Consider the following 57,671-nt stretch of genomic DNA (forward strand, 5'->3'; position numbering starts at 1 on the left):
CTCTAGCAATATCTTTACAATCCGTTCCGATGCCTTGCCGTCCCAAAGTTCAGGACAAACGCCCGCCTTGTACTTTCCTCTGATCACCATTTCGAATTGCTCGCGAAGCTGCGGTGCAGAGCTTCCGATCAGCGTTCCACTCCCCTCCGAACACGTGATCGGCCGTTCCGTGTTCGCTCGCATCGTCAGGCAGGGAACGCCTAATGCCGTTGACTCTTCTTGCAAACCTCCGGAATCCGTCACAATGACTTTCGCCTGAGACGTCAAGCACAAGAAATCGAGATACCCCTGTGGCTCAAGCAATCGAATTCCCGCGGATTGCTCGACGAGTGATTGCAATCCGAAGGTTTCGATGCGGGCCCGCGTCCGCGGGTGCACCGGAAACACCAACGGGAGTCGCTGAGAAACATCCTGTAGCACTTCTAGCAAGGCAGTCAGTGTTTCGCGATCGTCCACATTGGATGGATGATGAAGTGTCACCACGCCGTAGCAACCAGGCTCCAGGCCAAGCTTGGTTGGCGTACCGGCCGCTTTCGCCCGTTCGACCTGCGTCAGCAAGGTATCGATCATAACGTTGCCAACTATATGGATGGTCGCAGGATCGTGCCCCTCACGAATCAGGTTCTCGACCCCGGCCGGTTCCGAACACAACAGCATGTCGAAAAATGAATCGGTTAGCGTCCGATTGATTTCTGCAGGCATCTCCCGATCAAAGCTGCGCAAGCCCGTTTCGGCGTGAGCCACCGGCACGAGTACCTTTGCCGCCGCCATGGTCGAATTAACGTCCCCCAACACGATCATTCGGTCGAACGACTGGCATTCATCGGCAGCTCCCATGAACAATTCTCGATCGCCACCAACGCGTCAGCGGTCTGTTGGGCGTGCGCCCCGGAGCTCACGCCCAGCACAATTGAAAAGATTCACTAGGAAAACTTCGAGACGCCTATGGCACTCCAACAATCCAACAAGAGTTGGTTCGGCGTCCCATTTCAAATCAACTTTCATTAAGTCCATCCTGATCGTCAGTTTGAACAGTTTACCTCCCACGTTAGCATCGATCCACTGGCATGTATTTGTGGGTAATTCCATGCGATGGACGCCAACTTGTTGCATGACTGTGCACGAAGTGGGTAAGTTTGAGAATGGATACTGCCTAAGGCAGCTGCATCAATAATTAGACGTCGCTAGTGAAACGAGACTGTAGCATCGCCAACGATCGTCAAAATCGAATCGCCAGCTCGATAGACCCTAGTCCTCTGACCATTCTGATTTGTCTCTTGAGCATTTATTGCTTCGGCATGGATAACGATATTGTCGCTAGGATCAGTGAATACTAGCAGCTCACTGCTATCACTGACTTGTCCTATCGATGAAATGTCGAGAGCCAAAGCGTCCACGACCTCAACGTCGAAATTGGGTTGATTCCGAAGATCGATGGTCTCGATGCCCTCGATTTTTCCATCACGCAAGTCTATCTCCGCGCTGCGCCAGCTTTGCAGAGCCAGCACGTCAGCACCCGTCCCTCCCAGGACGCGATCGTCTGCCTGGTAGTACAGGATATCATTGCCCGCTCCACCGGAAAGCAGGTCGCTTCCGAGTCCACCTCGTAAAACGTCATCGCCCTCCCCTCCAAAGAGACGATCGTCACCTCGGTTGCCGAAGAGGTAGTCATCCCCATCGCCGCCGTAAATCTCATCGGCACCGTCACCACCGTAGAGCAAGTCAACTCCCAAGTTTCCGTTGATAACGTCGTCGCCACCCCGCCCATGCAATAGCTGGCTGGAGTCGTTTCCATCGAGCGTTTCGCCGGCTTCGGTTCCCATCGTCATCGAATCACGTGAGAGCGGCGTCCCGTCCGACAGCACTGGAAGTATGGATGTGCGGGGGAATTCCGAGAACTCTGCGCCGTGTCGCCCTTCATAACTCTCCGAACTGAGGAAGCCAAAAGCCTCAAAAGCATCGTGATTATCAGCGTGCTGCATCATGGCGCCGATTCCAATCATGGATTTGAATCCATAGGCGCGAGGACTTACCGAGAACTCACTTAACCCCGTCCCACGATCATCGATGGCGTCTTGAACCTCGGACCACGTTAAGAATGTGCGTCCTTCTTCATCGGAACGAGGTCCACGTGCGGCCTCGGCGTCAAACGCTTCCGTTCGCGGCATGTGGTAGATACCGCCGTTTTGAGGATCGAAACCAATATCTTCAGAAATGTAACGCCCTGCAATAGCATTGGCTTGCCACTGGAGAACGTCGGCAGCTCCGTCAAAACCACGATTCGCTAATGAACCGAATGCTGCTGCTACGTAGTCATCCATCCATAAGGAAGTATTGCCGTAGCGATCTCTAGAACCCTGTTCATTCCACGGAGTTCCAAGCAAGCCCTCAAGCATCCCACTTGGTTGATTCTGATCCCCTCCCTCTCGATCGATAAACGTCGTGCGAACCCAATCAATGTTGTTCGTGATGATATCGCCAAATAGTTCTTTGTTGATGTGGTCATCCGGTAATGCAAAGGCGGCATCGCCTAACGTTCGCATCGTCCAACCAAACCCTCGAACTTGCTGGTGATAGACCAAGTCATTTGTGCTGCTTTTGAGGCGGCCCGGAGTCCAAACACTGGCCATCGACCAATTTGCCTGGGCGGTTAACTCGTCCGCGAAATATCGCTCTCCAGTCATCAAGTAAGGCAGGTATGATAGCGAAGGCTGGTGCGCAAGGTCGGGAAGCGTGTCGCTGCCGTAATCAAACGCGTCGCTGACCATCGCGTCATCACCGTAGTATCGGCTTACACCGCGATGATCAAGCCATAGCAATGGGTGGTCATCAATCGAAAGATACTCCCCATCGTCACCGACAAAATGCCACGGGACCCCCCCCGAGACACGGCCATTGCCCAGCATGACAGCAAGGTCACGATAATCTTGAGTGAGCACATACCTGACCGCCCAGTCCGGCAGAACGCCAATATCCGGCCGTTCGCCAGTACCCGGCATCGCGTTGTCGACGGTGCCGCGTCCGAGTGGACCAAACGGCAGCGTACCGTCAACTAGTCCTTGGTAAGCGGCCGTTCCGATCTGGACAGGCAACGACATGTCATATGCGGGGACCGCGCCAGTAGCGATTAGATAACGCGGATCATGAACCCAATGCAGATCAGGTTGCTCGCCAATCCAAACCACCTCGCTCCAGTTGGAGTTGCGTTGGTGATGGATGGACGAGTGATCCAGAAGTACCTCACCGTTCTGGGTAAGTTTAAAATCATAGGTCATGTTTCGGTTGCCCAACTCAAATGTGGGATGCTCATTCAGCACAGTTACGGCAACCCGAGTTGTCTTATCAGCGTAGTACCGAACGTCGAACCGAGCTTTCAACCCCTTGATTATTTCTGTTTCGACACGAAGTTCACTGACATAAGGCCCCGAAAGCCAGTACTTGATATCGCCCGACTGAATCTGATCAGCAACTAAATCTTGAACATTCACATGGTACTCAGTCGACTTCGTTCCACCGCCTAAATTGATTCCGTTGGGAATGTCCGCCCCTATGGGCAGTCCAGTCAGCTTCACTTGTTCGATTTGGTCAGCACCTTGGGCATCAGCGACTAAATCGGCTAGGTGAAGGAATGCCTTCCCGTCTGAGACCGAAACGGTTGCAATGATCGTCTCGCTTCGAACCGTATTCCTATCAACGCGGAAAATCGCCTCAAGATGTAGTGGGAAGTTGCTTAGCTCCGTCTGAGGAAAACGCACTTCAAGTGGCAGGCGAGTGTTGTAACGCGTGAAAACATGCCTTTCCCGACGGTCCGAGTCGCTCAAGTCGTAGCCTGCATCAAACACCAGCCATTGACCATCACCTTGGTCAAATTCGAGTTCTACGTTCAGATCAAAATCGGTATCCAGAAGGTTACCAACTTCTAAACGGTCAATCGCCGTGGCGTCGATGTTTCGCACCAATATTGCATCAACACCTTCTCCACTGACGCCGACTGGTGTTGGGATCGTGAGCACCGCGTGACGAATGGATTGATCCGGATGGGTTGCCTTCGCATCGATCTGAACTGGATGCTCTTTACCGTTGATTAATGCGGTCAGTTGATCCTCCTGGAAAAGATCGCCAATGCGAAAAACTTGTCCGATGGTGATATACTGGGCCGAAGACTCTTGGTCCGAAACAGGCTTCAATTTTGCCGCGACAATCGCATTCGGAACGGACGAGATATCAGCCAAACTTGCGACGACGTCGTTTCCAGTTCGGGTTTCGATATTTGCATTTGTAGTAGCACCACCGGCGGTACTCGTTGGCTTCGTGCCATCGGTAAACTCACCGGTGGCTACTTCGTACGAACCATCAGCGAATTGCAGCCACTCCACATTCTGAATGACGTTGACATAGTCAGCTGACGAAATTTGCGAGACGGTTGTAATCACGCCATCAATCGAAAGCGTCATTTCAGCAAAATTTTGACTAAATGCAACGCGATCGTTGCCTGCACCACCATCGATTTGGTTGTGACCAATGCGAGGAATCATGACATCGTCCCCCTCACCACCATGGAGTAAATCGTTACCGAAGTCACCGATCAGTTTGTCGTTACCGGGGCCGCCAAACAGTCGGTCGTCACCTGGCCCACCATCTATACTGTCATCACCCGCGTCGCCATGCAGTTCGTCATCCCCCTTGTATCCTATGATCTTATCGTCACCTGCACCCCCATATGCGAAATCGTTTGAGCCTGCGAAACTAAGTCGGTCGTTTCCGTCGCCACCATAGACTTCACCAAAACCCGTCGTGACCGTGATCGTATCGTTACCGCCTAAACCACGGACTAAGTTTCGTCCTGGTAGTTCGCTACTCAATACATCGTCCCCGTCGGTGCCGACCAATTCTTCTTGCAATTCAGTCTTGGAATCCTTGAACTGAACGAATTCAACCGCCTTTAATGTACCAATTCGTTTAGATGTCTTCCCATCCAGCAACGTCCAGCTTCCTGCATCGAACGTCAAAACATAACGGTCTTCAGCATATAAGAGGTGAACGGTATCAATTCCCGGCCCGCCGTCGACCTCCACCGTTCCCAAGTGATGATATAGTTGATCATCGCCAGCGCCGCCAATTAGCACGTCATTGCCGTAACCGCTGTAGATGTCATCGTTCCCATCGCCGCCGTCAAGGATATCGTCACCAGAATTACCTTCGAGCCGATCGTTTCCCGGCCCGCCGGACAACCGATCGTCGCCAGAGAGGCCTACAAGCCTATCATTGCCATTGCCCCCAAATAGAACATCGCTCCCTTGAGGCCCCCCGACGACAAGATCGTCCCCGTCGCCAGCACAAACTAAACCGCGACCGTCACGAACATAAATTCGATCATTGCCGCCTAGACCATGCACCTCATTTTCAGCCGGTCCGTATACTTGAATTACGTCCGCTAGCTCTCTGCCAACCGTTCCGCCCAAAAGAGCGTCTCCGCACGAAAAGGTTGTCAACAGCGTCCGATTTTCCAACGACTGGATCAGCAGACGACGACGCGCTTTTCGCGATTTCAATTTGAATATCTTGCTAGTTGTATGCAGGAAAGCCAAGTCAATCCTACGAAACCTTGTAAATGCCTGGTCGAGTAAGTGCCGGTAATCGTCAAAAACGGATACCATTGTCATGCCGCACGTGCAGAGAAGAAGAATCGAAACGAACTTCGAACCACGCATCGTCGCCTTCACGTTTTTTCTTGCCTGGTCGAGTCACGTAGAGTAGGCAAGATACCTAATTTGACGATAGTCCGAAATTGCGTCTGCAATTTTTCCCAGTTGAAGGCTTCCGCAAATTCACGTCCAGCAGCAGAAATCTTTCGTCGTTCCGATGAATTACGCAGCAAGCCGACCGCAGCATTGGCAAATGCGATTGGCTCATCCGCAATGCGAAGATGCACTTCGTCAATCGCCTCAATTCCCTCAATTCCCTTTTTCGTCGACACAATTGGACAACCGAGCGCCATCGCTTCGACTGCTTTCAGACGAGTCCCCCCCCCCATCCGGAGAGGAATCACTGCCAAATCCGCGTCAGCATACCAAGACGACACATCTTCTACACTTCCCACAACACGGACGTTTGACAGTTTGGCCAACCGCTGAACCGATGCAGTCGGGCTTCTACCGACAATGTCAAAGCTTGCTTCGGGTACCTTGGCTCGAATTCTTGGAAGAATCTCTCTGCAAAACCAAATTACTGCGTCGACGTTCGGCCTGTAGTCCATCGCACCGACAAATAGCAATCTACCAGTTGCTGCGAAACGATGCACTGCTACAGAATTTGGAGCATCTGTTCCGTTAGGAATAACTTCGATCCGGCCAGAGGAAGACAGTTTAGAGAAAAGCTGTTTCTCCTGCACAGAGCAGGCCAGTGTCATCGATGAATGCGAGACAACCGCTGCCTCTGCGGCGGCTAATCGCTTGGCCTCCGCACGCCACAGAATCGCCGCCAAGCCGGTGGCGTCTTGGGCACGCTCGTTGGCCATTTCACTTAGGCAGTTGTGAGAATCGAAGACTGCTGGCAAACAGTCTAGTGGTTCTAAGTAGCAGGCTGTATCCAGGTGATTGAAATAGACCAATTCAAACTGCCCAGTCGAATATAGCTCCTTTGCCCTACGCAGCATGGCTGGTGAATAGTTTTTCGAGACAAAGATCGACCGACCGCAGAGTACACCGGACCACACTATCTGGAACCAGCTCCCCAATCTCGACGGAGGACGAATCATCTCGATTGCGGCTAAATCCGCTACACCGGTCTGCATTAAAGCGATGGGAAGGTCTGCTCGATGATGAGCGACCATGGTCACTTGGTAATCCGTAGCCAACGCTTCCAATAGACGAAAGGTCCGAATGTTGCCGCCATCGTCCAATGGCCATGGGAACCTTTCGGTCAAGAAAAGGACATTCAAACTATTGAATTTTTGAGGGAATGAAAATCAAGATTCGGCGGATTCAGTTTGCGGCTGACTCATTTCGCTTTTTGTAAACACCCAAAATATTAGACTCAGGATACCGAAAACGAAATTTTCGAAACAGCGCACCTGCTCCGATTTCGATCCTGGAAAGAAACTTGTAGCGATGGAAAAGCCCGCAGTCTGGCAGCATGAGAAAACCGACCTCATCAAACCCAGCAGTATTAAAGTGGCATCGAAGGTCATGTCGAGTATTGAGCCTGTAAGCTGTTGGAAAAACGTCCTCTTCAAGTCGATCCGGCGTTAGCAAACGTGTGAATATCCAGTGAAGCGAATCAGGAACAATCCGAGATACCAGAGTGTTAGGAGAGTATTTCCAAGGTGTAAGAAGAACCACATGCCCGCCTGGAATCAGTATTTTTGACAAAGTACTAAGTGCCTCATCTGGTTCCTCAATGTGTTCGGCGACCATTCGAAGTGTCGCCAGACTGTATCGTTCGTGATGCTCGGTCTTGTTGTCCAGGTCTTCAATCATGCATTGCAGACGTTCGTGGACTACATCATTTTCCTGAATGTTATCAGAAGGGTCGAGGCTAACCAATTTTTTGCACTGACTGGAGAGTTTGGTTTCCAATCCGGGGTTGTGGAAGACTGACTTACCCCCTCCTACATCCAGCCAAACGCATTCGCTAGTTACCAAGTTATCTATAAGTGTTTGGTACCACTCATCTGGCGTGAAGTAATTGTATAACCAACGTAAACGAGGGTGCCATCCTTGAACGTCAATCGGACCATAGCTATCTTCAAACATGCGACGAATTTGATTTTCCGTCACCTCGAATTCATTGCTATTCATTTGGGTCTAATCAGTGGGCAGTGTGAAATTACGTATTGATCTCTAAGGCCGATCTGGCCCAGCTTTCCAAGAACAACAGGCTCCAGATCCGACTTCCATGATTCCAATGTCCTGATTCATGCTCATCAAGCATCTTCTCGATAGCGTTTGAGTCCAGATATACTTGGCAGCGGGAATTTGCTGCCAATAGCAAGTCGCGTGCGCGGTCTCGGAGTCCGTTTCGAAACCACCGATCCAGTGGAACCGAGAATCCCATCTTGGGACGGTTCCGCAGTCGGTCGGTCAAGTGCTGGTCAAAACACTCCGTCAGAAACGGTTTGACTTGGCCTGGTTGATACAGCTGCGAAAACGGAATTTTGTAGGCGGCTTCCACAACATGGTGGTCCAAGAACGGGCTGCGACATTCCAGGGAACTGGCCATGCTGGTGATATCGACCTTGGCTAACAAATCACACGGCAAATACGATCCGACATCGGTTCGCATCGCTCCCAAGCCAGGTTGCAACTTCTTGGTTCCGGCCATCAATGTAGATATGAAACGCTCGGATACCTCGCCATCAATCAACGCTGCGAAGTCGTCCCGGTACAACCGCGATCGCATTGCGGGCGGCGATCCCGTCGCCCAGTTCAAGTAGCGGCGCTCCATCGGCAATCCAAACGTTTGCAGCCGTTGTCGCGTCCGCCGACCCCACGACCGTTCACTTTGACCAGGAATCAAGTTAACCCACGGCCCCGTCAACAATCGACGCACAAGTTTCGGCAGCCGATCAAAACTGGCTAAGCCGTCCGCCGTGGGGTACCGATCGTAACCGCAAAACAATTCGTCGCCTCCATCACCCGTCATGGCAACCGTGACGTGTCGACGAGTCAGCTCTGACAAGTAGAAGGTTGGAACCGCACTGCTGTCGGAAAACGGTTCGTCAAAGTGACGCACCAAGGTGTCGAGGACATCTAAGGAATGCGGCTCAACCATCATGCATTGATGCTTGGTTTGCAGATGCTCGGCGGCTTCGCGCGCGAACTCGGATTCGTCATACCGTGGGTCGGGAAATCCGATCGAGTAGGTCTGGACCTGGGATTCGGATTGTTGCTGCATGCAGCCAGTGATGATCGTCGAATCAATGCCTCCGGAAAGAAACGCGCCCAGAGGGACATCGCTGCGTAACCGCAGACGAACTGCCTCGTTCAGGCTTTGTCGGACTTCTTCGATCAGCGTTTCTCGCGGTGCAGAGGAATCTGGTGATTGTTCGGGGCTCCAGTACCTGCGAACCTGCCACTGCCCAGCTTGCCACGTCGCTACGTGAGCGGGCGGCAGTTTTTCGACGTCCCGGTAGATCGTGCCCGGGTGCGGAATGTAGCCGTATAAAAAGTACTCATCGATCGCTTGCGGTCTGATGTCCTCCGCGACGTCGCCCGATGCCATCACCGCCTTGATCTCGCTGCCGAAGATGACTCGATCATCCGAGCGATGATAGACCAGCGGCTTTTGACCCATGCGATCCCGTGCGAGCAGCAACCGACGCTTCCGGTCGTCCCAAATGGCGAAGGCGAACATGCCACGCAGATAGTTCACACAACCGTCACCGAATTCTTCGTACAGGTGCACGATGGTTTCGGTATCAGATTGAGTTTTGAATTGATGCCCGCGAGCGATCAGATTTTCACGCAACTCGCGATAGTTATAGATCTCACCATTGAAGGTAATCCAGACACTTTCATCCTCATTGGTCATCGGCTGCCGGCCGGTGCCCAAATCGATGATCGATAACCGGCGATGGCCAATGGCGATACCGCTGCCGTCATCATGACGAATGAAGTGAACACCGCGGCCGTCCGGGCCGCGATGAACTAGCTGATCTGTCATTCGATCAAACTGGACCATCGAAGGTGACTTGGCCGCCGGTGTCCACACATACCCGCTGATTCCACACATGCCTTGCCCCCTAGCCTTTCGCCACGTGTGAGTCTTGCAAGGCTAGCGTCCACCCTTTTCGGTAGCGAATGACGTTGGCGGGCGAACCGACCGCGACAGCACCGTCGGGAACCGCCCGAGTCACCACAGCCCCGGCCCCGACGATCGCGTCACGACCCACGTCGGCCATTACAATCGCTCCGGCCCCGATCCAGGCTCCATCACCAATACGAACTTGCGAATACGTTTGTCCCTGTTCGTGCATAGACCGGTCGGAATCATCAGAATCATGTTCCCGACCGCCACTGAGGATTTGAACCCCATCGGCCAACATGACCTCCTCACCAATATCAGCGAAACCAATCGAGCAAAAACGGCCAATGAAGGCTTTTTCGCCGACCACCGCTTCCGCCATTGAAAACACCGAGCTCCAGCCGATATAGACGTCGCGACCGCACTTAGACAAGGTAAACCGGTAAAACGCCTGACGCGAAAAGACACCGCGTTTTCCTGGGATTTTCGCGATCGATTCGGATGCTGGAGTCATTGCCCGAGAACCGGTTAGACTCCTCATGAAAAAGTACATTGCCAGCCGCGGAGCAACATACACCAAAAAACAGCACTGGATACTGCGTTTGATCCATCGAGATGCTTGTTTTGGTGACGACCGAACAACATGCGTTTTGTCACTCATTCGGTAGCCACGCTTCCAAGCAACGGTCATAGACGTTGGCAACATCTGACATCCGACGGCGAAAGCAATAGTCATTTTGGATGCGAAGACGAGCTTTCGCGACCATTGAACATCGCATCGCCTCGTCATCAACCATTGACTGAATCGCATCTGCCAATTGCTCAGGGCAATTTGGCTTTACCAACAAGCCGCTTTCAAGGTTCTCCACAAGCCTAGGAATCCCACCGACGTTGGTCGAGACAATCGGGACCTCGAGCGCCATCGCTTCCAGCAAAACATTCGGCAAACCCTCGGTAACGCTGCTGAGCACGAACAAGTCAGCGGCCTGCAAAAAGGACCTCGAGTCTTCGATATTTCCCAGAAAGAGAAATCGGTCTTGCAGGCTCGCCGCACGTACAAGGTCCTTCAGTTCCGTTTCCAACGGTCCTACGCCTCCGACCCACACGCGGACATTAACGTGCCTTTCGGCCAGTGTTGATACGGCCGCAATTAGATCGTGATAGGCCTTTTCTTTTGCCATTCTACCAAGTGAAACGACAAGAAACTCACCCGGTCCTGGCTCTAATACATCGAGTGCTTCAGCTACCTTGCCTCTAGCTTCCCGGACAGACAAGGAACGTGAATAGTATTCAACGTCGATGGCGTTCTCGATGTGGTGTACTTTTTTGCTGCCCAATGCCCAACGACATGCATCTACGTAAAGTTCTCGCGACACGGCAATCGTGGCATCGTAAAACGGCAGGCAAATCCGACCTGCGGTTGCGTAAAGCCAGCTTTTCCACCCCGTAATACACCATCCGTGGGCTGTCGTCACAAGCTTCATTGGAAAGCGGCGCCGGACGAGTAGCCCCAGAACGTTCGTTTTGAAATCGTGTGCATGCCAAATCGCCACATTCCGTCGTCGGCACAATTCGACGAGTTCCCGCACAGAATCTTTTTTAATTCCGGTTCCGTCCACCATTAGGATAATCTCTGCCCCCGCAGAAATCGCACGCTTCTGAATGACTTGGATGCCAGTATCGTTCTCGGGATACAAATACAAACACGCCGAATCATACCCAAGATCTCGTAGGTATCTCGGCGAATTAAGAATGGTCTTTTCGGGGCCGCCGCCAACACTGTTAACGATCCGAGTGTGCAATACAAAAGGATGTTTTTTTAAAGTCTTTTGTTGGTCTACAGGATCGATTACGGATTTTGAGTTAACTGACATTACGATCTTTTCAATTCGGAAGTCAGTGACCGATATAGCTGGTGGTAGGCGTCGTGCATCACCTGGTCGCTGAAGTGCTCAAAAGCCCTTGCCTTTGCATTCGAGCCGAGTCTTTCACGAAGGCCTTGTTCAGCACTTAGTCGACGGATCGAAGATGAGAATCCGTGGACGTCTCCAGATTCAATTAGGTAGCCATTTTCGCCATCCACGATTACTTCCGGAACTCCGCCAACGCGACTTGCAACGCATGGTAAACCGTTTGCCATGGCTTCGATTAGGGTTAGCGGGATCCCCTCGGAGATGCTGGTCAGCATCATCAAATCAGCGGCATTGATGATTTCTGCAACATCATATCGAGTCCCCAGCATGCAGACTTGATCCTCCAGGCCGTGCTGCTGAATTAATTCTTCAGTCGATGCTCGCAGTTCTCCATCGCCGACGATCACCAATTTGACATGGGGCACGTCTTTCAAATGCGTCCAAGCGAGAACGGCTGTTGCATGATCCTTCAGCGGATTAAGCCGTGCAACTTGGAACACGGCAACGTCATCCGGCTCCAGTTCCAATCCCTGCCGGCTCTGTTGACGAGCTTGCTCGCATCGAGCAAACCGTTCCAGATTGATTCCGTTGTAGACCACATCAATACGCGCCGCAGCGATTCCCTCCTTATCAATCAAGGCCTGCTTGACATTATTCCCTACTGCTACGCAGCGATCACGTCGCCGAAGCAGGACCTGGTTCGCGAGCACTCTTTTGGATTTGCGAACGTCGGGATAGTGTCGCCCGTGCTCGGTAAACAAAACCGGCGGCAGCGCTCGCCAGGCTTTCCACCAGGGGGAAAATCGACTCATCGCAGCATAAACAAACGGTGTGTATTGGTGTGCGTGAATCAAATCGACGTCGTGCTGCTGGCAAAAATGAGACAGCCGGCGCATCAATGATCGATCTAATCCGGGTTTTCGTTCGAAACACTCGACCGTGTATCCCGAATCGATTAGCTGTTCCCCCAAAGTACCGACTTCATCGAGACACGCAAACACTGTGTGAAACTCCGGAGCTGCAGCGATCGCGAAATCGCGTGCAAGCATCTCAGCCCCCCCCACCGACAGTGAGTGCACGAACTGGCAAATGGTCACTTTCGAATCGGTTTTCAACGCGTTTATTAGGTCACTCCTAAAATTGAAAATAAATGAACTGCGGGGTTCCCATTGTCGCCGCGATCAGCAGCAAAATTGTCGCTGCATAAAGGCAACCGAGCACCGGTGAGGGGCATCGAGATGCAGCCCAGTCTTGAAGCGATTGCAGTCGAATTTTGGATGAGAAATGAATACAGGACGCAATCGCGAGCACGGCAAGATAAATCCTCGAGGCTTGCATTTGCAATTGAGTATTGCCTTCGAAAAACAACCTTAAGTCTGACAATGATTCGATTCGGAACAGCAACCAGCCCAAAAGCACCAAATGAAAGCAGATGATCCACCGCTTGATCCAGTGGACAGGCGATGTTGGTGATTTCGTATCGGAATTCCCGCGATTCGCAAATGCGTGAGCAATGACCAGCAGCCCACCATGATAGCCCCCCCACAAAACAAAGTTCATGGCCGCACCATGCCAGAGTCCGCCGAGCAACATCGTCAACATCAAATTGACATAAGTGCGAAGCTTCCCACGACGATTTCCCCCCAGGGAAAAGTACAGGTAGTCGCGGAGCCATGTAGAGAGCGAAATGTGCCAACGCGACCAGAAATCGCGTATGTCTGTCGCCAGATACGGACGATTGAAATTCAGCGGCAACGTAAACCCAAGCAGTGCGGCTGACCCAATCGCGATGTCACTGTAGCCCGAAAAGTCGTAATAAATTTGAAAAGCATAGCCGTACAAGGCCAGCCATCGATCGATCAAGCTGAACTGTCTTGGATTCGCAAAAACATCATCAACCAACAACACAGCCAGCAGGTCAGCAAATACCACTTTCTTTATCAGCCCAATACAAATAAGCAGCACTCCGCCGTGGAAAATCGCCGGTGTGATCGTACGCGGTTGATGCAATTGGGGCAAAAACTCTACAGCTCGAACGATCGGGCCCGCCACCAACTGGGGGAAGAACGATACATAAACAGCAAAGTTGAGGAAGCTCTTTTCATGAGCGATGCGTCGACGGTAAATGTCGATACTGTAGCTCATCGTTTGGAAGGTGTAGAACGAAATTCCAACCGGCAAGAGAAACTGCGACCTTCCTAAATCCCACTTAGCACCTACCCAAGCTAAGGCGGATTCACTGGTTTCAGCAAAAAAATTGAAATACTTAAATGTACCCAGCACGCTCAAGTTGCAGACTAGGCTGGCCGTTAGCCAGGTTTTTCGTTTCCACTTAGCGTCCGCGGCGTCAAGCCATTTGCCGACAAAAAAATCCACAACGGTCGAACCCAGCAAGAGGCCAGCGTACCGCCAGTCCCAACTCATGTAAAACACGTAGCTTGCAGCCAGGAGCACGAACCGGCTCGTTGCCAGTTGTTTCCGGGACGACCAAAACGCAATGACGACCACCGCAAGAAAGATGGCGTAGCCGAGCGAATTGAAAATCATCGCTGTTTTGGCTCCCAATCCTCAACGACAACACCATCGAGCAACGATGGATGACCGACGATGGATTCAGCCAAAAACTCGCCAACCGCTTGATGCCCCAATTCAGAAAAGTGAACCGGATCGCGAAATAATTCTGTTTCCCCCCTCGCAAACTTAGCGACGTCAAGAACGACAAAAGTGTCCTTCTGGTCGCGTAACTGGTGATTCCACCGATCGAAACACTTGCTCCAAGCGACAGGGGCAAGGTCAGGAATTGTCTTCAGAAGGATCAGCCGATAGTCGTCAGGCAGCGTATTTAGTTCGCCAGCATGGCTAAAAGCGAACGTGCAAACGGCAAATTTGGCGTCGATGGCCTCTGCAGAGGACTCCAAACGATGCAGATCGCTGAAAAACTGGGACGCGTACGCGTCTGGAACGTCCGTGTCCAAGATCCGCGCCCCGTTCAAGCGAGCCGTGGCATTCGCCTTGATCAGTTCGTACAGCGAGCACTGTTCGATCCACTCTTGAATCGGACCGACAAGCGACGGCAGCCCGCGAGGCGACGTAATCGATTCTTTGATAACCCATTCGTTTTCAGCCGCGCGTAGTCCATTCTTCACCATGGCAGACAGATCATTGGAGGCTTGGTAAACCAGCACGATATCGGGCTTCCATTCCGCCCCCGTCGCCGCCAACTGATGATTGTTCGTACTCAGAGTCATTCCCGCACGGCTCGCATTTAAAACCTCAGCTCGTACACCCCGCGCCCGTAGCTCTCTTTCCAAAACAGCAGGGAAGATTCTGTCCAATGGTGTTCGCCGGTCCTCCGCATGCGAAGAGGAAGCGACCCAAACTCGTAGGGTGCCACTCTCTCTGCTAGTCGGGATCACAACACTTCGAAACGGGAATGCATCTGTGGGACCAGCTTGGCTATCACCTCTAAGTCCGTTCTGCCCCGAAACGCTCAATAGCGTGTCGGAATGCGAGCTTCCAAAAATGTGTGTCGCAAACCCGCGTTGAGCAGCACGATACTCAACAACCAATTCAGTGAAGACAAGGAAGAACAATGCCCATAGCAAAGGCCCGACCCATCTGGTGACAGACAAAGTGGCTGACGACGATTTCTCCATTAAACGTCTGTCAAACACAGTTTTTTGGAACCGAATCATCATTTATTTAAACACAACCGTTTTGCATCGCGATAGGCGTTCTGCTAGAAACCTAACCTATTAACGGAAAAACGAAAGCAAGGAAACGAGCATTGCAGTTGATCTCGCCGCAAAATAGGTGAGATAGATCAGGAAGTATTGTGGGGACCGAACTAAGTTTCCTTTGGCTAGGATCGCGCGAATGGTGTAGGCGACGGGCAATGCTATCGTGACTAGGACACTAAATCCAAAAAACGGAGTTACTTGACTGCGCCTAAAGCAGTCTACAAGAGCTATCACAATGCAAGAAACGCCCGCGAAGAAGTAAATTGGTGCGACCAGGCTTGGCACCTCTGCTAAGGTCCAGCGACCAGAGCGAATGCCGCTAAAGCTGTGCTTTCCGTGCCAAATCTCTTTCTTGAAAAACTCGAGTAAGTTCTCTGGTTCTCGGTGGTGATACACTTGAATTTTCGGGTCGGAAACCATCGGGCCTAGACTGGATATGCGAAATCCAAGATCAGCGTCCTCGCAGGTCTCCAACTCTTCATTGAATCCACCAACCTCTTCAAAAGCCGTACGTCGCACCCAAACATTAGCCGACGGTATCCAGCGAACTGCCATTCTCTTGGGGCGTTTCTTGCGTTTTAAAAAACTCCACCCTCGTTGCACCCAAGTCGTGCCATCTAACGGTACGCTTGGTGGACATCCGCCTCCTACAACTTCGTGATCCAAAAAGAGATCCATGCCGCTCTGCGTCCACCCCGGAGCCACAGTGCAGTCCGCATCCAAAAACGCCACGACATCACCGCCTGATGCAGTAACTCCAGCGTTCCGTTGTGCGGCGATAGTGGAACGGGCATGCTGCACTACACGAACACCTAGTGACCTGGCAATAGCGACGGTTTGGTCAGTTGAGCCTGCGTCAACCACTATGATCTCCACGTCGTAAGCCTCACTTGAGTCCTGCTTGACCGAGCGAATGCAATCGCCGATAAAACTCTCTTCATTTAAGCACGGAATAATGACGGACAATTTCAATGTTGCATCTCCGATGAAGCCTGCGGATCACCAAAACCGGAACGCGTCGCTGGATTCCAGCTTGAAGTCGTATGCCCCAACAATTCCATCAAGATCCCCCATCCCATACCAAGCATTACTACATGGCCGAAAGCCAATAGCCTTCCAAAGGCAAACTGTCGAATCCAATACTCAGGCAAAATCCATGGCATTACGTTGACGGCGACAAACAACACAGATCCACTCGCTAGCCAATACGGCGTAGATATAGAAATCGCAACTATTGCGAGCAATGCAGTGAGCAGTAGAAACGGAGTTGCCCAACGAGCTAGCTTGTGGAATACAAATGCAATAAACGGAAATCCCGTGTGTGGCATCGGGTGCGTTCCTCGCTGCAAGCATTGGACGACACCACGCCCCAATCGCTCCCTGCGACGAAATTCATCGCTCACACGGGTACAAGAATTTTCAAAGGCTCTAGCCATCGCGACAGTTTGAATCGTTCGCCCTTGATTTAGCGCCGCGGCAGAAATTGAAAAATCATCAAGGATACAGTCGAATGCTGGCGGAATAAATGACTCTCGACGGATCGCGTAGAGCCCACCATCCACACAGACAGCAGACTTCCACGCGGATTCCCAGGTCAGCACCTGAAATTCAAATGTCTGGTAGTCTCCTTCACATCGAAGTAGTTCATTTGGAGACTTAAGGCGGACATCCGCAACCGTACAAGCAACCAAAGGATCCTTCAGGCCGGCGACCAAATGTTTGGCAGCATCGGCATCTACATTGACGTTCGCGTCGGTCAGCAGTAGCACGGAACCTATGGAAGCATTAAAGCCAACCTTCAAGGCAGTAGCCTTTCCACCTCGGTTGGGCAGGCCAATAAACTTGATGCACTTGCCAAACTCCGACGCAATTTCAGCCGTTCTGTCTTCACTAGCGTCGTCGACAACAACCACCTCAATGCAGTCACTCGGATAGTTCAATTTGAGACTATTTTGAATTTTTTTCTCGATGCAAACCTCTTCATTCCGTGCTGGGATAATGACACTCAGCATCGGTAGCTTCGGATCGGTATTCGACTCAACCGCCTGTGAGCTTAATTGCCGCTCATTCAATTTCGCGTTTGCTTTAAGAACCAAAGGAAATGCAATGTGGGAACTTACCAAGCTAACGCAGCAAACAGCGAGAGTTGCCTGCGGGAACAACAAACTTGCCGCGATCGCGATCATCAGCAACAAAGGCAGCAACCACCGGAATGACCTACCTCGCGACGTCTTCTGCATTTGAACAGACTGCTCACGGTCAGGTTTCCACGTTGCGTGTTTTCGCCCCACACAGTAGTGGAGGATCCCGTGAGCCGCAGCTAGGTTTCCCAAACAGAAGTAGAATGGGATTGAGAAAAGCCGAAGTGCTCGCAACCGTTGAATTGCACCCAATGCGGCCAAGCTACAGAATGCTGTTTGTCCTCCGCATAAAGCAATGGCAATCCAACTATTTCCAGTCACGGCAGAAGCGCTGGCTAACAACCAAGCCACGAGTATCAAGAAGGCGGTAAACCAACGCAATACTTTATGACTGATCAGATGAAAGGCAAACAAGCCTGTTCGAAACGGGTTAGCAGCAGGCCATTCTCGAACAAATGCCCGGAAACTGCGATTAGCGATCCGGACTTTACGTCGATATTCGCCGCCAAAAGAGCCGGCAACTCGCTCCACACAGACAGCATCAGGTTCGTAGACCCCTCGGTAACCCAACTGAATAATTTGCAGAGGATTGATGAAATCATTGATATCGTCGTCACGTAGCGGTTTAAATAGTGACCGCCGTATTGCATAAATTGCACCATCTCCACCAACGACTGAGTCAACTCGGCTTTCCCATCGTTTCAGCAAAGTCTCATACTTCCAGTAAAACCCTTCCGACTCACTAACCTGGTCACCTTCGGACTCTAAGTACTTTTGCTGGCCGACCACGTAACCGACGGTGGGGTCACGAAAGTGCTTCACGAGATACTGAATGGCATCTGGTCGAAACATTGCATTGGCGTCGGTAAATACAACGAAATTGTGTTTGCACTCCGGGACAAACCGCGTCAAACCCGCTGATTTACCGCGACGCTCAGGCATTCTAGCCAGACGCACATCAGTCGCGTCGAACCCCTTGACAATTTCGTCGGTGCCGTCATCAGAGCAATCTGAAATGACGATACATTCAAGCCGCTCCTTCGGGAAATTGAGATCCGCTACGTTTTGAAGCTTGTCTAGGATCACCTCTGCTTCATTGTAGGCACTGATGACAATACTAACGCCTGGCGAAAGCTCGTCATTTGCCACGTCACTGAGATTTCGGTGTCTGTGATTAATTAGGCAACCGAGCCCCCAAAGCCACAACGGATAGCCAAGCCAAGGCCAAGCAGCGATAGCAAGAAGCACGATGCTAGTTCCCCAGAGATGCCAACCTGTCATCAATTCTTGCTCGGCTCTGCTGGGGGAAGTGCGATTGGGCCGATGTACTTTCTAGCAACGACTAAATTATCGAAAAATAAGTCTTGGTCGTACGGAGAAGGTTCAACACCTCCATGATAGACATTCATCCAAACGTTCTGAATTTTGAGCGTGTCTATCGTACGAAATCTTACGTCTGCCTTTCTAAAGGCAAGTCTTCCATCTATCCAACCTTCAATCAGTCCGTCGGACTTGCCAATCTCGTTCAGGCGAATGTGATGCTCAATGCAATACCACCGTTCGTTCTCGAGATAGCCACGATAGCCGCGACACCAGACCCAATTATCACCGTAATTGCCGACCATGTCTGCGTGGTAGCAATAGACGCCAATTGGTGTCAAACCGCGGAGCGGATTGTCTCCTGCAAGAGTTTTCAAAAATAGACCACGCGCTGACCACCCATTCGATCCAATTGCTTTGCGCCCCCCCCACCCTCCGCGTCCATAGGTGCCTGAGATTCCCGGAAGCTTTCCTCCCTGCAGAGTCTGATTCCAAGTTTTGCCAAGTCGAAGATAGTACCGGAAAAAGACTTCGCTTGGCTCCTGCCCACTGTGCTGCTCAAAACTGAATCGACGATCCATTACAGTGAAGCTTCCCTTCTTCATTTCGACGTGCAACGCTGTTTCTAGTAACGGAGGCACTCCGGTTCTGCCAGCCAACCGCAACGTAGATGAGTTTTCCCGCGAAGCATTGTGTGCCGGCCAATAATCCTCCCATGAAGATTCCTCAAATCCTGTCGCACAAAATACGTCTTCACTTTCCCCAATGCCTGCGTCGAGCGGAAAGTTAGTCGCAAGCCCCCATTCGACACTGTCACCGCGCCCACCAGCGTCCTGTGAACACTGAAAAACACCGACCGTACCACTTCCATATTGAGCGATGCAATTCAGGAAAAGTGCAGCAGTCTCAACCCTTGTTACCAGATCTTTTGGCAACTCGAACCGCACAAGAACTACATCCTGATCTGAGACCCGAAGTTTGACGTTTCGACCCAACGAGTGAGCAGTGGAAGGATTCAAGTAAGTGTCGGCGATTGCGGGCAGGACCAGATTGTCTCCACCATCCAACTCCAGCTTTAGAATCGGTCTGATTTCAGCGTCGGCTGATTCCCGTGACCCAAAGTCGAGTTTACAGCGGTCCCGAGTCCGTAACAGAAAACCTCTATTAGGAGTATCTGCATTCATCCATTGATGCACAAGTTTGGTAACATCCCACTCTATCAGCTGCAGCTTATCCGTGTCGCCAATGTTCGCCACGGCAATTGGCTTATCACCCTGCGGTACATCGTCCGCATCGACCCAGTCACCGAATCGGTTCTTCCAAGCAAGTCCCGCCTCGGAGTTATAGTACTCTCGGGTAGCGCCACCTCGGCCGTTACGATCGCCTTCCCACCAATCGAAGGGGCGTCGACCTATCTTTTCATCATCTGCGAATCGCTCACTTGAGAAAAGGTCCGATAATCGCTTAGATGCTTGTTGAGGCCCCTCGCGCTGAACTTCTGAAGCTTGCCCATTTCGTTCATACACGTGAAATGCTAACCAAAGCAGCGGTAACCCGCCAAACACAATCAATACTACTACAGATCGCCTAGACAACGTCATGGCTAACCCCTAGCTCCCGCAACTAAGTCTCGCACACGCTTGTATGCTGATTTCAGAATACCCCAAATGAGTTTTCGATCACTATCATTGAGCCAGAGTATTTCACGTAGCGAGCGTTTGTTAATACGCATGAAGAGCGCTAGCACGACCGTCGACATGCATAGGTACGATATGCTCGTCGCAAGTCCGGCCCCTACAACACCCAGCCTGGGGATCAACCAGCAGTTGGCCCCGACATTAATCAACAGTGCGATCGCTGACGCGATTGTGCCAATCCCCGGACGTCCACGAGCAGCTAAATCGACCGTTAACAGCTTGAAGACCGGAAAGAGACAGATTCCAGGAAGCAATGCAAGAAAGGGGTAATACGAGTCGCCAAATTCCTTTCCGTACAATAGGTGGATCGCAGGAGAGCCGACGAACACTCCTACCACTGACATTAGTGTCAGAATTAGTATTGAGAAACGAACAGTTCGGAGCGTTCTTTCACAACCGTCCATGGCGTCCGCAGTCGCGACCCGGGAGAAAAGTGGCGCCACTGCAGAGTTGGGGATCAGCCACATGAGCTCGGCCATCCCTACTGCAAGCGAGTAGATTCCGACTGAAAAGTCCCCATCGAAATGCTTTAACAACGCTAAATCCACTCTGTAATTCAAGAAGTTAATCACAAGCAGGGCGTGGGACTTCAGACCGTAAGTCAAGTTCTGTGCAATGAAATCGCCGCTCCAAAACGGGTCAAAATGAACGTCTTCTCGCGTCAACCAGCCGATCGTTACTATCTGCACCACCGTTGATGCCAGTAAGCCAACCAGGAGGCCCGCTAGTCCAAGGTCAAAGTACCAGACTGCGATGACGACAAGTGAAAAATTTACTAACGCCTTGATTAGTGACGCAGCATTCACCTCATTGATTTTCCCCTGGCCAATGAGGATTCTCGTACCGTAGTTTATCAAAATATAGTTCAAGGCCAGTAATGCACCAATCACCAAAAAGTTGATAGGCAATCCTGACCAAATCGAGCGATGCAAATTCCATGAAAGGGTAAAAGCACTCACTCCGATCAGCCAAAGAATAACTCCGGAGACAATGGCGGCCGAAACAATTTGGGAGTTTCTGTACTTGTCTTTCGCGATGGCAAATGAAAAGGAGGCACCCAGGCCAAGACTGAAAAACATAAATCCGCAGTGAGCCAGAAGGTCAATGAGAGCTGCCTTGCCCTTGAGTTCCGGACCTAAAATCCGTGCTACCATTGCACCGCCGACAACGCTGATCGCTATCAGCACGATTTGTGTGGCGAGCGTGGATGCCGATTCAAGAAAAAAGCTATCTCGTTTTCCCGCGAGTTTGCTACGAGACGTCACTATTCCCGTCCGCCCTTTTCGTCTGTTCTCGCCGGGCTCCCAATGACACCGTCGTCGGCCTCGACGTCGCTAAGGACAACTGAGTTTGCGCCGAGAACCACTCGGTCACCGATATGAATCGCCCCGAATACTTTTGCCCCCGTAAACACTGTGACTTGGCTTCCAACTACTGGGTAACGGGCTTTTGATTGCGATGAATCTCTTCGAACGGCACCAATTGTAATTCCATTGTAAAGGGTGGCCATTTCTCCTAACGCGACCCCTTCTCCCACCACTATATTTTGAGTGTGAGCTAGCATAAGACCGGAGCCAATCGACGCACCTAAGCTGCATTCGAAACCGGTTAGAACCTCATTCATACGTTTTAGAATGGCGGCGAGCCTTCAAACTAGTTTTTTTGTCGCCAGATACTGCGACAGTCTCATTAGTACAACCGCCAGCACTCTCCCTTCAATAACGCAGCGATAGATGACACTACGCATACGAACGCCAGGTTCATGCTCTCTTATGTCAACCAAGAAGCACTCGCTAAGTGATTTGCAGATCACATCGATGCTCATGAGCAGGAACTTGTTGACCGGTCGTCTTGACGTACCTGACCTCGCAATTGAGCAAAAAACCAGTTGCCTCGAAGACACGGTTTCTGACCGCATGAACGATACTCAAGACGTCAGAAGACGAAGCATTGCCGAGATTCACGATAAAATTAGCGTGCTGCTCAGGGATTTTCGCATTGCCAATTTGGAATCCTTTGAAACCGCACTTCTCGATAATGGCACCGGGCGGGCCAAACGCCGAATAGTTTTTGGGGTCGCTCAGAAAGACTGATCCACAGTTTGGATAACGACGTGGAAATTTCTTCCTTCTGTTTCGCAGAATTTCACGCATCCGATCTAGAATTTCTGCGGCATCACCATGAACGCAACTCAATTCAACCCGGGTGATCACCAATCGCGAATGCTGCAAAGCAGATTTACGATATGCGAATTCGCACGCTTTTTGATCAAGTTGAAGTTCCTCGCCAGCACGGTTTATCGCGTGAACCCTGCGTACGTTTGATCCGATCCCCTGCCGAAGGCTGCCTCCGTTCATTAACACCAATCCACCGAGCGTGCCCGGAATCCCGACTGCGTGCTCTAAGCCACTTAACCCTGATTTACCAATGCAACGCACTAGTTTCGGTACGAAAACACCGGCTTCCGCGACTACATCGCGGCCCTTGATTTGGAAACTCGATAGATTGCGGCCAAGCTTCACCACCGCGCCGCGAACACCGCTGTCATCAAAGAGAAGATTGCTGCCATCCCCAATGAAGAGATGGGGTATTTCATATTCGCGTAAACACTTTATTAGCAAACACAGCTCAGTCGACGACGTCGGCTGCACCAGCAAGTCTGCAGGACCTCCAATTTTCCACCAACTATGGTCACGAAGAGGAGCGTCAAAACTTGAAAGACCGACGTTCTGTCGAGCAACCTTTTCTAATACGCTACGCATAGTCAATGTCACCACCGAGATTCTTTAGCTTGGCCACCAAGGAGTTGTAGCCTCGCTCGACTTGCCACGCATCTTCAATGATCGTTTCGCCCGCATGTGAAGAAAGCCCAGCCAGCACTAAAGCGATACCAGCTCTCAAATCAAGTGCCCGAACGCGACTTCCACGAAGAGATGTACCGCCATCAATCATCAACAGGTTGTCCTCCGTACGATACTGCATTCCCATTTTGGCCAGCTCTGCCGCATAACCGTACCTGCCTGGAAATCGCAAATCGACGATCACACTTTGCCCCCGAGCCGCCGCGCCAAACACCGCAAACAATGGCTGCATGTCCGAATTGATTCCAGGGTAGGGTCCCGTGCTGATCTCAAAAGGGTAGCAGCACCCCCCGCTAACAATCAAACTGCTGTCGCCCCGGAAAAACCGTGCACCACTTTCTCTAAGATGGATAAGCGGAACCTCAAGATCCCCAAATGGAAAGTTGTGGATCTCGATCGTTCCATTTGTTACCACGGCCGCAATAAGCCATGTGAGTGCTTCCATGTTGTCAGCCAAAACTTCGTACTTGGTTCCATTGAGACTCTCCTTTCCTGTGATCTCAATTCGCTCTTGACCATAAACCTCAATCTCGGCGCCCATGGTTCGCAGGAATCCAATCAGATCAAGAATCTCGGGGCGAATATGGGGGTTCCAAATATTCGTGACTCCTTCGGCAAGACAGCCACAAATGATGCCATTCTCCGTGGCACCGGTTGAGCGTATTGGTAGGTGTATGTCGCATCCTTGCATCCGCCCACTAAGGCTCGCAGAGAGATACCCATCTTGCATCTTGACGGTCGCTCCAAATTTCTTGAGCAACATTTCGTGAAGATCGTATTTTCTGTCGCCCAAATTGCACCCACCGGGCAGTGGAACCCTTCCTTCACCAAACCGAGTGGTAAGGGCCCCCAAGACCAGCAACGTGTTTCGTATTGAACGCTGATCCCACTGGAGATCCGTATTCAATGGTTGATTTTCGGAAATCGTGATGCCGCCGCTCTCGGTAATTGATGTCTTTCCGAGACGTGAAAGCATCTCAACATGAACCTTTGCATCAAGAAGCTCATTGGGATAGTTCGATAGTGTGATTCGCTCCGACGTTAAAAGTGAGGCCGCCAAGAGACGGAGCACACTGTTCTTCGCGCCGCTTAAATGGACTTCGCCATGTAATCGCGAAGGTCCGATCCGGTAGCAGAAGTTCTCCGACGGTGGAGTGGAAATATGGTTCATGTAAATCAATCTGGAATTGGCAGTTTTGTCAAACCAAAAAACTGTAGAACTCTTTTTGCAGTGTGAATCGAGTTGTCGCGAACAATTGGAAGTAGGCGTTGGAGAAAACTAAGCCATCGTGCTATTCTGCTGGCCTGGTGGCCGCATTCCAGAAGACTCCTGTAGATTGCAAGCGTCGTGGGCACGCCCGCGCTCACCTCGATCTGGTCCTCGAGGTATTGCTTACCGAATGCACCGATTTCTTCTTGATGCTTCGGATTGAGCATGAGCATTTTGATTGCCGCGGCTAGTGCTTCGGCAGGTTGCGGTTCACTTACGTTTCTTCCGCTGAAATTGAACCAAGCAATGTCATCAACCGATCGTGAGTCGACGACCCCCGCGTACCCATTCTTCCCCACAACGATCGTGGGGCGTCCGATCGCCATCCCTTCGAAGGCACTTCGGCCTACTCCGAGAACGAGATTCGAGTGATGAAGGTAACGAAATGCCTTGGCCACAGGTCCGGTAAAAAGCACTTTACCCGACCCATATTGGTTGCAAATTGATTCGCCCCGACGCTTCGCGCTTTCAAACAATTCACCTTTGCCACCCATCATCACCAGCTGAATTTTCAATCCGTCTTTAATGAGCAATTCAACTGAGTCGAGCACACTATTGATGGAATCAATTTTCGAACTGTCAAACGAGCTGATCATCATGATCTTGAACGCTTGTGGATCTAAGCCAATCGACTTGGCCTCGCAATCGCCGAGCACGAAGCGGGCATCATGGATTTCCGCATGATCAATTCGCGACCGCATCACCACAACAGCGTCCGGATTCCACTTGTAGATATCCGTCATCCGTTTTTTTTGCTCTTCCGAAAAGACAATAATCGACGGAGCAGTTGGAAGGTTGTAAAATGGGTCGACACCTCCGCAAAGCGTACACAGAACAGGGACATTGCTGATGATGCTCGCCGGATACACATTCATGTAAGATCGTGCATCGAATGCATGAATCAGGTCGATCTTATGCTTTTTGACAACTTCCAATATCCGTTTTGTTACTGCCGGCGACGCCCAAGTGAAGTACGATTCACGCACGCCGTGATAAATGGGGATGTCGACGACTTCCACATCCATCTCTTTTTTCATCTCATCCATCAACTCTCCCTCGCCGCCCGCGAAGACCGGCGTTACGCCATGCTTCCGGAGCTCACGAGCGATCGTCAATGCGGATAAAACGTGGCCGCCACGCAGCAACTTAAAGACTACAAACAGAACCTTTGGGCCGTTTGAAGGCTCTTCACCAAGGTAGGAATCGCGAGCGTCCAGATGATTTACCCCAATATTTGAAACGTTTGTTTTCTACGCCGAACTCGTCTGCGATTACCAGTTGTCGTATATTGGAAGTCAAGATTCAGTAGTATCTAGCGGGTCATCCACGGATGAGTGCATCGTGCCACAATCATCCATTGAGCTACGGAACCGGCCACTGGAAAAGTTAGAGCTCATCAATGGACGGGGGCGCAAAGCTTTACTCAATCCCATGGGCACTTTCCTTTCTGATGCGATGGAAAGGCGTGCCAGACTCTTGGCCTGATCTCTGTAGAGTGGAAATATTAAATTTGCCAAACCGCAAGACGTAAACGACAACAGAAACGCCCTGCGAAATCGCTCAAAGCCAAGTGCACCAAACTCGTTGCGATGAAAATACTTCTTGCTTCACCGATTGTGAAACTGGGTTCACTCTGTTGCTGCGCAACGAAACAACCTTGAAAACAGGGAATTAGTTCGATATTGACATAGCCGGAAAAACAACTGCATCTTCCTGCGCTAAACTATCCACATTCGGTTCGTCTTGCTTTTCACAAGAATTGCTAAACTGCCTCACATAAGTCGACATACACGACCCCAACGCTAGGAAAACGTAACTGGATTCGGACAAAGCAGCTGCAGAAAACATGCTCGCAACGAAATAACCTGCCAACCCCGCTATGACAGATAAACGCACTATCTCCAACGCCGACTGATCGTCTGGAACAGTCGAAAAACGGTACAATAACGGACGGGTGCGAAGTGATCGGTACCAAGCTAACCAAAAACTGCCGAAGTACGCGAACGCCGCAAGCAAGCCGCACCCAGTCGAAATTTCTAGGAAGATGTTATGCAACTCTTTTCGTGAGTTAGGCAGATCAGCGTAGCTAGGCACAAGCATCGATCCGCACCAAGGCCCGACCCCCAACAGCGGGTAGTCGCGTGTAATTTCCAAACCGGCTTTCCATACGACAAACCGGCTCGCCGCTGAACCGTCCAAATTGTCCCGGGATTCAAATGCCGAAGCAAACTCTTTCACGACTGGCGGACCAGCAAGCAAAGCCCCAACAATCAGGCCACACGCGAAAACGGTGTTGATGTACGTCGTTTTACGTACCATTAGCACCAACACACCGAACGCTGCGATTGCTCCCAACATCGCACCACGTGATTCCAAGAGCATGATTTGATGTGTAGCAAGAACAGCAATCGATAGAAATAAAACTCGCTGCCATGTTCTTTGGAGCAGCAGTCCCAGAGCCAAGCTACCACTGAGCATGGGAATCGTGGCACTGGAGTAAATGTTATTATCCCCACGCATTCCGAAGGCCCAACCATTTCGGGAATACGCCGAAAACCCATCTTGGAAGTACTGCACGTTGATTTGCAGAGAATTGTAGCCCTGGGCGACGCAAATTGCCATCAACAGAACAAGCATCTTTTTCGGCGTATCAATCAGCCCCATAGCCAAACAAGCCATCAAGATAATCTTCCATAAATACCGCATATAGAATGCGGTCAGGTCCGGTCCGATCGTAGAAAGCGAAGACATAAATGCCAACGCAATGAACGCAATCATCCCAAACATCGGCGACATCAGGCTGATCCGAAGCTTAAAGCCTGGGAACCCGCCAAGCCCCAAGCCGATCAGTGTGCAAACCGTAATCATCGTTTGATAGGGAAAGTATGATGGCATCGCCCATCGCCAATTCCATTCAGGAATCAAGAACGTGAAGAAATAAAACGCAACGATGCCCCACCACGGCCTGGTTAGTGCGACCCCACATCCAATTACGACCAGGGCAATGGTAAGTAGAGCGCCTAACATTTACTCGCGCCGTATTTAAATTTTGCACTACTGCCCATGTTTGATTCCTGCGAAGCGTTTTGAAACCGCAGATCAATCTGCGATGACACTGGTGAACAAGACAATCGCAAAGCCAACCGTACTGGGTCGTGCTGTACTAACGCGAATCGAATTCTAATGACTGGGCGATGCGTCATATCTTGAAGCCGCTAGAATAATTCCGGCATCTGGCGCGACGCCCCATGCTCGCTGCCCGCAGACGTAAATTGAAGGAGACGCCGCCCCAGGTAGACGTTGAGCTTCAAGCGATTGTGCTGACGACCGTCGTTCTCATTTGACCTGAAGTTTGCCAGCGTGAACCTCGTTCACTTGACTGACACGCCTCGACAGTTCAAGCACGCGGAAAGCTGTGAGTGCAGGCCACCACTTGGCTTGCGGTTGCTGCTCCCAGCCAGTTCACCTGGGCCGCATTTGCATGTTCGGGGGACGGCCCCCTTAGGTACTTGCTTGCCGCCGCGTGATGGGCCATTGCAGCACCTGCGATGCGGCATTGACCAGTTGACGCCGAATAACCCCGCAGGGATCGCTAGTGTTTGCTTGCAGGTCCACATAACCTCCATGATTCGCGACTGCGCCAACGCGCCCGCTGGGATGCAATTGCGGCGGTATGCAATGCGATTGACAATCATCGGACGGATCAACCGTCGACCACCCTAACACTTGCGGATTTTTTCGCGGAGATCTGCGATGTTCGCGGTCGCGTTGCGGGTGTCGATCACAAGCAAACTGTGCTTGACGATCTCCTCATAGTCGAAGGCGGTGTGATCCGTCGCGATCAGGACTGCGTCGCAGGACTCGAGGAATTCCGGCGTCAGCTCCTGGCTCTCCATCACCGGGAGATCGTAGTGCCTCATCGCAGGCAAGCATGGGACGTGCGGATCGCTGTAGAATACTTCCGCGCCGAGTTCTAGCAGTAGCTCCATGAGCTCGAACGATGGACTTTCACGCGGGTCATCAACATCCTTTTTGTAGGCGACCCCCAACAAACAGATTTTACTCCCCCGAACTGGCTTTCCGAACTCGTTGAGGAACTTGACGGACTGCGAAACAACATACCCTGGCATTGCCCGGTTGACTTCGCCGGCCAATTCGATGAACCGTGCATTACCGCCTTGCTTTCGCGCCAACCAAGACAGGTAAAAGGGATCAATCGGGATACAATGGCCGCCGAGTCCAGGACCGGGGTAAAAGGCCTGGAACCCAAACGGCTTCGTCTTCGCCGCGTTGATGACCTCCCACACGTCGATCCCCATCCCGTCAAAAAGCACCTTGAGCTCATTCACCAAAGCAATATTGACGGCGCGATAGATATTCTCTAGCACCTTGGCCGCTTCGGCGACTTCACAGCTGCTGACCGGAATCACTCCCGCTACGGCCGACTCATACAAGACCTTGGCGATTTCGAGACTTGTTTCGTCAATGGCACCGACAACTTTAGGAATCCCGGCGGCCGAGAAATCCGGGTTGCCGGGATCTTCACGTTCAGGGCTGTACGCTACGAAGAAATCAACGCCTGCCTTCAGACCGGACTTTTCCAAGATCGGCACCATGACGTCACGGGTCGTCGTGGGGTAGGTCGTGCTTTCGAGCACGACAAGCTGACCTGGCCGCAGTGACTTAGCGATCGATTCACAAGTGCCTACCACGTACTTCAAGTCGGGGTCGCGGGCATCGTCGAGTGGTGTCGGGACACAAATCAGCAAGACATCGGGCTCGCCGAGACGCTCCATCTGGTCAGTCGCGTCGAATGCCTCCTTCCCCAGCCAAGATGAAATTTTCTCGTCAACGATGTGCTTTATATAGCTCTCCCCCGCTAGCAACGAAGCCACCTTAGAACTGTCGATATCGTACCCGGTGCACCGGAATCCGGAGTTGATAAATGCATCGATCAGCGGGAGCCCAACATACCCGAGCCCTATGACGCCGACGACGCATTGGCGAGCTGCGATAGACTCGACAAGCGATTGACCAGAAGCTGCGAGGACGGGGGAGTGACTGACAATTGACATTTCAAATCTGCAGAAAGACAGAGGAAAACATGATTAACAACAAACGAACGGCGAGACATTCAATAGGAAGGAATAACCAAGAACGAAAACAAGCAAACCGCGACGCACGATGCATAGCCCCAGACAACTGACCAATGCGCCAACGGCACAAACATTTGCAATCACGCTTCGTCCACTCGCCACGAATCCTTACGACCACAGAGCGTTCAGCATTGCCCCGATGGGCCTGCGTCCAGAAACGTCTCCCCGGCCCGGTCTCGCATTGCCAAGCAAGGTGCTCAAGTAATCGCGAGGGTAAACGAGAGAACAAGAACCGCCCTGAAAGCGCGGACTTCGTCCACATGGGTGACAGCAAATCACTGCAACCACGGACGCAACGCCCAAACATCAGCCAGTGGTCCACCTACCAGCCACTGCCTCAGAAAAACGGTAGAGAGCAAGCAAGAACGCCCTATGACGACACAGCCACTCGCTCACCAACCATGACTCACTCCACTTAACCTACGGCCAAAACGCCTCTCGACGCCGCCATCCCCCCTTCTAGTTCCTGATGCAACCGCACGTGGCCAATCACTCCGTGAATGAGCGCCCCATAGAAACGCTATTTTGCGGGAGTACGCCGCCACACTAGCCTCAAACCGCATTCACATAGCTACCGCACCCATCAACCAAACACACTGAGTCCTCCATCGCTCCGAACCGATGACCCGAAATCAACCTGCTTAATTTCGACGCCGTCGCCGCTAACCCGACACAGTGCCGAAAGCGACTCTTTATACCCACGCCCATTACACGCGGCTGATCGGGATCAATTTCCCACGGGTGGATGTAAAACATTGCCGGACGGTTCTGCTGCTCTAGCTTTCGAATCGCTGCCGATGTCGCCGCACGCGGGAACAGGCGAAAGTAGCCTCCACCAATCGGCACAGTAACGCCACCGACCTTTTCAAGCGTGGGAGGGAACTCGACCAGCTTTCCGCTACCGATCTCTCTCGTATGAATCTCTCTCTTTGCACCTGGCATCCCATAGCGATCATGGCCATTGATCGGAAAAATACTGCTATCGGTAGTAAAGCCGTGCTCAACCAACACCTCCAACGCCCATAACGAACGCTCAACGATCGAGAAACTGGGTGCCCGATACGCAGTCACCTCCACGCCGCATGCGTTACAGATCGCATCTTTTGAGGCAGCGATATCGCCCGCGAATTCTTCGGGCGTCAGATCGTATACCAAGCGATGCCAATAGCCATGCGAGGCAACCTCGTGACCAGCCTTCGCGATACGCTGAACCAGCGCCGGGAAACGCTCGGCAACCCAGCCCAGGACGAAGAAGGTTCCGCGAACTTGGCAATCATCAAAGAGGGAAAGCATTCTCTCTGTATTTGCGACTACACGGCTTTCGTACGTGTCCCACTGTTTCCGGCTGACGCGATGTTCGAACGCCGAGACTTGGTAGTAGTCTTCGACATCGACTGTTAATGCATGGCAGACCGCCTCCGAGCTGGAATGGGATGCGGGCGCGGAATGAGAAGATGAAATACTCATTAGCGGGGGCGACGAACCGCACCTGACGAAGGAGGGATCTCACCGGCGCCTGCAAAAGCAAACGCCGCTTGAAACTGTTCGCTGTCCTCGCACGACGCTATTGGTGCTGACTGCAGGCACACAACACTAGGTGGAAGAATTCGATCGCCATCTTCTTCAATGCAGGCATCCTTCACGAGATCCAGTCGGTCCAAGCACATCAGTCGTGTCACTATGACGCCTTTGAGCCCAATGAGGCGAAGCGCAGTGGCCATCATCATCCGTGCATCGAGCCACAAGCTGGCGTTCTCGATATAATGAAGGTCTAGAATCTGCTTGCGGCGTACGTCTGCGATGCTCTCATCTGGGGGAAGGTTGATCTGGGCTAACCCCGTTACGCCTGGTTTGACGGCTATTCGTTGATAGTATCCATCGATTTCTTTGGCGAGATCGTCACAGATCTGAGGCCGTTCGGGGCGAGGTCCGACGAGAGACATGTCTCCACGGCACACATTCCAAAGTTGCGGCAATTCGTCGAGATGCAGCTTGCGAAGCATCTGGCCGACACAGTTGACCCGAGGGTCATTCTTGCAAGCCCACTGTGGCTTGCCTGGCTTTTCGGCATCCACAACCATGGATCGCAGCTTGATGATATCAAACGTCTGTCCATTGAGGCCCACCCGCTCCTGCCGGTAAAAGCCAGGGCCACGAGAAGTGAAGCGTACCAAGAGATACAGAGCTGCAATGAATGGCGATGCAAAGAACAGCATCAGTCCGCCGAGTGCACGATCAACGAAGTATTTTCGTTGGAAAAAAACTTTGCAGCGTTCCGGGCAATGCAGGCGATAGAACTGTGGGGATTGGCGGGCGATGGAGTCGATGTCGTCTTCCCCCACCGAGTCGTTCTGCCCAGTGTTTCGCCAAGAGGCATGTTCCCCGTCCAGGTGGCTGTGATGCTTCCCTCTCGATGACAGTGATCCCGCTGACATGCCCTTCTCCTGGGGGTGAGTGTGGCTTTGTTGGGTGATGCGATGTTGATGTCGCGTATGTCCGGCAAGGGGGTGGGCACCCGTCTGTTCGGCAGTTCTGTTCATCCTAATGTGGGTGGGTTCAAAAAAAGGGGGGAGCCAGGATTATTCATAGAATTGGTGTACTTTCACATTGTGAGCGATTGGTCAATGTGATGACCGTTCGGTCGGGCGAGAGCGGTTTAGGAACGAAAAAAGCAGGTTTTCGCCACGTATTTCTTGCGTTCTTTTAAGGCGTTGTTGCCCGGTGGCACGAGCTCGATTGAAATCGAGCATTCGCATGAATTTCTTTTTTATGTTGTGGTTGACGCAATCGCGAAGAGATCTGTTGCGTTGGCGTTGCCTGTTTTATCCGGCGTTTCTTGCGTGGAATCGCACCTGTCTGTCTAATTTGCGAGGGGTGTATGTTTGGTTGGGTAGCGGGGGCGGGGAAGCTTATTGATGACGTTCCCGAAGGGAGCATCTGAAGAATGGGGAGTTAAGATTCGTTACAGCAGGGCGACTGAGTCACGTGTGTGCTCTGTGGAAGGAGATGCACTGTCGCTGGCAATTCAGAGGTGTAAGATCGTCCGTTGGTAAGTCCCTGGACTATTTAGGGGCTCTGCTGGCCTAAGGCTCTGTTGGCAGGATATGGCTTCAACGGATTGCTTATCAGGAGAAGAATTGGCACTCTCCTTTCGGTTGGCGTTCGCAGGAGGCGACGACCCCTGACGACTATCTGCACGTTCACTCGAGCAATTGAGAATTTGACGTTTCGGATCCTTGTAGCTGAATTTGCCAGAATTCAGGCCGCCAAAGTGCCTGGCGGTGTCGGCTACATCATCTCTAGAAAATGCTCGTGCGTCCCGTAGCGGGCCTGTGCGAGTAGCTATGTAGCAGGCGCGGTGTCGCCCAAGGTCAACGACTATCTAGACGCGTCTGGCCTCGAATGGGACTCGATGCCCACGCCGCAAGTTCCGCGGGGGCGATGCTGCTTGCTTCGTTCGTGTTCCGACATCGTTCGCGGCGTTCGGTCGCCGACTTCTAGTGCTGGATGCGACGTGGATTCAGAAACAACAGGCAAGTGTTCATCGGATACTCAGGTTGCCGAGTTGATGTGGCTGTTTCTAGTTGCTAATGAGTGTGTGAGTGTGAGGAAGAATCTCGGTAACGAACTCCTGAACCGGTCGGTACGAGTCGGTCTCGGCAGGGCCTGCGATCTGGATTTTGAATAGTGAGTCTGCAAACCAGAATCTCGGTTGGTTTCGCGCCTGCCAGTCGTCACCGCTGCTCCATCCATACCACACTTCGAGTGTCGGATCTGGAAGAGGGGCATTGGCGAAGCGAACCGACCAAAGAGTGTCTTGGTAGCCATCTGAACCTATGGACTCGACTTGTCGATCGCCTACTTGTTTGGTGCCGATAGAGCTATAGCACACCTCGGGCGTGTGCACGGCGATCGGACCACGAGGGCCGAAAAGTATGGCTACATTCACTTTAGCGCCGGTTGATTCATTTTCGTACTCGCGGACAATCGAGCCGTAGCATCGGAGCAAGCTAGCCGCCCCAGCGTCTAGTTCCGTGGTTTCAACGAGTTTCCAGTCCCCGAGTTGGTTAGGTAGGTTTAAAAGCTTGCTACCCTTTACGGTAAGGTCGTCATTGGTTGACCATCGTCCATCGAGATAACCATGTACCATGCCTGACATAAGCGTTAGAACGGCAAGGATTGCTGTCGCGGCGACCCGGGCTGAGCCGGGTCGACGGGGTAGGGAAGGATAATGGTAGGTGTGCATCCCAGTCTCTTGGTTCTGCATGGGGTGGTAAGAGCGGAGGTCGGAAATAGGTTTTCAGGACTGTTTGTGCTGGCGGAGAAAAGGGGAATGTAGGGAAATCAGTGCACTAAAATGGTAGACCCTTTCCGTAGCTTATCAGCCGATCATCTTTGGCGACGATTAACAGGGGACATTCCGGTGCTAATGTCCGTCGGCAGATGGGGGCTTGCTCGTGAGTTGGACCTTGATTGAGTTGTGAGCAGTGCGTCTCAGGGATTCAGTTGGCTGTTACAGTTGTCCGCCAAATTGCTTCTTGAGGGTCTCCAAACGCTTTCTCTCGGTCGGTGTTAAGGCCGTTGGGTCGAGTCGTTTCAGGTCAAGTCTCTTCCACGCTTTTTGCCCGAGTTCTTTCTTGCCTTGCGCCAGTCGAGCAAGGACTACGTGAAATTGATGACGAGGTTCATTTGTGGCCGTGAATGCTTCTTCGAAGATCGCTTCGGCTTCCGCCAGTCGATTCGACGCCATCAAGACAACGCCTTTGGTGTCGAGCAATTCAGGGTTTTGATTGGTTAGGTTCAGTGCGGTTTCAATCGGTGCGAGGCCTTGCGAAGCGAGTTCAGGAATTTCGGAATATGCCATTGCCAAATTGTTAAGCGCGCGAATGGAGGTTGGCTTAACTTTCAATACCTGCGAAAATGTTTTGATCGCAGATTGGTTGTTTCCCTGTGCCATTTGTAGTGTTCCGACACCTTCTAGTAGTAAAGCATCTTTTGCGAATTGGTCGACGCTATCTGATAGTCGTTCTTTGTGAACGCCAACTAGCTCTGCCAGGCGTGATTCTTCCTGAATACTCAGTAGTAGCTCAACAAGCAATTTGGCTGACTGTGCATCGCGGTGTTGGTCGAAATGGTGGGCACAAACTTCAATTGCTTCTTCAGTTTCTCCGTTCTTGCCCAGTGCAATAACATAGGGGCCAAGTGCTCCCGGGTGTTCTTTGTAGGCGCGTTCGAACCATTCCACCGACTCTTCTGAAAAGCCCAGCTTTTGCAGCGAAGATCCCGCGGCAGCCAAGATGGCAAATTGTTTTAAACTGGCTTGTTCATCCTCTGCTCGATTGCCGTGCGGCGAAACTTGCGAGATTGCTGTGTTTGCCCAATGGCCCACTATGGCAGGCATTTCATTTCGGTTGCCTTGCCGTCCGGAGAAACGTAACGCTACCTCAAGCGTCTCAAGCTTGTTCCCTGCAACGAGGTTCATTTGCTCTAGCAACTGCTGGATCTTGGAGTTGTCATGCTCGTCGTCCAGGTTCAATAGATAGGTGGCGTATTGATAAAGGTCGCCGGCAAGAGGCTCTGCGCGGTTAGTTAGGTTTTCATAGAGCGTTCGAATTCGAGATGCTCGTTGCAAACGTTCGTTGTCAGTGATTCCGGCGCGGTACCGTGCCCCTTTCTGCAGCAACGATGCCAACGCACGTTGCGCCATGTCAGTGTCGGTTTCGTGACCTGTGACTAGCTGCTGCAGTATTTCTTCTGCTTGGCTCAGCTGCTCGACGTGCTTTGAATCGTTCGGCCAGGAATCTGTTCCGCCTGTTTCGGATTCGGCGAGATGCCGTAATGCGTCGCCTGCGAGCAAGATGGCGTGCATGAGGCGATTTCTCGATCCTGCAGCGTCGTTTTTTGAAAGCAGTTCGCTAATCTCTGACCAATTCACTTCTCCAGCTCTACCACTTTGGGCAACCAGTTTTTGTGCAAGTGTGTTTCTAACGGTGGAGCTATTCGGGTTGCGTTGAAGTGAGATTCTGAGAGCTTCGATTTCTTGTTCTGGTTGGTCAAGAAGGCGGTAAATCCTAGCAAGTTTTAGCTGTGACTCGGATGTTGGGGCAAGCTGGTCTGCTCGAATCAGCATCTTCAATGCACCATCAAGATCGTTGATTGCAGTGAGTGCTTGTGCGAGCAGTTGGCTTTGGGAGGGGTCAGGCACGTTGGATGCTTGGATTTCCTGTGCTAGTCTTTTGATTGCCTGCTCGTCAGACAAGGCAATGTGAAGGCGTAGTCGTGCTGATAGGACCCGGATATCACTATTGCCTACAAGTTTTGATGCAGCCTCGATCGCCTTGTATGTTTGATCCAGAAACTTTTCACGGTCTTCCGCGGGGGGAGTTTTCTGCAGGGCAGTTGTTCCGGTTGCCGCAACGACTAGGTGTGTTACGGGGTCGTCTGGATTTTCGGCGGCAGCATCCATGGCGACTTGCATGCTTTTGGAATAGTCTCCTTGTCGCAGTGCGAGGTTGATTTTGGTAGCGATCAGGTCACTCGGTCGGTGGGCCGATTCCAATTCTGCGAGCTGAATTTCTTGTTCTGCTTCATCGGTGCGGCCTAGTAAGATCAGTTGTTGCCATAGCAGACGGCGGATGTGCATTTGGCTGCATCCGGCATCGATTCCCCGCCGGAGTTGGTCGACTGCTTGGTGGGGCTTCCCTTTCAGTGCGGATATCCAGCCTTCCAACGCCAAGGCATTGCCCCAACGAGGGCGACGAGCCAGGATGGATGTCACCAGGTCGTGTGCCTGTGATAACTCTGGCTTGGCAGTGTCTATATCTCTTCCCGCGGACTGAAGAGATTCAAGTAGTCCCAGTGCTTTCAAATACCGCCAATGGGTTCCTTCATCGCCTTCGCGATTGCGAAGTAGGTCAAGCCAGTGCTGTGATAGTTCTTGGGCCGATACCTTTTCGTTGTTTAAGTGTAGGCTCGCAGATTCGACTGGAAGACGAGCAGCAATTCGTGTGACCGCAGTTAGTGTGGAGACTGTCTGATGTTCTGGAGAGATGGAAGAGAGGGCCTCATAGGCCAGTTCCAGGTCGCCGGCTCGCGATGCAAAACTTGCCGCTGTTTGCAGCAGGTTGGCTTTGGATTCTCGCAAGTCAGCGACTTCGTCCGGTGGAGCGTTCCTGCCGAGGGGATCCCGGCTATTGGCGATGTCGATTAGATAGTTGGCTGCGTCTTCATGAAGTCCTAGACCGGCGAGTGTCCGTGCACGAACGATAGGAATAAAGACGCTGTTGCTGTCGTCAGCATTTTCGAGACGTGTCAGGGCTTCCAAGGCTGGTTCGGACATTCCTGCGTGTGCTAGTCGTTCCGCAGCGAAAGCTTGTAGCGTCGCCTCACCCGGATGCTTTTTCGAAAGTTCATCGATTTTTTCCGCGAGACGAGTCGAGGTGAGGTGGTCTTCGCCCGACGTGCCGTCCTGAGGAAGCGTCATTTCGAATGCCTCGACATAAAGAAGCCGCGATCGGAGGCTTTCTTCATCGTCACCCGTTTCTTGTTTATTGAGTGCCCCCTGTTCGAACGATAGAGGGGAGTTATCAGCGTTTGGTAACAACGAAGTACCGCTTACTGCCTCCGATGCGATTTGGAGCTCTTTCTTAAGTTGGCGAACGTCTGTTCGAATGTCGTCGAAGTTTCGCTGTTCAGGTAAGAGTCGAAATTGGAAGTTGAATCGAGCTTCGATACGTGCAATTCGGTTTGAAAGAGAGGTAGATGTATTGACGAAGTCCCAGTGTCGCATTGCTTTTAAGCTATTGCCCGACTGATTCCATGCGTTCGATGCGGCGATGCGTAACTGCTCGTTGTTTGGCGCAAGGGCAATTGCTTTCTCGAGAGCGATTGCCGATGCGTCCCACATGCCCTGGCTTCCGTAAAGCTCCGCGAGACGAATGCATACCTGGACTCGCTCTGCAGTCTCGGCTTCCGTGTCTGAGTCTACCACTCGTTGAAATTTTTCGATGGCGACGAGTTCATCGCCCTGTTCAGCGGAAATTGTGCCAAGCAAGACATCGAGATGCCATTGCGCCAAGTCGAGTCGCCTGTTTGCAGCGACTCTTTCTGATTGAGCCATCTCCGACTGTGAGGCGCGGTTGATCTTGGTTGTGGCTGTTTGAATAGCCTGCTGCAGAGTGCGTGCGGTATTCTCGGCTTCCTTGTATTTGCCTTGGTTCACATAGGAGGCTGCAATTGCTCGTGGCAAAACAACGCTTTCATCTGCTAGTTTAGTGAGGCCTTCTTTCCAGGTCTGTACGGCCTCCTCGTGTCGCCCCTGTTCCAAAGAGACCATGCCTGTTTCGAGGTAAAGGTGCTCGATCTGTTGTTTGGGTACAGCGTTTGAGTCAAGCGATGCAAGGAACTGAAAGTGTTTGAGTGCTTCCGTTGGAGAGTCGTGTTTCGTTTGACGGGCATATTCGTAGAGAAGCAAGAAATCCCAGTGCGCCGATGGTCGTGGGAGCGACGTTTGAAGTGGTGCATTGAGCGGTTTAGTATCCGCCTGATTTGCTGAATCGATCCCACTGCGTACTAGGTTATTCGTTGCGTGTTCAGTGAAAGACGCGAGGACTCCTATTGCTAAGTCTTGTTTGTTCAGGGTTTGGTAGTAGTTGGCTAGAAGCAGTTTGGCGCGACTATTCTTGATCTCTTTGAGTGCTTTGACACAAGCAGATTCCGTTTCAGCACGCGTCTCAGGGGAAAGCGATGTCTCAGCTTCTTGGTCACCTCTGAAAAGTTTTGGGTGTGTTTTCCTAGAAAAGAGGAAGTGAACGATGAGGTCGAGGTTGTGCGTGCTATGCGTTAGAGATTGATCAAGAAGATAGGAGGCGGGCTGGTTGGCTAACCACAGCCAGTAGTCCTCGTCTTGAGGCACGGATTTTGGATCACGAACTTTGTACGTTCCATCCTGAATTTGATTGGCGATCGCGACGGCTAGGAAACGTGTGGCATCGGGATCGTCCGTGCTAGCGCCGAGTTGCAGGATCTGACGCTCTGCTTCTCGGTTCCATGGCCCTCCCAGTTGTAGAAGACGACTGATAAGTCGCTTGCGGAGTTCCAGGATCTTGGAGGAGTCTTTGACGCCTAACTGTGCGATTGCATTGCTTAGAGTCTTTCTCGCGTGGTGAATTTGGGGGCCGAGTAATTCTCCTGGGCTATCCGCAGCTCGGTCGGCTGCGATTGCGGTTTGATAGATGGTTTGAGTGTCTTCGGGGACCAGCAGCGAATACCGCTGCAGCCACTTGGACTGACCCGCATAGTCATTCTGCGATTCAGCGATGTGGGCGAGCTCTAAGAAGGTTGTTGCGGTTTTGAAGAGTGGTGGTAATACGATGCCGTGCCTGCGATCAGAGCGAGCAGGGTGATAAGACAGGAGATTGCCAGTAGACGTGTATTCCAGCGCCAGCGATAACGTCGCTGAGTGAGCTTGGCTTCGCGGAAGGAACTTGTGTCCCCTGACGCGGAATGGATCGAAGGCGCATCAGAAACGCCACGCGAATTTGCTTCCGGTTCAATGTCTGGTGACATTTGAGCGATGTGAACAGGTGCCTTGGACATCGGGGGCAGTATGGGGTGGGGCGGAAATGGCAGAGGAGTATTACCAGGAGGGGGGCGTTCCACATGTGCCCCTCTAGACGTTGGGGATTAAGAATTCCTTGAGGAGCGAGTGGCGTAACTACGTGGCAACGGGCTCGCCACCGATAGCGTAGTGATAGTCTCCGTACCGGTAGGCGTATTGGCGTGCGGATACTCCCGAGAACACGGTGCCCGCAACGCTGGCTCCGCTCGCTTCTAGGCGCCGAGTGGTCCGCACGACACTTTCTTTGCGACTGACATCTCTCATGACGCAGATCAGAGTTGAGTCAACTACTGCCGTTATTGCCAAGGTTTCTCCCGCCGCCAAGACAGGAGCCGTGTCAAACACAACGTATTGATATTGTTCGAGTGCGCTGCTCACGAAGTTGTCAATGTTCGCTGGGTTTATCAAACGGTGTGGGCTTGCGCTTAGCCTGCCCGCGGGCAGCAGATGAATCAGGTTTCCGAGCGAAGTGTCAACGACGTCTTTCAGTTCTGTTTGCTTGGCGAGTAGGCTGGTCAGGCCGCGTCCCATGTCCAAACCAAATATTTCGTGTTGATCAGGACATCGCAAATCGGCGTCAACGAGCAAGACCGTTTCTCCGGTGGCTTTTGCGATTGAGAGTGCGAGTTGCGAAGCAACACTACTTTTTCCTTCGCCCGACATGCTGCTAACCACGGCGATGGAACGTGTGTTTCTGGTGTCCATTGAGAGAAATAGGTTTGCACGAAGTGTGTCGATGCTTTCTTCAAAAACTCGACGGCCCTTGGCTGCCCCGTGGCCAGCAGGAAGGCGAGCGATCTCACCGAGTACAGGGGCCAAGTCATGGTTTTTGTCGTGCGTTTCTGCGTCGGTGAGTCGTTGGATTTTGTACTCCCATAGCAAGCCTAGGAAAAATGGCACCGCGAATGCGATCGCAGACGCCATTAGCAGTTTCTTGTATGGCATCTTTTCAACGGGGCTTTTGGGGGGAGTTGCCGACGCTAGTGTGCGAACTGCACCGTCTTGCCTTCGCTCGGTTCGAATCGCCGCGACGCGACCGCGAAGTTTGGTTAGGACATCCGACGCGACGGTCAATTCGTCATTGGCAAACTGCAGCTCAGCGGTCGTTCCGCCGTACTGTTCGAGGCGTTCCCTTTCTTCGTCGTGTTGCGCTTGGAGGATGTTGAGTTTGGCGAGTAATGCTTTGCGTTGTCTTTCGCGTTCGCGTTCTTGCGCGGCAATATAGGCTTGCTGCGCGGCTTTCTGTTCTTCGGCAGAATTCGCTTGTTGTTTCTTGAGTTCCTCCTGCTGTTTTGCCAATTGCTCTTTTTGCCACGCGAAAGTTCGGGCTACTACTTCTTTCTGGCGTTCATATTCCTCTTCGACGATTCGTTGCAGTTCTTTTGTGGCTCGGTCTCGCGCAAGAGTTCGTTCTTGTGCAAGTTTGCGTTCTGCTTCTTCCATGTTTTTGCGCATCTGGTTGTAGTAGTCGCGGCTAACGCGAACCATGTCTTTTACTTCTAGGTCCAAGACGATTGCACTGTAGCGATCAACCACTCTTTTGGCTTCTCGAACCTTCACGTCGTCTTCGACCGCGGATTTGATATCCGATTCATTTACGATTCTTTTCTGAACCTTGATATCTGCAACTGCGGGGACAGACGGAATCGCCTGCGGCGAGGAGGAAGTGTTTTCGAGAGGGAGGGCAGGAAAATCTTCGGTTGCATCGAACAATGCGAGTTCGATTTTCAATTCGCCGATTTGGGCGCGAAGGTCAGATAGCCGACTGAGGTTGGACTCGCTTTCGGCTCGATCAAGGTTTTGTCCAGGCGCGAAGCCCAACGCCTTTTCGCTGAGCATGTGGACGCGCTGTTGGCGACTTTCGACCTCCTGTTCCCAGCGTTGTATTTCGGGTTCCAGCCAGCGTTCCAAATTATTGATGCGGGTGTCGTCAAAAGAATCGCGTTGACGTAGGTAAGACTCGACTACTGCGTTGCATACCATTGCGGCCGCCTCTCGATCAGTGTCGGTGTAACCCACTACGAGTCTCGCCTCGGTTCCTCCGCTACTGACCGAAAGGTTTTCTCTTAGCTGGGCTTCTGCGGTCTCAGCGTCTGATAGGCTCGGTGCACTGCGTAGTTGCGGGTCAGCCAAAACAGGGTCTAGGACGATCGGGTTAAAAAACAAACTTTTCTCGTTGCGAGCCAAATCCTTTACGACTGGCATCACGCCTTTAAAAACTACAAAATCTTCGTTGGCTTCGAGCAGATGAGTTGCCTGGTATCTCGGCACAAAGCCAAGCATGACGGCATAGGCAGCAATGCCTGCTAAAACTGCACCGCAAGGAACCGCCCACGGCCAGCAGCGTCGGAAAGTGACCCAGAGGATCCATGGGTCAAATGCCGGAGTTTCAGACGACGAGGCGGCCGATTTTGCCATTGCTGCTTGAGCTGATTTGCCGGAGTGTTGAGTTCCGCCGTTTGAGGGCAATGCTTGCATGTTGTCGTTCGTGTTCTTGGTCATGATGAAAACGCCTGCGAACTTAGGGCCGTGCTCGTTTGTTTGCTTTCGAGGCGAAAATGGGCGGCGATTAGTTCTGTGTTGATGATGGTTCGATTGGGATAATGTTCAGTATTTTGCGTTGCATTGAGGCGGAGTTGAGAGCTCATTAATGTCATGACGTCGGAACGAAATCCTTGGCTGTCAGTTGCTCGACGGGACGATATAACGCCTGCCAATAGACTTTGATCGCCCATAGCAAGCCAAAGGCAGCGGGAATCATCAGATAGCCGGTCCAGTCGTGGATCGCGGATCTCATGGCGTCACTTTCGAACCATTGATAAAGCAAGCCAACACTGACTATTCGAAGTGCGTTGACGACAACTGCGAGCGGCACTACCGCGACCAGCAGGACCAATCGGTCGATCCATTTACGATCGGCCATGACTGCCCAGAAGTAGGCTAACGCCGCTACGCCTATAAAAATGCGAAGCCCTGAACAGGCTTGTTCTACGAGTAGTCGCTGGTCCGAAATCCAAATAACGTGACCCTCTGCGACGGCAGGTTGCCCCGCCACTCGTAGCAATGTTGTGCTCAGTCCGGTTGCGATTCCTTGCAGTTTCCAACTAAGCAAAGTCTCAGCTTGATATGGGAGCGGGATCATGAAGAACAAGAAAACGATTGCCGGCATAGCCCATTTCATGGCTTCCCATCCCAGCAAAACCCACACGATTCCCGCGATCAATGGCAGCATGGAGTATCCGTCGAGAAAATCCATGTACAGCATTCGCCCCGCGAATCGCATTGCGATTGCTGTGAAAATGAGGAGCGTTCCTGTGTAACTCGGAGTAGATCGGACACCAGGAAATTTGTGGGCACGGTGCCAAAGCATCATTATCGCTAATAGCGGAACCAAGTATCCGTGTGAGTAGTCGGGTTGGCGGTTCCAGGTATCTTCCATCCATACGAGGGTGGGCCAATAGGCGTAAAATAAGACGGCAATCAGCGGAAGAAGCCGAATCGTCCAAAATGCAACGTTCCCCAGCGACGCCATGGAAACGAGATTCTCGGTCGTTTTTGCTGGCGAGTCCCTGCGGTCGACGCTACGCATAACCGGTTGAGCGGTGCGGCGTTTTCGTGTCTTGGTTTTGGTTCGCGCCACGCGATGAATCCCTGAGTCAGCTAGGAACGGCTACGTTATACCGAGAGAGGGGAGAGGTTTGCGCCTTGTCTGGCCCGTAGTTAAGGAGGCTGGGTGCGGCCCTTGTGGGCTAGTTGGTTTTCTCCCTGCAGAGCCGTATCATAGCCACTCCTGTGGCGGTGCCAAGGATTTGAGTTCGGAAAATGAACCTTTGTTCTTCCAGGTAACGTTATTCGGTTGCTGGTTTTTGCGGTTTTTTTGAGATTCTGTGCGATTCCCCCCGTGTGTTTTGTTCGTTCTGGGATGGCACAGAGAGGTGGGTTGCAGGTTGAATGGGGCCTCTGCGCCGTTTTGTGGACACTTGGTTGCTTCGCACGAGAGACTCGCCTTTATCGATGAATCTATCCCGCTGGCTTTGCCAAGGGAGGGGTGTTCTTGCAGGGGTGGCCTGGGTGCAAGGGGGGCATCTCGCGCCAAAGGCAACACGGATGAGCAAAAGGGATTAGTATGGTGGCAGGCGTTCACCCCTTTCGAGGTCCCTCCGGTAGATGTGGGTGTCCTGCTCTTGTCGCTTCTTGGAACCTGTTTGGAAGCCACGGTAATGATTTGCCAGCGGGGGATTAGCCTCTGGTTGTCTGTGTTTACTGCAGCTGACGCCGATCTTTTGGCGAGTGTTCAGATAGGTTCTTAGTGTCCTTCGGATGTCTCTTTTCTAGTTCCAAGGTCTTTGACGACCTTTTGATGCGATTATGCACTGGACAAGTTCTACTTGGTTGATAACGAGTTCAGTGGCCGGTTTGAGCAAGCGTTTTGTGCCAGATCGACCTTTTGTGTTGATCGGTCCGGGCGAGGGTTGCGATGTTTGTGTTCCCTCTCGAGGCGTTGCGTCAGCGTGCTATTTTGCCTGTTGTTTTGACAGGAAAATCGAAGTTTGGCCGCTTTGCGCTCTGGCGTTTCCGCACTGGGGAATTGTGGAGAAGGACACCGAAGTGCTGCTTGGCCAGCATCGTTTGCGTTTTGCCCATCTGGGTGACGCAGCAAGGGGAGGAGAGGTGGCGGATTCCGGTGAGCCAGTCGACAGGCTGGATCGAAATGGGCGGCAGGGCTGTGATGCTGAATTGACTCTGAGTTGGGGAGAGATTGTGACGAAACGGAAGCTTCTGCGTTCCGTCACGATATTAGGCGAAGGCCACCCAAGCATCCTCAGGGCTCGTGGGCGTGGGCTGCGTCGGTGCGATCACGCAATTATCTGCGTGGGTGACCGTGTTTGGATCGTCGATCTCAATCGTGAAAACGCACTGGCGGTGAAGGAACCGGGATCCAAGGGTGGTTGGGATACTTCTGAGTCTGTCTGTGAACTGAAGTCTGATGGGCTGTATTACCAGATCGGTGACATGAAAATCTCGATCGGAGACGCCCGATCAGAGAGTGAGCAGTCGGTTAAACGCCGGCGATATCTAAGCGAATTGCCGGACCGGATGTCATGTGAACCGCAGATCGTTGCTGGAGACGGTGCGAAGGAGGTGCCCGTCGTTTGCTCTGGCAATTCATTCGACACCGAGGAACTGCACGCCGCGTCTGCAGTCACTCAGGAATCGTTGTGTCAATTGAAGACCGCTGGGGCAACTAACGTTCTGAGAAGCGAGTCTGCAGGGCATCGCGAGGATGACGACGCAACTTTAGGGGGGCTAGAAAGTGCTCGCGAATCCCCGGTTGTTTCGATTGCAACTCAGGAAGTTCTTGAAGGCGAAGAGTCGACGATCGAAGGGTTTGATTGCCCTGAATTGTTCACGTCGCACATTACCAGTCGGCTGGTCAGTATTAATAAAACTCGGATTACGAAGCGCAACGTGGTGTACACGCTCTGCATGCTCGCCGTCTTTGCAGCAGCAGCGGGTTTTTTAGTTTGGCTAGCTTGGTAGGCAATCGGGAGCGTTGCAATTGCGCGTGCTAGCTGTTTTTTTGCGTGTCGCTCGCCGGACTTTCTCTTTCCTTCTCATACGTAGGGCTTGTACGTAGTTGGCGAAAAGGTTGAGGTGCCCATTTTGTGGCATGGTAATTGCTCGCTTGAGAGCCGGTTGCCGCCGCCTTGAGGCGTGCGTGTCGGTCGGTGTAGTTCGAGCGAGGTGGCAACTTCAGTAACTACGGGGCAGCGTCGACGCGGGGCAACGCGATGCGGGGCGCACTATTGCAATGGTAAAACCAGCGAGTAATGGACAAGGCGGCAGTTCGGGCAATCGTCGCTTTATCCTGAGCTCGATGTAGCCGAACTGTTGCTAGTAGTGGTTTTGGGTTGACAATCGAAAACCTCGCGACCATCCTGCGGTATTTTCAGGGTCACCTATGATAATCTTCAGTGTTCTGGCGGTTTGTGCTGTCTGCACTTGCGTTTTGATTGTGTTGTTTCGGCTTGCCCCGCGAATCGAACCCCGTGATTGCTGCGCGGGGGACGGTGTCGGCACGCGTGCGTGCGAGATTTCAGCCGGCGTGGGTGAGGGTAAAGAATGCTCTTCGGAAGTAAGCGAACCTGCGTTTCCTGCTAACATTACAACGGGGGCCTCGCAGAATCATGGCGCTCCTGCTGAATTGCGTAGTCGTGATCAAGCCAGCTTGCATAAGAAAGACTCTCGCGTTTAGGGCATTGGGAGTCGTTGCTGCGATCGATGTCCTCCACTGTCAGCGTTTTGCGTTTGGGCGCTAGTGGTTTTTGCGGTCTGCAACGTTAAGTGGCTGCAGGGTTTTGTCTCGATAGCTGAGGATTTGCTTCCTCAAATGAACCCAGGTGTTTAAGCTGGGAAAGCTGACAAGACAAACTCGTGATAGGTCAGCAGCTTGAATTCTTTTCTTACTAGGGCGACCCAGTTACAGCGTTCTTCCGTGCTCTTGTCGTTGGGGGTGTCCAGTCTCTTGTTTGGGGTTTGCCGGGCCAGTTCTCACGCGGGAGAGCTCCGGTTTGAACGCTCGCAATCCGAATATGCGTGGCAACCAAAGGCAGGGGGGCTAGGCGTTCCGAGAATTCGGGATTGTGGGATGACGGTGCCAGCGATTCTTGGTGGTCGGCAAAGAGATGTTGGATCTCAACAAGGGTTGGGAGTAAGCCCTTGGTGTGAAACGCTGCCTCGTCCTGCAAGCGGGGTCAGCAGCGGTTGTTGGGATGATTTTGTCGGGAATGGGTGTATTTCTTGTGCAGATGCCGCGGGAGATAGGGCCGGTTCTGTAGGTCGCGGTGTCGGGGGGCACTGGGCGGGCACAATTCGGAGCGAAGTGTCTGTTGCAGAGGCGAGTGCGATTTCCGGGGGCGTCTTCGGTTCAATCGGCATGCAGAGTAGACGGGAAGGTTGGATAGGGCTTTTTTACAGGCAAAGCGGACGTTGGTTGCTGCCGCGAAGCACTCGACCTGGGTATGAGCACGTTGACGTTTTGGGCAAAGGTTCTCATGCAACCGTCCCAATAGGGCTTTCTTCAGGGCTTGTTTCGAACATCCCCGAGGGAGATCTGACTAGGCAACTACCTGAACCGACGTCATGCCTGATTTGGGCTGTTGTCGTCTTTGGGGCGTGTTGTATTCGGCGACCGATGTGGCGTAGTCGCGAGTTTGCGCTGAATTGAAGCCGTGTCCTTGCGAGTCTGCTGCGAGCGGCTATGCCGGTGCGCCGGCGTGTTCAGAATTCCATGTTGAGAGGCCACATTTACCGTCGCAGTGTCTCAGAATAAATCCGAGAGTCTCACATTGCGATGCTTTTGAAGTCGAAATGTACTCGGCGATTTTGAAAAAAAAGAAAAAAAGCCGAAGGTTTATTGGGGACGTGAGTTTGAGCTGACGTTTGGATGTTCAGTTGCGGGTTGGTTTATCTGTGTCAATGTGTTCAGTACGTTATTTGCTGTTGCGTGCTCTGTCGTCATTGGACTCGAGTCGGGTACTGGCCCGTTAAGGCAGCGTGGGCTAGTTGCCCTCGCACGTGGTTGTTCTGGCGATCTTCTTTTGATTGTAAGTATTGCTTTAGGTATTCACGCGTCTCCTTGTCCCAGGGTCGAGGGGACACATCTAAGGCACTTGCCATTGAGCCAAAGAACCTGTCGTAGAGGTTGGTGCCTTTGTGGTCATCGAAACGTAGCGTGAGCATGACCGCTGGGTTCCCATTGGCGTAGGGGCAATCGATGACATCGCCAACTTGCTCAAACGGGAGAACGCGTTTGTAGAGGCGGGCGTGTCGCGGATGAGTTGCCACGACAAGTCCGTCGTATCCTCGCACCTTTGCGGTTTGGGCCAGCATTCTTCCCATGGTCGCGAAGGTTTCCATGAAGCGAACGGGAGATTCGCGTCGATCGGCAAGGCATCCTACCTCTGCCATTCTCAGGCCTCTTGAGCGAATGTTGCTTATTGCGTTGGGGTAGATCGATTCGACAGGCAAGCCCAGGAAGCCGTCTCCAATCAATGAGACGGTCGAGACCACCTGGCTTTGATACTGTGTCACAAAGACTTCGGTCGTCGGTAGGAAGTGAAATGGAGTGATGCGGATACCATCTGGGTTCGCCTCCATCAGGCCAGTGCGAAGATAGGCCTGGTAGACCAACTGAAAGGCCTCTGTTAGTTCATCGAGTCGGTGAGCGATTCGGTATCCCAGAGGTGAGTCGAGTGGGCGCCGTCGAGGAAGGCTGCTCGATTGGGCACATTTGGGAGCGTCGTTTTGGCTTGGGTGAAGCGGGCACGGGCGGATGCCCTGTGTCAATTCGTGACTCGTGGATAGCATCTAAGATCAGAAAAGGGAGGACCACGCATGTGTGGCGTGCCGGCCACGTTGCGATCGGATTGGAGTGTGTCCCCCCGGACAAATTTCCTATATCCAAACCTACGTCAGGCTCTCATCGTGAGCCCGGAATTCTCTGCTCGAAGTGCTCGTGTCTTGTGAAACGGGGCGTTTGTAGTGATTGCAACATGCCAAGTCAGAAGGCAGTGCTGACCGTTCGCGCTTATTGTTGTTTAGTCTGTTTTTTTACGCGGCGTTTGAGCTGAAGTTATGCTCGTTGGCCACTTTCACGCAGTAACAATACCTGCGTGTTTTAGTGGTTGGATTTTGTTTTTGCGAATGTTGTTTTTGCGTGTTCTCGATTGGTTGCGCAGTGGAGTTTCGTTTTCACGTAGTTTCACCACCGGTTTTAATCGAAGGGCGTCGTACTGTGTCACACGATGTCAGTCGTGATTGTTTTTGCGTTGCCGATTTGATCGCAAGCGTTCGATTGCCTGCTTTCTCAAGGACGTTTAGGGCAAGCGGGGGCGATGGAGGAGGGTGGTGGCTGTTATTGCGAGGATGGGGATTGCGGGGGAGCGCATGCGGGGGTTGCTCCAGTAGACGGCGTGGACGGCGCTGAGGGTGAGGACGAGGGTGGCGGCCGGCCACCAGGGTATCCATCGTCTCCAGTTTCTAGGGTGAAGGTTGGCTCGGTGCCGGTAGGCGGCTGCTAGGATGCAGGCGTAAATGAGGCTTTGGTAGATGCCGACGGCCGCGATCGATGCAGTCGAACGTCCGCTCGTTGCGTGAGGAAACGGTTGCCATAATCGAGCGAGTCGCACGACGCAGGAATACCAAAAGGTTTGTGGGCGGGATTGGATGGTTGACTTGGCGGCGTTGTAGGCGACTCGGTCGTCAGTCCATTCGTCTCCCGTGCGTGGCATTTCGCTGTAGGTTTGAAAGAACTCGCTCGGGTCCCATGCTTCGCTCTTCCATGGCAGTTGCCATGGCTTTTGTTCGAGGTAGTCGTAGAACGAATCGTTGTTGGCAAGCAGCAACGTGTAACCGCCGTGTGTTGTTGCCCAAACCGGATGTCCGATCACGCTGAGGTTGCGCATTGTCCAGAGTCCGACTCCGGTCACGATGATCGTTGCGGTGGTGGCGATCAAAGCCAACCGGCGGATGCGGCAATGTGTAAGAGCAAACCACATGGATGGGATCAGTAACGCTGACCAGACCAAAAATGTAGGCCGGCATAGAATGGTCAACAGAAGCAATGTTCCCGCAATCGCAGCGTTGACGTAACCTGTTTTGCGGTCGGTTTCGCAATGGACGTTCAGGTCGTCGGTTGGCGTTGGCATGATGCGAACCACCCACCACCACCAGAACACCACGACGAGTGTTGCGGCGATGGTCTCGGTCATGATCAGTGTCGACTGCCATAGCAAGATCGGATCAAACAGCACGAGTGCGGCGGCCAGCCATGCTGAAGGTGTCGCCATCAATCGACGTGCGATGTCCCAGGTAAGAAGGACGGTGATGCCGCCGAGCAGTAGGTGCAGTAACGCGGGAGCTAGGTTGTGCAGTTGGCCGTCGTCGCCGACAAACCATGCCAGGAGCCAGGGATAAAGAGGTGGACGAAACGCTGTCGGCCGTGCGCCTGTGTCGCCCGTGGGCAAGCCGAAGACGCCTGTTTGAGAGAGCGTTTCGGCGATTACCCGATAGGCGTCGGGATCGTCATTGAGTGAGTCAAACTTCGCAACTAAGAATCCGCCACGAATGACAACGACTGCGATCACCAATAGCAGAACGCTGCGCCAACGGATTCGTTTCTCGTTGCTCAATTCCAATCCATTCCTGACAGATCGGCGACCGCGCGAACGAGTGCTTGCGTGCCGTCTTTTGCGCCGCCTTTGGCCATCACGGAAAGATAGAGTTGTTCGGCAAGAGCGAGGCCAGGTAGGGACAGGTTCATTTGTTTGGCTTCGGCGAGCGCGATCCCCATGTCTTTTACGAAGTGTTCGACAAAGAATCCGGGGTCGAAATCGCCGTCGATCATTCGCGGGGCAAGATTGCTCAGCGACCAACTTCCCGCGGCACCTGATGAAACCGATTGAAGGACCGTTGGCAGATCGAGTCCCGCGCGGGATGCGTACACGAGGGCTTCGCAAACGCCAATCATGCCGGTGGCGATCAACGTTTGGTTCACCATTTTGGTGTGTTGGCCGGCGCCGGGGCCGCCTTGGTGGACGATCGTTTTTCCGAAACACTTCAGGCATGGCATCACACGTTCGACCGGGGCGTCCTCGCCACCAATCATGATGGAGAGTGTCCCCTCTCGGGCGCCGCGGTCGCCTCCTGATACTGGTGCGTCGAGTGAGTGGAGCCCGCGGCGTTTTGCGGCTTGGTGGATTTCGACCGCGAGCGAGGGTTGGCTCGTTGTCATGTCGACGAGAATTCCCTCAGGGCTCAATCCAGCGATCACCCCGTCGTGCTCATCGAGAAAAACCTGTCGCACATCGGACGGGAATCCGACGATGCCGAACACGATGTCCGACCGTTGGGCGACTTCTTTGGGATCGTCTGCCCAGCGGGCGCCGCGATCGAGCAGCGTCGACGCTTTGGCTCGCGTCCGCGTGGTAAGCGTGACTTCATAGCCGGCGTCGAGAAGGTGCCCGGCCATGCTGGCCCCCATCACTCCGGTGCCGATCCATCCAACGCGAGGTATGTCTTTCGCATCGGACGCAGGAGTCCCGGTGGCGTTCGTATTCAATGGTTTCGACCTTTCGCGATTCGATCTTGGCAATTGGTTTGCCGGGAACGAGATGGCGAGTGATTACTTGCCAACGTTCTTTGCCGCTTCGCCGAGTTCTTCGTCGACGTAACCGTAGCCGCTGCGTCCTTCGCTCACACGGCTTTCGACGTCATCAAGGGTCTCTTGTGAAGAGGCTTCCCAGAACTTGCTGATCGTTTCGGCTGGCAACTCCTCGAGCGACCGGAACATGCGAAAGCCAACGCCTCGCGACGGATCGCTGGTGAACCACCAAGGGCTCCGTGGGAAGTTGGGGTCTTCCGATTTCCATTCTTCGTCATCGGAAGCCAAGCGAGCGGCACTTCGCAGATCCGGCGGATCCATTTCCCAGCTACCACCGCGGGCGACACACGGATAAGGATTCTCGGGCCAACGGGTAGCACTGGTTGCGTCGCCTGGGTTGGCTTCGTTCATCCACTCGTATCCGTCTTCGGTGTATTCGTTGACGGTCCACTCTGCCGCGTTGCCGTGCATGTCGTAGAGGCCGAACGGGTTAGGCTTTTTCGTGCCAACGTCACCGGGGCCGTCGAGCGAGTTGTCGAAGTACCATGCGTAGTCTTCGATCTCATCGGCGTCATCGCCCCAACTGTACGCGGTCGTGGTTCCCGCGCGGGCGGCGTATTCCCACTCGGCTTCGGTTGGCAACCGGTATTGGATACCGGTCATCCGAGAGAGCCACTTTGTAAATTGCTGAGCGGCGTACTGCGTCATCGTGACGGCAGGTTGCGTTTCTTTGGAACCGTACTCAAACGTGAACGAAGGGTCGTAAAGTTCAGTCGGCGCCGTCACGGCATCGGTGATGTTCGAGTCATCAACGAGCCGGACTCCTTGCGATTCAAACTCTTTGAACACGCCATACATTCTCATGTATTCCTTATACATGTCCCAACGAGTTTCCGTCTTGGCAACCCACATCGGTTTGACTTTCAACGGGATCGTTGGCCCTTCGTCTTCGACGAAATCGTCTGCGTCTTCAGGAGTCCCCATCGTGAATGCACCGCCGGGAACCGGGATCATCTCGAACTGGATATCTGTGCCGGGGATGCGTTGGATGTAGGGGACCATGAACGTCCCGTCCTCCAACATGACCGAAGGCCCTTCGGCCGGCTTTTCGGTGGCGATGCCCGGTGCGGTCTTGGTGGCACTGGCATCCGCGAACGAATACGAGGCAGCCGCGAGGGACGCGAAAACGCAGACCGTGGCGGTAAAGAGGGTCGAGAATTTCAATTTTCTGTCTGGTGTAGTGCAATGCATGAGAATCAACCCCACGAACACAGCGAGGCGGAATGAGAGGGAGGGGAGTGAGGCGGGGGGAAGCAATTCCTGTAGGTACCCATTCTAAACGTCCTGACAGTCAATGCCACTGCCGTACTATGCCGCATCATGCAGAATTTCCCAACCGAAACGCGGCAGCAAGCAAAAAACGCGTCGGTTCGGTCGACGCAGCACGGTACTTGGGTCAATCGGTCGCACGAGGACTCGATGACACCGCAGCGATCGGCGAGGCTCTTTGATCGCATCGGCGGTATCTTCTGAGGTTGGCCGTCGGGATCTCCCGATATTGGCGGTCGGGATCTCGTGAGATCAGCGGTCGGGTTTTGCGGGCCGGAAGACGGCGAATCTGACTTCGTGTTCTGATTTGTTTTGTGTTAATTCGGTGTGAGCTGGGTAGAATGAAACCAAGCAATTCCCCACGCGAGCTGATTTCATGAACCATTCCCAGCCCCAGAGCGTTCGGTCTTCTGTCAATGAAAACGGTGCGGCGTCCTCCGACGTGTACCACAGCCTCTATCAGAAGGCGGCCAGCTCGCGTCAGTGTCGGAGCGAACGGCTCGACCTCTGTGTGTTGCGAAAGGATTGTGACGGGCGAATCCTCGAGGTGAATGATGCCTTTTGCGATTCGGTTGGTTTGGATCGCAGTGAGGTGATTGGCTGCACCGATTTCGATCTCTTTTCGTCCGAGGTTGCTCGCGTCGGATGGGAGATTGAACAAAAGGTAATGGAAAGTGGGCAGCCCGATCACATGATCGAAGAATACGCTCCCAATGTTCGCGAACGCGACTTGCGCGACTTTGACATGTTACGGGGCGAAGTGAAGTCGTCGTGCTATCTCGAGGTCATTCGGACGCCAGTCTACGGAGACGATGGGGCGGTCATCGGGGTCGAGGTGATCTGTTGGGATGTGACGCAGCAGAAGCGGACCGAGGCGGAACTGAAGCACACGCGTTTTTTGATGGATGCGTGGTTTGATAACATTCCCGACGCGGTCTATTTCAAAGATCGCAAGAGCCGGTTCATTCGCATCAGCCAAGCCCAGGCGGAAATGTTTGGGCTCGAGAAAGCGGAAGACGCGATCGGAAAAACAGACGCCGACTTCTTTGGCGAGGAGCACGCCACCGACGCGCTCGAAGATGAGCGACGGATCATCCGCACCGGCGACTCGATCATCGGGAAAGTTGAAAAAGAAACTCGCGATGGCAAACCCGATACATGGTGTTCGACGACGAAGATGCCGTTGCGAAATGATCGGGGTGAGATCATTGGAACCTTTGGTATCTCTCGCAATGTGACTGCACAGGTTCGCGCCGAAACCGAATTGGCACGCGAACGCGATTTGCTCAAGACGATCATGAATAACATCCCTGACATCATCTACGTCAAGGATCGTTACAGTCGTTTCTTGACGGGGAACCAAGCGATACTCGACATGCTCGGCCTGAAAGAGGTCAGCGAACTGATCGGCAAGACGGACTACGACTTTTCGCCGCCGGAGCTAGCGTGCAATTTTGTGACCGACGATCAGGTTGTGATGCGATCGGGCGAGCCTCTGATCGATCAAGAGGAGACGATCATTCGCTCCTCGGATGGGAAGTCAACTTGGTTGCTGACGACGAAGGTGCCGCTGTCTGGAAAAGACGGCAAGGTGATGGGCATGGTTGGTATCAGCCGGGACATCACGGCGCGGCGGATGGCGGCGGAGGAGTTGTTGGCTGCCAAGGAAATCGCCGATGCGGCGAACTCGGCGAAGAGCGAATTCCTGGCAAACATGAGCCACGAGATCCGCACGCCGATGAACGGCATTCTCGGGATGACAGAGTTGTTATCGGGAACCGAAATGACGACCGAGCAGCGAGAGTTCCTGACGCTTGTGCAGCAGTCGGCCGACTCGTTGCTCCGACTGCTCAACGATATTCTCGACTTCTCGAAGATCGAAGCCGGGCGGCTCGAGTTGGACACGGTGACGTTCAACCTGCGTGATTGCATCGGCAAGGCGATCAAACTGCTAACGCTCAAGGCGAATGAAAAAGGGCTCGAACTCGCCGGACGGATTGACCCGAGGATCCCCAATGAATTGGTGGGTGACCCCGGGCGACTCCGGCAGATCGTGGTCAACTTTGTCGGCAACGCGATCAAGTTCACCAACAGTGGCGAAGTCGTCGTTGACGTGAATCCGGAAACGCTCGACGACGACGAAGCGGTGTTGCACGTGACGGTGCGAGACACCGGGATCGGCATCGCGAAGGAGAAGCAGGAAAAGATCTTCGAAGCGTTCTCGCAGGCCGATGCCTCGACGACTCGCCGGTTCGGCGGCACCGGGTTGGGGCTGACGATTTCGGCGCGGTTGATCCAGATGATGGATGGGAAAGTGTGGGTCGAGAGTGAACTCGGCGTTGGAACGACGTTTCACTTCTACGTCAAATTGGGCGTTTCGCCCGACCAGACACCGCGTCGTCCGGCGGCGTTCTCCAAGATCGCGGGCACGCGAGTTCTCGTGGTCGACGACAACGCGACCAATCGCCGTATCCTGCAGGAAATCCTGCAGCTCTGGAACTTGAAACCGGTCATGGCCGATGACGGGGAAACCGCACTTGATGTGATCGCAGAATCCATCGCGGAAGAGGATCCGTTTGGTTTGATCTTGCTCGACTACCACATGCCCAATTTGGATGGTGTCGGATTCGCCGAGCAACTGGTGACTCGGTCGGACGAGCTACGGCATGGCCCGATCGTGATGTTGTCCTCTTCGTTTGCGGGGCTCAGTTCGCCGCGGATGCGTGAACTCGGTATTAACCGCTATTTGACAAAACCTGTGATCGCGTCGGAACTGCGCGATGTGGTTCTCGAAGTCATGGGAGTCGATCACGAGAAACGTTTGTATCCACAGCAGCGGACGTCGCTTCCCAAAATTGCTCCTCGGAAGATTCTTCTCGTTGAGGACGGACTCGTTAATCAAAGGGTCGCGCTCGGATTTCTCAATAAATGGGGACACCAAGTCGAGTTGGCGGTCAACGGCAGGGAAGCGATTGAGGCTCTCGAGAAAGAGAAGTTCGACATCGTGTTGATGGATATTCAGATGCCGGAGATGAACGGTTTTGAAGCGACGACCATTATTCGCGAACGCGAAGCGGAATCGGATGAGCATCAGTTTATTGTGGCGATGACCGCGGAAGCGATGAAAGGCGATCGCGAGAATTGTCTGTCGGCCGGGATGGATGATTACATCTCGAAACCTTTTGATGTCGCCGACCTGCAACGCGTGCTCGTCAAAGCACCTGCAATGCTCAATGCGGATGACGAGGCTCTCAATCCCAAGCCCGGCGAAGCGCCGACGGAAGCGTCCGTTTTCAACGAGCACTCGGCCGAAAGTGAGGCGTCGGATCGGCATTTTGCGCCGCAGACGCCTACGATCGACGACGTGTCTGAACCCGAAGAAGAGCAAGAGTGCGATGAGGCAAGTGAGCCAGTGTTGCCACGCCCGTCTGCGCGGCGACGTGAGTCTCTCGACAACGGGACCGGTTCGCAATCGACGGCTGCCGTTGACCGATCACGGTACGGTTCGAGGCGTGACGAACTGCAAAACGAAGACCACGAGCCGGATGTGAATGATCTCTTCTCGGAGCATGAAGCAGAGGTTGAAACAGCCCCGAAGCCGGGGCGGCCTCGTCGTGCGCCGCGAAGAAATGTCGGCGTGAGGCGTGAGGGAGCAAAGTCGCCCGGTGATGTTCGTGGCCAAGCCGAGCCCTCGCCGGATTCGTCGACGGGCGATCATGAAGTTCGCAGCAACGGACGGTCGACCAACAAAACAGCCAAGGCAGCAGATGACGATTCGCTGCCGTCCGCCTGGGTGACGGTTTTGAACAAAACTCGTGGCGACGAAGAGATGGCGGGCCAACTCGCGGTTGCTTTCATTGAGGAAGCCGAGCAGTTGTTACCGTTGATGCGGGATCAGCTCAATGACTGTGACGCGGCCGCGCTTCATCGCAGCGCACATACTCTGAAAGGAGCTGCCGGGTGTCTCGGAGCCGATTCGGTAATCACATCGGCGCAGCGGTTGGAGCGACAGGCGAACACCGGTGATGTTGCATCGGCCGGATGGATGCTCGATGAGTTGGTTCGTTGCACGCAGTCTTACTTGAAAGACCTCAATCGGTCTCAGACGTCGCGTCCGCCTTCTGCTTGAGCATGACGATTTCGGTCCCCTCCGAGTTGTGGGTGACCTTGTCCATGAAAGCGTTGATCAAGAGCAGTCCGCGGCCGCCACACTCGCCGAGGTTGCTGAAGTCGGTTGGGTCGGGCAGCGCGTTGACGTCGAACCCTTTGCCTTGGTCACGGATGGTGAATTTTACCTGTTGTCGGTTGGCCTCCATGAGGATCGTCACATGTCGGTCGCAATAGGGAGCCTGCCGCTGCCGCGTGTGGACGATCTCACGGAATTTATCGTCCGATCCTTCGTACCGCAGTTCCGTTGAAATCTCGAGGTTTCCGTGAATGATCGCGTTGATTAAGGCTTCATCCAACGCGGTCGAGATTTGCATTTGCATGGTGTCGTCGAGCAGGCCGAGTTCGGCCAAGGGTTGCTCGAGACGGGCGATCACACTGGGGACTTCGATATCGTTGTTACCGAGCGACATCTCCAGGTGAACTGATTTCAAGATGGACGATGGCTTGGTGTGGTGATCGGCCACATCGACCATCGACAGCATTCGCTCGATCGTCGGAACGAGGTCTTCGTTGAGGGTTCGTTTGGGAACGTAGCTCGACGCCCCGAGTCGCAGTGCTTTCGCAGCGATTTCTTCACTACCCTTGGCGGTGGTCAGGATAATCGGCAAACCGGCAAACTCTTCACGCAGTGCCGCGACCAATTGCAGCCCATCCATTTCCGGCATTTGGAGGTCGGTCACGACGACGGCGGGTCTGCGTTCGCGGATCGATTCCAAGGCGGTGCGGCCGTTGCTCGCCGTCACCACTTCATAGCCGTGTTGCTGCAGCATGATCTGCATACCGGTGACCTGAGTGATGCTGTCATCAACGGCGAGGACGAGGGTGGGTTCAGGCATGTTGAATTCGTGACAGTTGAATTGGTCAAGCAACCAACGGGAAAACCGACGAGCCGACGACACTTTTCCGGTTTGCCGATACGACGGGTGCAATCGCCGATTGTATCAGGTCCGCGGCTTCTAGGGTGGTTACTTTGATTTCTGGTAGATCGCGGTGAGCAGAGATTCGGTGTCCTTGAATTTGCGTCCGCTGGCGATCGCCTCGTCGATCAGGTGTCGTGCGTCGGCTTCGCTGTGGCCGAGCATCACGAGGGCTTCGTAGGTTTCCTCGACGACCGGCGAGCTCTGCGTGGTGCCTTCGGAGGACAGGTCCTCGCCTGCAACGATAAGGGCGAATCGAGGCATTTTTCGTCTCAGTTTGGCAACAATCCGCTCGCTCGTCGCGGCGCCGATACCGGGCAACGTTGAGAGCGCCTTCGTGTCTTGTTCCTCGATCAAAACGGCGAGCTCGCGAACAGGGCGGACCATCGCCCGCAGGGCTTTCTTGGCCCCGACACCGTCAACGCTGCAGAAGAGATCAAAGAACTGGCGTTCCGGTAAAGTCAAAAAGCCAACCAGTCGCGGTGTCAAACGTCCGCCGGTCGTGTTGCCCTCGATGTAGTCGAGCGTGTGAAGGCGGATGTCTTCGTTCAATTTGGGCTGCAGTTGCCGGCGGGTAAAATCGCCAACGTAAACTTCGTAATCGAACGGTCCCGCCTGGATCGTGACACT

At 53.0% G+C, this 57,671-nt stretch carries 33 protein-coding genes (1 of these 33 running past the window's edge); 2 read left to right on the top strand and 31 right to left on the bottom strand.

The features are described from left to right. The 25 genes from RSSM_RS07215 to RSSM_RS07335 all read right to left on the bottom strand — a co-directional run. Window positions 1-837: UDP-N-acetyl glucosamine 2-epimerase (locus RSSM_RS07215; protein ID WP_008676114.1), on the bottom strand; the 837-nt coding region annotated here is incomplete at its 3' end. Between the two features lie 347 nt (window positions 838-1,184). Further along, complete coding sequence (locus tag RSSM_RS34245) at window positions 1,185-5,552, bottom strand: calcium-binding protein (RefSeq protein WP_052336009.1); 4,368 nt, start codon at window positions 5,550-5,552, stop codon at window positions 1,185-1,187. 167 nt (window positions 5,553-5,719) lie between these two features. Further along, the gene (locus tag RSSM_RS07225; RefSeq protein WP_008676119.1) at window positions 5,720-6,940 is read right to left on the bottom strand and encodes a glycosyltransferase; all 1,221 of its coding nucleotides are present in this window, start codon (window positions 6,938-6,940) and stop codon (window positions 5,720-5,722) included. A 43-nt stretch (window positions 6,941-6,983) separates the two neighbouring features. Further along, entirely contained in the window at window positions 6,984-7,799 is an 816-nt protein-coding gene (locus RSSM_RS32350; RefSeq protein ID WP_081613716.1) for a methyltransferase domain-containing protein, read from the bottom strand. 28 nt (window positions 7,800-7,827) lie between these two features. Continuing rightward, window positions 7,828-9,732, bottom strand: coding sequence for an asparagine synthase (glutamine-hydrolyzing) (asnB, locus tag RSSM_RS07230; RefSeq protein WP_008676121.1), 1,905 nt, complete (start codon window positions 9,730-9,732; stop codon window positions 7,828-7,830). Window positions 9,733-9,742: 10 nt separating this feature from the next. Beyond that, window positions 9,743-10,258, bottom strand: coding sequence for an acyltransferase (locus RSSM_RS35325; protein ID WP_008676123.1), 516 nt, complete (start codon window positions 10,256-10,258; stop codon window positions 9,743-9,745). A 139-nt stretch (window positions 10,259-10,397) separates the two neighbouring features. Beyond that, window positions 10,398-11,618 carry a glycosyltransferase family 4 protein gene (locus tag RSSM_RS07240; protein WP_008676127.1) on the bottom strand — a complete coding sequence of 407 codons (1,221 nt, stop codon included), beginning with the start codon at window positions 11,616-11,618 and terminating at the stop codon, window positions 10,398-10,400. Next, window positions 11,618-12,772 (bottom strand): glycosyltransferase, encoded by a 1,155-nt coding sequence (locus RSSM_RS07245; protein WP_008676129.1) that lies wholly within the window; start codon window positions 12,770-12,772, stop codon window positions 11,618-11,620. Before RSSM_RS07245 ends, RSSM_RS07240 begins: the two co-directional genes overlap by 1 nt. Window positions 12,773-12,791: 19 nt before the next feature. After that, the gene (locus tag RSSM_RS07250) at window positions 12,792-14,204 is read right to left on the bottom strand and encodes an MBOAT family O-acyltransferase (RefSeq protein ID WP_008676130.1); all 1,413 of its coding nucleotides are present in this window, start codon (window positions 14,202-14,204) and stop codon (window positions 12,792-12,794) included. Further along, window positions 14,201-14,905 carry a hypothetical protein gene (locus RSSM_RS07255; RefSeq protein WP_008676132.1) on the bottom strand — a complete coding sequence of 235 codons (705 nt, stop codon included), beginning with the start codon at window positions 14,903-14,905 and terminating at the stop codon, window positions 14,201-14,203. Before RSSM_RS07255 ends, RSSM_RS07250 begins: the two co-directional genes overlap by 4 nt. Before the next feature lie 507 nt (window positions 14,906-15,412). After that, window positions 15,413-16,369, bottom strand: coding sequence for a glycosyltransferase (locus tag RSSM_RS07260; protein ID WP_008676134.1), 957 nt, complete (start codon window positions 16,367-16,369; stop codon window positions 15,413-15,415). Further along, the gene (locus tag RSSM_RS31550; RefSeq protein WP_160168102.1) at window positions 16,366-18,687 is read right to left on the bottom strand and encodes a glycosyltransferase; all 2,322 of its coding nucleotides are present in this window, start codon (window positions 18,685-18,687) and stop codon (window positions 16,366-16,368) included. Before RSSM_RS31550 ends, RSSM_RS07260 begins: the two co-directional genes overlap by 4 nt. 131 nt (window positions 18,688-18,818) lie before the next feature. Beyond that, on the bottom strand, window positions 18,819-20,384 hold the full coding sequence (locus RSSM_RS07270; protein WP_160168103.1) for a polysaccharide lyase: 1,566 nt from the start codon (window positions 20,382-20,384) through the stop codon (window positions 18,819-18,821). 77 nt (window positions 20,385-20,461) lie between these two features. After that, entirely contained in the window at window positions 20,462-21,820 is a 1,359-nt protein-coding gene (locus RSSM_RS07275; RefSeq protein WP_008676139.1) for a lipopolysaccharide biosynthesis protein, read from the bottom strand. A gap of 528 nt (window positions 21,821-22,348) precedes the next feature. Then, complete coding sequence (murB, locus tag RSSM_RS07285) at window positions 22,349-23,329, bottom strand: UDP-N-acetylmuramate dehydrogenase (protein ID WP_201767188.1); 981 nt, start codon at window positions 23,327-23,329, stop codon at window positions 22,349-22,351. Further along, window positions 23,310-24,587 (bottom strand): UDP-N-acetylglucosamine 1-carboxyvinyltransferase, encoded by a 1,278-nt coding sequence (locus RSSM_RS07290; protein WP_008676145.1) that lies wholly within the window; start codon window positions 24,585-24,587, stop codon window positions 23,310-23,312. Before RSSM_RS07290 ends, murB begins: the two co-directional genes overlap by 20 nt. A gap of 5 nt (window positions 24,588-24,592) precedes the next feature. Continuing rightward, window positions 24,593-25,831, bottom strand: a complete 1,239-nt coding sequence (locus RSSM_RS07295; RefSeq protein ID WP_008676148.1) for a glycosyltransferase — start codon at window positions 25,829-25,831, stop codon at window positions 24,593-24,595. Window positions 25,832-26,357: 526 nt separating this feature from the next. After that, window positions 26,358-27,581, bottom strand: coding sequence for an O-antigen ligase family protein (locus RSSM_RS07300; protein WP_160168104.1), 1,224 nt, complete (start codon window positions 27,579-27,581; stop codon window positions 26,358-26,360). Between the two features lie 824 nt (window positions 27,582-28,405). After that, window positions 28,406-29,761 (bottom strand): nucleotide sugar dehydrogenase, encoded by a 1,356-nt coding sequence (locus RSSM_RS07305; protein ID WP_044301592.1) that lies wholly within the window; start codon window positions 29,759-29,761, stop codon window positions 28,406-28,408. A gap of 633 nt (window positions 29,762-30,394) precedes the next feature. Next, the gene (locus tag RSSM_RS07310) at window positions 30,395-31,309 is read right to left on the bottom strand and encodes an XrtA system polysaccharide deacetylase (protein ID WP_008676156.1); all 915 of its coding nucleotides are present in this window, start codon (window positions 31,307-31,309) and stop codon (window positions 30,395-30,397) included. Next, the gene (locus RSSM_RS07315) at window positions 31,309-32,382 is read right to left on the bottom strand and encodes a sugar transferase (protein WP_008676158.1); all 1,074 of its coding nucleotides are present in this window, start codon (window positions 32,380-32,382) and stop codon (window positions 31,309-31,311) included. The genes RSSM_RS07310 and RSSM_RS07315 overlap by 1 nt, the downstream gene beginning before the upstream one ends. Window positions 32,383-33,422: 1,040 nt before the next feature. Further along, window positions 33,423-34,109 (bottom strand): exosortase-associated EpsI family protein, encoded by a 687-nt coding sequence (locus RSSM_RS07320; protein WP_315850007.1) that lies wholly within the window; start codon window positions 34,107-34,109, stop codon window positions 33,423-33,425. Window positions 34,110-34,355: 246 nt separating this feature from the next. Further along, on the bottom strand, window positions 34,356-38,756 hold the full coding sequence (locus tag RSSM_RS07325; protein WP_008676165.1) for a tetratricopeptide repeat protein: 4,401 nt from the start codon (window positions 38,754-38,756) through the stop codon (window positions 34,356-34,358). An 801-nt stretch (window positions 38,757-39,557) separates the two neighbouring features. Continuing rightward, on the bottom strand, window positions 39,558-41,963 hold the full coding sequence (locus tag RSSM_RS07330) for a polysaccharide biosynthesis tyrosine autokinase (RefSeq protein WP_236621004.1): 2,406 nt from the start codon (window positions 41,961-41,963) through the stop codon (window positions 39,558-39,560). Between the two features lie 151 nt (window positions 41,964-42,114). Beyond that, entirely contained in the window at window positions 42,115-43,050 is a 936-nt protein-coding gene (locus RSSM_RS07335) for an exosortase/archaeosortase family protein (RefSeq protein WP_144059631.1), read from the bottom strand. A gap of 1,148 nt (window positions 43,051-44,198) precedes the next feature. Here RSSM_RS07335 and RSSM_RS07345 point away from each other — a divergent pair. After that, a complete protein-coding gene (locus RSSM_RS07345) occupies window positions 44,199-45,002 on the top strand; it encodes a hypothetical protein (RefSeq protein ID WP_144059627.1) in 804 nt (267 codons plus the stop codon). Window positions 45,003-46,979: 1,977 nt separating this feature from the next. Here RSSM_RS07345 and RSSM_RS07350 read toward each other — a convergent pair. From RSSM_RS07350 to RSSM_RS07365, 4 genes are all read right to left on the bottom strand, one after another. After that, window positions 46,980-47,831, bottom strand: coding sequence for an N-acyl amino acid synthase FeeM domain-containing protein (locus RSSM_RS07350; RefSeq protein ID WP_008676171.1), 852 nt, complete (start codon window positions 47,829-47,831; stop codon window positions 46,980-46,982). Window positions 47,832-48,340: 509 nt separating this feature from the next. Then, window positions 48,341-49,654, bottom strand: a complete 1,314-nt coding sequence (locus RSSM_RS07355) for a phospholipid carrier-dependent glycosyltransferase (protein WP_008676173.1) — start codon at window positions 49,652-49,654, stop codon at window positions 48,341-48,343. Then, window positions 49,651-50,583, bottom strand: a complete 933-nt coding sequence (locus RSSM_RS07360; protein ID WP_008676174.1) for an NAD(P)-dependent oxidoreductase — start codon at window positions 50,581-50,583, stop codon at window positions 49,651-49,653. Before RSSM_RS07360 ends, RSSM_RS07355 begins: the two co-directional genes overlap by 4 nt. 63 nt (window positions 50,584-50,646) lie before the next feature. Further along, window positions 50,647-51,849, bottom strand: coding sequence for a formylglycine-generating enzyme family protein (locus tag RSSM_RS07365; protein ID WP_008676176.1), 1,203 nt, complete (start codon window positions 51,847-51,849; stop codon window positions 50,647-50,649). Window positions 51,850-52,330: 481 nt separating this feature from the next. On the opposite strand from RSSM_RS07365, the gene RSSM_RS07370 reads away from it, so the two are divergent. Continuing rightward, window positions 52,331-56,083, top strand: a complete 3,753-nt coding sequence (locus tag RSSM_RS07370; protein WP_063709027.1) for a PAS domain-containing protein — start codon at window positions 52,331-52,333, stop codon at window positions 56,081-56,083. On the opposite strand, the gene RSSM_RS07375 is transcribed toward RSSM_RS07370, so the two are convergent. Beyond that, window positions 56,046-56,960, bottom strand: a complete 915-nt coding sequence (locus tag RSSM_RS07375) for a response regulator (protein WP_044301621.1) — start codon at window positions 56,958-56,960, stop codon at window positions 56,046-56,048. The two genes, RSSM_RS07370 and RSSM_RS07375, sit on opposite strands and share 38 nt — an antisense overlap. Before the next feature lie 129 nt (window positions 56,961-57,089). Next, window positions 57,090-57,671, bottom strand: partial view of a Holliday junction branch migration protein RuvA gene (gene ruvA / locus RSSM_RS07380; protein ID WP_008676182.1) — the 3' portion only. It continues 45 nt past the right edge of the window; the window shows 582 of its 627 coding nt (coding positions 46-627); the start codon falls outside the window, past its right edge; the stop codon is at window positions 57,090-57,092.

This window comes from Aporhodopirellula sallentina SM41, assembly GCF_000346505.1.
Taxonomy (GTDB): Bacteria; Planctomycetota; Planctomycetia; order Pirellulales; family Pirellulaceae; genus Rhodopirellula; species Rhodopirellula sallentina.

Excerpts from the sequence above, each read along its gene's own strand:
- RSSM_RS07330 (WP_236621004.1), bottom strand. The coding sequence starts at position 41,963 with ATGACCAAGAACACGAACGACAACATGCAAGCATTGCCCTCAAACGGC.
- RSSM_RS07250 (WP_008676130.1), bottom strand. The coding sequence starts at position 14,204 with ATGATTTTCAATTCGCTCGGCTACGCCATCTTTCTTGCGGTGGTCGTC.
- RSSM_RS07255 (WP_008676132.1), bottom strand. The coding sequence starts at position 14,905 with ATGACTCTGAGTACGAACAATCATCAGTTGGCGGCGACGGGGGCGGAA.
- RSSM_RS35325 (WP_008676123.1), bottom strand. The coding sequence starts at position 10,258 with ATGACTCCAGCATCCGAATCGATCGCGAAAATCCCAGGAAAACGCGGT.
- RSSM_RS07370 (WP_063709027.1), top strand. The coding sequence starts at position 52,331 with ATGAACCATTCCCAGCCCCAGAGCGTTCGGTCTTCTGTCAATGAAAAC.
- RSSM_RS07315 (WP_008676158.1), bottom strand. The coding sequence starts at position 32,382 with ATGAACAGAACTGCCGAACAGACGGGTGCCCACCCCCTTGCCGGACAT.
- asnB (WP_008676121.1), bottom strand. The coding sequence starts at position 9,732 with ATGTGTGGAATCAGCGGGTATGTGTGGACACCGGCGGCCAAGTCACCT.
- RSSM_RS07300 (WP_160168104.1), bottom strand. The coding sequence starts at position 27,581 with ATGCCATCATACTTTCCCTATCAAACGATGATTACGGTTTGCACACTG.
- RSSM_RS32350 (WP_081613716.1), bottom strand. The coding sequence starts at position 7,799 with ATGAATAGCAATGAATTCGAGGTGACGGAAAATCAAATTCGTCGCATG.
- RSSM_RS07375 (WP_044301621.1), bottom strand. The coding sequence starts at position 56,960 with ATGCCTGAACCCACCCTCGTCCTCGCCGTTGATGACAGCATCACTCAG.
- RSSM_RS07290 (WP_008676145.1), bottom strand. The coding sequence starts at position 24,587 with ATGAACCATATTTCCACTCCACCGTCGGAGAACTTCTGCTACCGGATC.
- RSSM_RS07240 (WP_008676127.1), bottom strand. The coding sequence starts at position 11,618 with ATGTCAGTTAACTCAAAATCCGTAATCGATCCTGTAGACCAACAAAAG.
- RSSM_RS07350 (WP_008676171.1), bottom strand. The coding sequence starts at position 47,831 with ATGCTATCCACGAGTCACGAATTGACACAGGGCATCCGCCCGTGCCCG.
- RSSM_RS07310 (WP_008676156.1), bottom strand. The coding sequence starts at position 31,309 with ATGAGTATTTCATCTTCTCATTCCGCGCCCGCATCCCATTCCAGCTCG.
- RSSM_RS07320 (WP_315850007.1), bottom strand. The coding sequence starts at position 34,109 with ATGCAGAACCAAGAGACTGGGATGCACACCTACCATTATCCTTCCCTA.
- RSSM_RS07335 (WP_144059631.1), bottom strand. The coding sequence starts at position 43,050 with ATGCGTAGCGTCGACCGCAGGGACTCGCCAGCAAAAACGACCGAGAAT.
- RSSM_RS07305 (WP_044301592.1), bottom strand. The coding sequence starts at position 29,761 with ATGTCAATTGTCAGTCACTCCCCCGTCCTCGCAGCTTCTGGTCAATCG.